The 57,671-nt window shown below is 41.2% G+C and carries 51 protein-coding genes and 1 pseudogene (2 of these 52 only partly in view); 26 read left to right on the forward strand and 26 right to left on the reverse strand.

Translation table 11 applies throughout. The annotated features are described in order from the left end of the window. The 3 genes from argE to BMW98_RS10390 form a co-directional block, all read left to right on the forward strand. Positions 1–1,129: the 3' portion of an acetylornithine deacetylase gene (argE, locus tag BMW98_RS10380; RefSeq protein ID WP_090258517.1), read on the forward strand. The gene continues 23 nt to the left of window position 1, outside the view; only the last 1,129 of its 1,152 coding nucleotides appear in the window; its start codon lies beyond the left edge, outside the window; its stop codon occupies positions 1,127–1,129. Further along, positions 1,130–1,789, forward strand: a complete 660-nt coding sequence (locus BMW98_RS10385; protein WP_245733562.1) for a peptidoglycan DD-metalloendopeptidase family protein — start codon at positions 1,130–1,132, stop codon at positions 1,787–1,789. A 92-nt stretch (positions 1,790–1,881) separates the two neighbouring features. Beyond that, on the forward strand, positions 1,882–2,241 hold the full coding sequence (locus tag BMW98_RS10390) for a nuclear transport factor 2 family protein (protein ID WP_090258518.1): 360 nt from the start codon (positions 1,882–1,884) through the stop codon (positions 2,239–2,241). A 75-nt stretch (positions 2,242–2,316) separates the two neighbouring features. On the opposite strand, the gene BMW98_RS10395 is transcribed toward BMW98_RS10390, so the two are convergent. Then, positions 2,317–4,182, reverse strand: a complete 1,866-nt coding sequence (locus BMW98_RS10395; protein WP_090258519.1) for a glycoside hydrolase family 13 protein — start codon at positions 4,180–4,182, stop codon at positions 2,317–2,319. A 189-nt stretch (positions 4,183–4,371) separates the two neighbouring features. On the opposite strand from BMW98_RS10395, the gene BMW98_RS10400 reads away from it, so the two are divergent. The 11 genes from BMW98_RS10400 to sufU are packed head-to-tail and all read left to right on the forward strand — an operon-like array spanning position 4,372 to position 13,594. Beyond that, on the forward strand, positions 4,372–5,706 hold the full coding sequence (locus BMW98_RS10400; protein ID WP_090258520.1) for a M24 family metallopeptidase: 1,335 nt from the start codon (positions 4,372–4,374) through the stop codon (positions 5,704–5,706). Positions 5,707–5,744: 38 nt separating this feature from the next. After that, positions 5,745–7,598 (forward strand): sensor histidine kinase, encoded by a 1,854-nt coding sequence (locus tag BMW98_RS10405; protein WP_090258521.1) that lies wholly within the window; start codon positions 5,745–5,747, stop codon positions 7,596–7,598. After that, a complete protein-coding gene (locus BMW98_RS10410) occupies positions 7,591–7,974 on the forward strand; it encodes a response regulator (protein ID WP_090258522.1) in 384 nt (127 codons plus the stop codon). Before BMW98_RS10405 ends, BMW98_RS10410 begins: the two co-directional genes overlap by 8 nt. A 51-nt stretch (positions 7,975–8,025) precedes the next feature. Then, entirely contained in the window at positions 8,026–8,604 is a 579-nt protein-coding gene (locus BMW98_RS10415) for a YqaA family protein (RefSeq protein ID WP_090258523.1), read from the forward strand. 16 nt (positions 8,605–8,620) lie between these two features. Beyond that, positions 8,621–9,532, forward strand: coding sequence for a hydroxypyruvate isomerase family protein (locus tag BMW98_RS10420; RefSeq protein WP_090258524.1), 912 nt, complete (start codon positions 8,621–8,623; stop codon positions 9,530–9,532). Between the two features lie 6 nt (positions 9,533–9,538). Next, entirely contained in the window at positions 9,539–10,132 is a 594-nt protein-coding gene (locus BMW98_RS10425; protein ID WP_090258525.1) for a nucleotidyltransferase family protein, read from the forward strand. Continuing rightward, positions 10,125–11,255, forward strand: a complete 1,131-nt coding sequence (moeB, locus tag BMW98_RS10430; protein ID WP_090258526.1) for a molybdopterin-synthase adenylyltransferase MoeB — start codon at positions 10,125–10,127, stop codon at positions 11,253–11,255. Before BMW98_RS10425 ends, moeB begins: the two co-directional genes overlap by 8 nt. 3 nt (positions 11,256–11,258) lie before the next feature. Beyond that, positions 11,259–11,498 (forward strand): MoaD/ThiS family protein, encoded by a 240-nt coding sequence (locus BMW98_RS10435; RefSeq protein ID WP_090258527.1) that lies wholly within the window; start codon positions 11,259–11,261, stop codon positions 11,496–11,498. Beyond that, positions 11,498–11,914 carry a molybdenum cofactor biosynthesis protein MoaE gene (locus tag BMW98_RS10440; protein WP_090258528.1) on the forward strand — a complete coding sequence of 139 codons (417 nt, stop codon included), beginning with the start codon at positions 11,498–11,500 and terminating at the stop codon, positions 11,912–11,914. The genes BMW98_RS10435 and BMW98_RS10440 overlap by 1 nt, the downstream gene beginning before the upstream one ends. A 43-nt stretch (positions 11,915–11,957) precedes the next feature. Continuing rightward, on the forward strand, positions 11,958–13,160 hold the full coding sequence (locus BMW98_RS10445) for an aminotransferase class V-fold PLP-dependent enzyme (RefSeq protein WP_090258529.1): 1,203 nt from the start codon (positions 11,958–11,960) through the stop codon (positions 13,158–13,160). Then, positions 13,157–13,594 carry a Fe-S cluster assembly sulfur transfer protein SufU gene (sufU, locus tag BMW98_RS10450; protein WP_090258530.1) on the forward strand — a complete coding sequence of 146 codons (438 nt, stop codon included), beginning with the start codon at positions 13,157–13,159 and terminating at the stop codon, positions 13,592–13,594. Before BMW98_RS10445 ends, sufU begins: the two co-directional genes overlap by 4 nt. Positions 13,595–13,606: 12 nt before the next feature. Here sufU and BMW98_RS10455 read toward each other — a convergent pair whose 3' ends face one another. From BMW98_RS10455 to BMW98_RS10465, 3 genes are all read right to left on the reverse strand, one after another. After that, positions 13,607–15,958: a glycoside hydrolase family 95 protein gene (locus BMW98_RS10455; protein WP_090258531.1), complete on the reverse strand. Its 2,352-nt coding sequence runs from the start codon at positions 15,956–15,958 to the stop codon at positions 13,607–13,609. Positions 15,959–16,035: 77 nt separating this feature from the next. Beyond that, positions 16,036–17,334: a Gfo/Idh/MocA family protein gene (locus BMW98_RS10460; protein WP_090258532.1), complete on the reverse strand. Its 1,299-nt coding sequence runs from the start codon at positions 17,332–17,334 to the stop codon at positions 16,036–16,038. 26 nt (positions 17,335–17,360) lie between these two features. After that, positions 17,361–18,302, reverse strand: a complete 942-nt coding sequence (locus BMW98_RS10465) for a formylglycine-generating enzyme family protein (RefSeq protein ID WP_090258533.1) — start codon at positions 18,300–18,302, stop codon at positions 17,361–17,363. A gap of 205 nt (positions 18,303–18,507) precedes the next feature. Between BMW98_RS10465 and BMW98_RS10470 the strand changes: the two genes are divergently transcribed. Then, the gene (locus tag BMW98_RS10470; protein WP_090258534.1) at positions 18,508–19,644 is read left to right on the forward strand and encodes a PQQ-dependent sugar dehydrogenase; all 1,137 of its coding nucleotides are present in this window, start codon (positions 18,508–18,510) and stop codon (positions 19,642–19,644) included. 6 nt (positions 19,645–19,650) lie between these two features. Here BMW98_RS10470 and BMW98_RS10475 read toward each other — a convergent pair whose 3' ends face one another. The 6 genes from BMW98_RS10475 to BMW98_RS10500 all read right to left on the reverse strand — a co-directional run bounded on the left by BMW98_RS10475 (position 19,651) and on the right by BMW98_RS10500 (position 26,821). Next, positions 19,651–20,298, reverse strand: coding sequence for a hypothetical protein (locus BMW98_RS10475; protein WP_090258535.1), 648 nt, complete (start codon positions 20,296–20,298; stop codon positions 19,651–19,653). A 31-nt stretch (positions 20,299–20,329) separates the two neighbouring features. Next, positions 20,330–21,154, reverse strand: a complete 825-nt coding sequence (locus BMW98_RS10480; protein WP_090258536.1) for an ABC transporter permease — start codon at positions 21,152–21,154, stop codon at positions 20,330–20,332. Then, entirely contained in the window at positions 21,151–21,999 is an 849-nt protein-coding gene (locus BMW98_RS10485; protein WP_090258537.1) for an ABC transporter ATP-binding protein, read from the reverse strand. The genes BMW98_RS10480 and BMW98_RS10485 overlap by 4 nt, the downstream gene beginning before the upstream one ends. Next, on the reverse strand, positions 21,996–22,508 hold the full coding sequence (locus tag BMW98_RS10490) for a hypothetical protein (RefSeq protein ID WP_222843632.1): 513 nt from the start codon (positions 22,506–22,508) through the stop codon (positions 21,996–21,998). Before BMW98_RS10490 ends, BMW98_RS10485 begins: the two co-directional genes overlap by 4 nt. Before the next feature lie 99 nt (positions 22,509–22,607). Continuing rightward, positions 22,608–24,500, reverse strand: a complete 1,893-nt coding sequence (locus tag BMW98_RS10495; protein ID WP_090258539.1) for a DUF4114 domain-containing protein — start codon at positions 24,498–24,500, stop codon at positions 22,608–22,610. A gap of 113 nt (positions 24,501–24,613) precedes the next feature. Further along, positions 24,614–26,821, reverse strand: coding sequence for a DUF5916 domain-containing protein (locus tag BMW98_RS10500; protein ID WP_090258540.1), 2,208 nt, complete (start codon positions 26,819–26,821; stop codon positions 24,614–24,616). Positions 26,822–27,057: 236 nt separating this feature from the next. Between BMW98_RS10500 and BMW98_RS10505 the strand changes: the two genes are divergently transcribed. Together BMW98_RS10505 and BMW98_RS10510 are read left to right on the forward strand one after the other, a co-directional pair. Continuing rightward, positions 27,058–28,119 carry a sensor histidine kinase gene (locus tag BMW98_RS10505; protein WP_090258541.1) on the forward strand — a complete coding sequence of 354 codons (1,062 nt, stop codon included), beginning with the start codon at positions 27,058–27,060 and terminating at the stop codon, positions 28,117–28,119. A gap of 3 nt (positions 28,120–28,122) precedes the next feature. Beyond that, positions 28,123–28,851 carry a LytR/AlgR family response regulator transcription factor gene (locus BMW98_RS10510; RefSeq protein ID WP_090258542.1) on the forward strand — a complete coding sequence of 243 codons (729 nt, stop codon included), beginning with the start codon at positions 28,123–28,125 and terminating at the stop codon, positions 28,849–28,851. A 55-nt stretch (positions 28,852–28,906) separates the two neighbouring features. On the opposite strand, the gene BMW98_RS10515 is transcribed toward BMW98_RS10510, so the two are convergent. After that, a complete protein-coding gene (locus BMW98_RS10515) occupies positions 28,907–29,752 on the reverse strand; it encodes a DUF2911 domain-containing protein (protein ID WP_090258543.1) in 846 nt (281 codons plus the stop codon). Positions 29,753–29,869: 117 nt separating this feature from the next. Next, positions 29,870–30,403, reverse strand: coding sequence for a DUF2911 domain-containing protein (locus BMW98_RS10520; RefSeq protein WP_090258544.1), 534 nt, complete (start codon positions 30,401–30,403; stop codon positions 29,870–29,872). A gap of 67 nt (positions 30,404–30,470) precedes the next feature. On the opposite strand from BMW98_RS10520, the gene BMW98_RS10525 reads away from it, so the two are divergent. The 5 genes from BMW98_RS10525 to BMW98_RS10545 all read left to right on the forward strand — a co-directional run bounded on the left by BMW98_RS10525 (position 30,471) and on the right by BMW98_RS10545 (position 38,258). Further along, positions 30,471–31,067: a DNA-3-methyladenine glycosylase gene (locus BMW98_RS10525; protein ID WP_090258545.1), complete on the forward strand. Its 597-nt coding sequence runs from the start codon at positions 30,471–30,473 to the stop codon at positions 31,065–31,067. Next, positions 31,049–31,984 (forward strand): 2-hydroxyacid dehydrogenase, encoded by a 936-nt coding sequence (locus BMW98_RS10530; RefSeq protein WP_090258546.1) that lies wholly within the window; start codon positions 31,049–31,051, stop codon positions 31,982–31,984. Before BMW98_RS10525 ends, BMW98_RS10530 begins: the two co-directional genes overlap by 19 nt. Before the next feature lie 165 nt (positions 31,985–32,149). Next, entirely contained in the window at positions 32,150–33,130 is a 981-nt protein-coding gene (locus tag BMW98_RS10535) for a Kelch repeat-containing protein (protein WP_162844747.1), read from the forward strand. A 170-nt stretch (positions 33,131–33,300) separates the two neighbouring features. Continuing rightward, on the forward strand, positions 33,301–35,562 hold the full coding sequence (katG, locus tag BMW98_RS10540) for a catalase/peroxidase HPI (RefSeq protein ID WP_090258548.1): 2,262 nt from the start codon (positions 33,301–33,303) through the stop codon (positions 35,560–35,562). A gap of 302 nt (positions 35,563–35,864) precedes the next feature. Then, positions 35,865–38,258, forward strand: a complete 2,394-nt coding sequence (locus tag BMW98_RS10545) for an ABC transporter permease (RefSeq protein ID WP_162844746.1) — start codon at positions 35,865–35,867, stop codon at positions 38,256–38,258. A 237-nt stretch (positions 38,259–38,495) separates the two neighbouring features. Here BMW98_RS10545 and BMW98_RS10550 read toward each other — a convergent pair whose 3' ends face one another. Together BMW98_RS10550 and BMW98_RS10555 are read right to left on the reverse strand one after the other, a co-directional pair. Next, the gene (locus tag BMW98_RS10550; protein WP_090258550.1) at positions 38,496–39,695 is read right to left on the reverse strand and encodes an FG-GAP repeat domain-containing protein; all 1,200 of its coding nucleotides are present in this window, start codon (positions 39,693–39,695) and stop codon (positions 38,496–38,498) included. A gap of 184 nt (positions 39,696–39,879) precedes the next feature. After that, on the reverse strand, positions 39,880–42,276 hold the full coding sequence (locus BMW98_RS10555; RefSeq protein ID WP_090258551.1) for a hypothetical protein: 2,397 nt from the start codon (positions 42,274–42,276) through the stop codon (positions 39,880–39,882). Between the two features lie 235 nt (positions 42,277–42,511). On the opposite strand from BMW98_RS10555, the gene BMW98_RS10560 reads away from it, so the two are divergent. From BMW98_RS10560 to BMW98_RS10575, 4 genes are all read left to right on the forward strand, one after another. Then, entirely contained in the window at positions 42,512–43,561 is a 1,050-nt protein-coding gene (locus tag BMW98_RS10560; RefSeq protein ID WP_090258552.1) for a helix-turn-helix domain-containing protein, read from the forward strand. 112 nt (positions 43,562–43,673) lie between these two features. After that, positions 43,674–44,930 carry a serine hydrolase domain-containing protein gene (locus tag BMW98_RS10565; protein WP_090258553.1) on the forward strand — a complete coding sequence of 419 codons (1,257 nt, stop codon included), beginning with the start codon at positions 43,674–43,676 and terminating at the stop codon, positions 44,928–44,930. A 183-nt stretch (positions 44,931–45,113) separates the two neighbouring features. Further along, a complete protein-coding gene (locus BMW98_RS10570) occupies positions 45,114–45,533 on the forward strand; it encodes a hypothetical protein (protein ID WP_090258554.1) in 420 nt (139 codons plus the stop codon). A gap of 206 nt (positions 45,534–45,739) precedes the next feature. Continuing rightward, positions 45,740–46,390 carry a hypothetical protein gene (locus BMW98_RS10575; protein ID WP_090258555.1) on the forward strand — a complete coding sequence of 217 codons (651 nt, stop codon included), beginning with the start codon at positions 45,740–45,742 and terminating at the stop codon, positions 46,388–46,390. Between the two features lie 595 nt (positions 46,391–46,985). Here the strand turns inward: BMW98_RS10575 and BMW98_RS10580 are convergent. The 12 genes and pseudogenes from BMW98_RS10580 to gyrA all read right to left on the reverse strand — a co-directional run. Then, positions 46,986–47,849 carry a hypothetical protein gene (locus BMW98_RS10580; protein ID WP_090258556.1) on the reverse strand — a complete coding sequence of 288 codons (864 nt, stop codon included), beginning with the start codon at positions 47,847–47,849 and terminating at the stop codon, positions 46,986–46,988. Positions 47,850–47,997: 148 nt separating this feature from the next. Continuing rightward, positions 47,998–48,444, reverse strand: coding sequence for a hypothetical protein (locus BMW98_RS20605; protein WP_245733564.1), 447 nt, complete (start codon positions 48,442–48,444; stop codon positions 47,998–48,000). A gap of 34 nt (positions 48,445–48,478) precedes the next feature. Continuing rightward, positions 48,479–48,841: pseudogene (locus BMW98_RS20700) on the reverse strand (glucosaminidase domain-containing protein); the annotation flags it as partial. Positions 48,842–48,949: 108 nt separating this feature from the next. Next, positions 48,950–49,168: a hypothetical protein gene (locus BMW98_RS10595; protein WP_090258559.1), complete on the reverse strand. Its 219-nt coding sequence runs from the start codon at positions 49,166–49,168 to the stop codon at positions 48,950–48,952. Between the two features lie 2 nt (positions 49,169–49,170). Continuing rightward, on the reverse strand, positions 49,171–49,776 hold the full coding sequence (locus BMW98_RS10600; RefSeq protein ID WP_090258560.1) for a hypothetical protein: 606 nt from the start codon (positions 49,774–49,776) through the stop codon (positions 49,171–49,173). Further along, on the reverse strand, positions 49,776–50,498 hold the full coding sequence (locus tag BMW98_RS10605) for a hypothetical protein (RefSeq protein WP_139177490.1): 723 nt from the start codon (positions 50,496–50,498) through the stop codon (positions 49,776–49,778). The genes BMW98_RS10600 and BMW98_RS10605 overlap by 1 nt, the downstream gene beginning before the upstream one ends. A 261-nt stretch (positions 50,499–50,759) precedes the next feature. After that, positions 50,760–51,917 carry a hypothetical protein gene (locus BMW98_RS10610; RefSeq protein ID WP_090258562.1) on the reverse strand — a complete coding sequence of 386 codons (1,158 nt, stop codon included), beginning with the start codon at positions 51,915–51,917 and terminating at the stop codon, positions 50,760–50,762. A gap of 372 nt (positions 51,918–52,289) precedes the next feature. Further along, entirely contained in the window at positions 52,290–52,772 is a 483-nt protein-coding gene (locus BMW98_RS10620; RefSeq protein ID WP_090258564.1) for a DUF5675 family protein, read from the reverse strand. Next, complete coding sequence (locus BMW98_RS10625) at positions 52,765–53,250, reverse strand: hypothetical protein (protein WP_139177496.1); 486 nt, start codon at positions 53,248–53,250, stop codon at positions 52,765–52,767. Before BMW98_RS10625 ends, BMW98_RS10620 begins: the two co-directional genes overlap by 8 nt. Before the next feature lie 500 nt (positions 53,251–53,750). After that, positions 53,751–54,026: a hypothetical protein gene (locus tag BMW98_RS10640; protein WP_090258568.1), complete on the reverse strand. Its 276-nt coding sequence runs from the start codon at positions 54,024–54,026 to the stop codon at positions 53,751–53,753. Between the two features lie 149 nt (positions 54,027–54,175). Further along, positions 54,176–55,354 (reverse strand): tetratricopeptide repeat protein, encoded by a 1,179-nt coding sequence (locus BMW98_RS10645; RefSeq protein WP_162844745.1) that lies wholly within the window; start codon positions 55,352–55,354, stop codon positions 54,176–54,178. Positions 55,355–55,385: 31 nt separating this feature from the next. Continuing rightward, positions 55,386–57,671, reverse strand: the 3' portion of a protein-coding gene (gyrA, locus tag BMW98_RS10650) for a DNA gyrase subunit A (RefSeq protein ID WP_090258570.1). Its footprint extends 237 nt past the window's final position; 2,286 of the gene's 2,523 nt are visible here — the last part of the coding sequence; its start codon lies beyond the right edge, outside the window — the gene reads right to left on this strand; the stop codon is at positions 55,386–55,388.

A 57,671-nucleotide genomic window follows, 5' to 3' on the forward strand; every position in this document is an offset into this window, starting at 1 on the left:
CAAACTAGTTTCATTCCCCGTTTTGGGCGGAGAAAGTAACCTTACTATTATTCATTGGATTAAAGATTATATAGAAAGCCATGGAGTAACCACCACATTGGTACCGAATGAAGAAGGAACAAAAGCATCTTTGCATTGCCGAATAGGCCCTGCTGTTGATGGTGGCGTAATCCTTTCAGGTCACACAGATGTGGTGCCAGTGGCTGGGCAAGATTGGACATCGGAACCTTTTGAGTTAACCGATAAAGGTGATGGCAAGCTTTACTCCAGAGGTTCTTGCGATATGAAGGGCTTTGTGGCTTGTTGCTTGGCGGCATTGCCGCAAATGGTAAAAGCCGACCTGAATAAACCAATTTACTTTGCCTTTTCATACGATGAGGAAATTGGTTGCTTGGCTGCCCCGGAGCTGGCCGAAGCGATTAAATCCCATTATTCAGAAACACCTCAATTTGCCATTATTGGTGAGCCATCTATGATGGTGCCAACCGTAGGGCAAAAGGGAATATGTATTTACAAAACCATTGTGAAAGGTTCGCAGGGGCACAGTAGCCGAATTAAAACCGAGGTTAGTGCCATTCACGAGGCCATGCGTTTCATTCTTTGGCTAGAGAATAAAATGAACAGCTTGATTGCAGCAGGGAAAACAGATGATCGCTTTACGCCAAACCATACATCTATTCATATTGGTATTGTAAAAGGCGGAATTGCTGAAAATGTAATTGCGCAGGAATGCTATTTCACTTGGGATGTGCGCACCATTCCTTCAGAAACGCCAGAAGAGATTTTGGCTGAATTCGAAGCTTATTGCGCTGAAAGAAAAGTAACCTTGCGAGAGGTGTTTCCGGGCTTTGATGTTACTACCGACTTTATTCACCCGCCTGTACCTAGCCTTGACACTAAGGCTGATCAGGAAATAGTGAGTTTGGTAAAAGAACTGGCCAATACTGATAAAACAGATGCGGTAAGCTATGCAGCCGAGGCTGGTCAGTTTGCCGAAGCTGGCTTTGAGGCAATTATTTGTGGCCCTGGCGATATTGCGCAGGCGCACCGTGCCGATGAGTTTATCTCAAAAGAGCAACTGGCAATGGGAGTAGAATTTATGGAACGGTTGGTACAAAAGCTGTCATAAGTGGATATTGGAGGTTTGCTTAGAGAGGCGGGAATTACACCATCGCCAGTAATGAAGCTTGACAATGAAAAGCTTCATCATTTCGATTTGAGTAAGTATAATAAAGCCTTGGATAATGTCGATTTGAATGATGAACAGGCTTTTACCCAATACATTTTCAACGAATTAAAAGCGAATAACTGCACTGCCGGTATTGGTGGCTATGGAGAGGAGAGAAGCCTCTATTCGCGCAGCACATTGTTTAGCGATGAAGAGCCTCGAACCATCCATTTAGGCATAGATGTTTGGACAGCGGCAGGTGCAGATGTTTTTGCGCCATTGGATAGTACCGTGCACTCTTTTGCTAACCGAAACGTGCATGGTGATTACGGGCCGGTAATCATTTTGGAACACAAAATTGAAAACCATGTTTTCCACACGCTTTATGGCCATCTAAGTACCGATAGTTTAGATGGTTTAACCATAGGGAAGGAGATAAAGAAGGGGCAGGAGTTTGCCCGAATTGGGGAATACCATGAGAATTTTCATTGGCCACCACATTTACATTTTCAGGTAATTATCGATATGCAAGGTATGGTGGGCGACTACCCTGGAGTGTGTAAAAAGTCCGAGTCTAATATTTATTTGAAAAACTGCCCTAATCCTTCCGTTTTCCTATAATCCTTCTTTTGTTAAAAAGAATCCTTCGGTTTGGTGAACTATTTATGTATGTATATGTTTAATTGATGTATATACATATAAACCTTATCGACATGACATACAAAGAAAGAACAGAAGACATTTACAACATGCTAGGCCAAGGACAACTATTGGAGGCATTCGATAAATACTATGGAGCAAACGTAGTGCTAACCGAGCCAAGAGGTACTTGGGAAGGTTTTGACGCTTGTAGAGCCCACGAAGTGGAGTTTCTTAACTACGTGAAAGAATTTCATAACCTTGAAGTAAAATCAATTACTTCAGACGAAGCAAACGGAATTGTAATGCACGAGACTATGATGGATGTTACTTTTCAGGATGGTAACCGCGTACAAATGGAGCAAGTAGGTGTACAGCGTTGGGAAGGAGACAAGATCGTTCACGAGCGTTTCTACTACGATAATGCCCAGTAATTGAAAAGTCCAACCGACAAAAAAAAGCCTCTTATCATTATGATAAGAGGCTTTTTCTCATTTCGGGGCCAAAACTTAATGCAACTCCAACACCATTGTTGTTTTTGCCGGAACTGTAAAGTCTTTAGTCAAATCAACAGTAGCATCGGTCACTACGTTCGTTCCAGTGGCGTATCCTCGTAGCATTTCAATGTGTTTGGCTTTAGAAATAGTGGTAGCCTCTTCATTCATATTCATAACTACCATTACACGTTCATTATCGGTGTATCTAAAGTACACGTACACATTATTCTCTGGTACAAAGTGGAGTAGTTTTCCTTCATGAATAGCCTTGCTGTTTTTTCTCCAATTGGTGATCTTACTCACATAATTCAGCATGTCATTTTCCGCATTCGTTCGGTCATTTTCGGTGAAAACAGAGCGTTCGTCACCTGCCCAGCCACCAGGCATATCTGCACGTTTGCCACCATCGCCCCAATCGGCAGGTCCTTGTTTAAAGGCCAATTCCGTTCCGTAGTACACCTGTGGAATACCGCGAGTAGTCATTAAAAATGCATAAGCCATTTTTAGGTGCTCAGGCTTTTCTCCCAAAGTAGAGTAAATACGGTGTATGTCGTGGTTATCTAAAAAGATTACGTTTTTCATTGGGTCTGAGTATAGCCTGTCTTGAGAAAGTGCGTAATAGATCTTCATCAGGCCGCTTTCCCAACCAAAGTCTTGATTGAAGGCATCTCTAACCGCAAAATGAATTTGAAAATCGGTTACACTTGGCAAGTGCGACTCATATCCGTCAGATTGACCTGGTAAGTTCTGTTGCCAGTAAGCTTCGTGTGCAACGGTTTCTACCCACGATTCACCTACAATGTTAAAATCAGGGTATGCTTCAATCACTTCTTTGGCCCAACGCGCCATATAATCTTGGTAAGGGTATAGGTAAGTATCCATTCTAATACCATCCACACCAGAATATTCTATCCACCAAAGCGTGTTTTGAATTAAGTAATCAGCCAGCTGTGGGTTACGCTGATCTAAGTCAGGCATTTCGGTTACAAACCATCCTTTCTGTAATTTATCCTTATCGAATTGAGCGGCATACGGGTCGGATGCAATTGTGCCTCTATAGTTAGTGTTGCCATATACAGATTTGTCGTGTACCCAGTTGTTAAATGGTAGGTCCTTCATCCACCAATGTTGGTCTCCAATATGGTTGTGAATCATATCCATGATCACTTTTAAGCCCATTTCGTGGCAGGTTTCCACAAAGTCCAAAAACTCTGCATTCGACCCGAACCTTCTATCCACTTTGTACATGTCGGTGGCCGCATAACCATGATAGGCTTTGTACTCTGGTGTTTGGTCATTCTCAAAAACAGGCGTTAACCAAACAGCCGTCATTCCAAGCGACTTTATATAATCTAAATGCTCCTTTACCCCCTGAATATCGCCTCCATGTCTACCAGAGGGGTACGATCTACGAGCTGGCTCTAGCATGCCCTCAATGGTATCATTATCGGGGTTCCCATTTGCAAAGCGGTCTGGCATTAAAAGGTAAATCACATCCTCAGCGCTAAACCCTTGGTTTCTGTTTGCATCAGCCGATCTGGTATTTAAGGTGTAGGCAAAAGTGTGTTGCTTTTTGCCATTAGTCAGTGTAATATCAAAATCTCCAGCTTTTACATCCTTACCAATCAGCAGGTTTACAAAAAGATAGTTGGGAGAGTCGCCCACCACCTGATTTACCAGCGTTATTCCTTCTGCATCAATACTTGCTCTATAATTCCCTATGTCTTCAGCATAGAGCATAAGCTGAAGTTTTTCGGTAGGCATATTTGCAAACCAAAAAGGAGGTTCAACCTTCAGGTTTTTAATGCTTTGTGCTTGAGTTACTGAACTAATACTTAATAGTAAGAGTAGGCAGAATAAGGGCTTTAATACTTTCATCGCAATGGAAATTTAGGGTAGAAAACTAAGCAATATTATTAGCCTGTGGAAACGATTTCCACGTTCCAACTCGAATATGACAACACAAACGTTTGCAAAAGCACGCTAGCGGTAAGTGTGGTGCACTCAAATATTAGTACTTGTAGCAAATATGAATTATACATAGTTTAAAAGCTTATTGACCGAATTATGAAAAAACTAAGCTTATTGTTTACACTACTCTTTGTGACCCAACTGGCGCAAGCGCAAATTGACCCCAGCTATATTCTTTCTATGAAGGAGAGGGCAAAAACAATTAACTACTTACTTGAAGATAAAGTAGAACATTACCTGCCGGAAATAATGAGGAGAGAAGGGCTTGATATGTGGGTGGTGATTTCAAGAGAATACAACGAAGACCCTGTAATAAAGACTTTGCTACCCGCAGAATGGCTAGCGGCCAGAAGGCGTACTATCCTTATATTTTTTGATAAAGGTGGAGAAGAAGGTATAGAAACCTTGGCTGTGTCTCGTTATGATGTAGGTTCAATTTTCAAATCTGCTTGGAACAAAGAAGAACAACCCGACCAATGGGCACGACTGGCTGAAATCATTGCAGAGCGTGACCCTAAAAAGATAGGGGTGAATAAGTCCAAGTATTTCGGTATTACCGATGGAATTGTAGCGACCGATTTGGAAGAGTTTGAAGCAGCCATAGGTGAGAAGTATGCTTCGCGCATAGTATCAGCAGAAAAAGTGGCTATAGGATGGCTGGAGACGCGTACTGCTGCGGAAATGGCTATCTACCCGCACATCACTAAGCTTTCTCATATGATCATTCAAGAGGCTTTTTCTCCTGCTGTAATTACCCCTGGCGTTACCACCACCGAAGATGTAGTATGGTGGATGCGCGAAAAGGTTCGTGAACTGAAGCTTACCACTTGGTTTCACCCAACAATTGACATTCAGCGCGCTGATCCAGAAAACTTTGACCATTTGAGAACATTCTCAAAACGACCTGACAAACAGGTAATTATGCCGGGGGATTTGTTGCATTGCGATTTTGGTATTACCTATTTACGCCTTAATACAGACCAACAGCAACATGCTTATGTGTTAAGACCTGGGGAAACAGATGTTCCGGCCTATTTAAAAGCGGCCTTTAAAAACGGTAATCGCCTTCAGGATATTTTCACGGGTAATTTTAAAGAGGGTAGAACCGGCAATGAAGTGTTGAAGATGAGCCGTGAACAAGCCATAGCAGAGGGCATAAAGCCTTCTATTTACACGCACCCAATTGGCTATCATGGTCATGCCTCAGGAACTACTTTGGGTATGTGGGATTCCCAAGGCGGTGTTCCGTTTACTGGCGACTATCCACTTCATTTAAATACGGCTTATTCAATTGAACTGAATGCCGCTACCTATATAGAGGAATGGGGTAAGGAGATTCGAATTATGCTTGAAGAAGAGGCCTTTTTCGATAAAACAGGCGTTTGGTACATCGATGGCAGGCAAGAAGCCATAACAATTGTGAATAAATAATACACACATCAGTAGAAGTCTATTAATTTTAGACTTTTATGATTTGCCAACTCCTCAGACTAGTCTTAACAGCCTTGTTGCTGTTTACTTATGCATCTGTATTTGCTCAAAATGCAAGTACAGATGCATTTAACTTAGATGGCGAATGGAAGTTCTATTGGCAAGAATTACTCACCGACACAGCAGAACTCTTGAAATATGAGGCTGTAAATATGCAGGTGCCAGATGATTGGTACGACAATCATCCTTTTGAAAGAGAAGGCTACGGCACTTATTACAGGCAAATAAAGGTTTCTCCAAATCAACGAGGTTTAGGTATTTACATCCCTCACTTGTTTTCCTCCTACAAACTGATAGTTAATGGAGAAGTACTTTACGAATCGGGTAAAGTTGGACGGTCTAGAGAGGAATATACGCCCTACAGAGAACCTGTAGTGATTCATTTACCTAGGTCTACCACTGGTGAACTGGATATTTTTGTTCAGTCTGCCAATTTCGATCACCTCAACTCGGGCATGTTTTACTCCTTGGTGGTAGGGGATTATTACGATTTACAAAAGGCACTCAATAGTCAACAAAATGTAAGTGTATTCTTGGCCGGAGGCTTTTTTATTACGGGTATTCTACTTTTGGTCTTCTCATTAGTGTATCGTCAGCTCGAGGTTCAAATTCCGTTTTATGCCATCGTTTCTTTGAGCCTAATGTACAGAATGGTAGGCTCATCGCCTTATCCATTGCATGCCATGCTTGACGATTACAACTTCTTTTTAGCCATAAGACTAGAATATTTAACGGTATACACTTCGGCACTTTTTGGTGGACTTATGATTTTTTCGCTGTTCCCTAAGCAAACAATCAAGCCACTCAACTATATATTTTACGTCATATCAGTAATTGGTATAGCTGGGGTTTTTCTGCTTCCACCAATCATGTTTACCAGCTTATTAAAGTACTATATGTATGTGGTTTTGGTGTACATGCTGTTATTCATTTACACCATTGCCAAGGCCAAGTATGACGATGAACCTACATCTGGATATCTAATAGCGGCCATGGGGGCTGTATTTGTTTGGTTAAGTTTTCAAATGATCAACTTTTTGAATGTAGGTCACATACCTTTCGGAGTAAATATTGTACTCATTTCATTGATCATTCTGCTATGCAATTTGGCGCTACTCAAAACCTTTCTCGAAAAAATTAACAGATCTAAGCTTACCGAAGCTGAGGTTGAGTTTCAGCGGTCGCGTCAAATAATGCTTTCACTCATTTCTCATGAAATAAAAATGCCTGTGGCCAAGCTGCAGATGAACATGGAGATGATGAAGATGAGCAAAAACTCGCCAGAGAAGTTTTGGGCTATTAAAGACAAATTGGTGGATACTTCGTACGAGGCGGTTGACTCAATCAAACTGATGTTGAATGATTTTCTATACTTTATGAGTGGCGACCAAAAGGTAGAAGATGATTTGAACGTTCAAGACCTGCAGGAGTATTTACAGATTAATTGGAAGCTGCCAGTTGAACTTTCTTCAAACATTCCTACCGACAAAAGTTTTAGCACGAGCAGGGTTACTCTACGTTATATTTTAAACACATTGGTTGGCAATGCCATAAAGTATTCGCGCGATGAAGACAGAAAACCTGAGTTTGTGATTTCTTCTCAAGAGAATAGGATTATTCTGGAATTGAAAGATTTTGGAATTGGAATTGATAAGGATCAGGTGAAATTAATGGGGCAAAAGCAGACAAAAGTCACCAATAACAGCGAAATTTCCGGTATGGGTTTTTATCTGGCAAATGAACTTTCTACCAAATTAAAACATTCCATATGGGTAACTTCCAGAGGCTCGGAGGGTACTAGCGTATTTTTAGCATTCGACTTACATGATTAAGGTTTTAATTGTAGATGATGATTTTGGCGTAAGAGACACGCTCAAAGATTTTCTTGAGTTCTTTTACGAAGACATAGATGTTCAGCTGGCAAAAAATGGGAGTGAGGCAACAGCCTTGGTTAATAATGAATCATTTCAAATATTAATCTCCGACCAAATGATGCCCGATATGAAGGGCTCTGAATTCATTAATAATACAATTGAAAAACTCAGGGAAGATCAAACTTGGATTTACATTTATAGTGGCCAGTTAATGGACGAATTGAGCGTGAACCTTAAGGAATATAAGGAAGTTCAAATCATCGATAAGTTCACTAACCCAATGTTTTTCAAAGAGATTATAGACAAATATAAAGTAGCACACCCTGAGCTATAAAATATATGTAAGAGATAATCATTATTTGTCTTAATTTGAAAGCACTCACATATGCCGAAACCGAATAAAGACTTTTATAATTACTTCTCTCAAAACCTCATCAAGGGCTTTATATACCTTGGTTTGCTTATAGCCGCCTTGGTAATTTTCAAAAGCTATTTTGAGTCGCAATACGATGCCCTCCAGCACTGGGTTTCTGATGACTACTGGCTGATGTTCATCATCTTTCTTATATCCGAAATCTTTGTGGGTATTGTTCCTCCAGAAGTATTTATGGTTTGGACAAAGGACGATCCGGCAACCCTTTATGTTTGGGTAATAGTAGCCATGACGGTGCTTTCCCTTTTAGCCGGATGGATCAACTATTCAATCGGAAAACTGATTAGCTCTAGACGATTTTTTAGGCGCTATTTCAAGCGTAGGCTTAGAAAGTACTCTGAAAGATATGAGCAATACGGCAGCGGTTTTATAGTGGTAGCCGCGCTTACGCCTTTGCCTTTTGCGCTGGTAAGCCTCATCACTGGCGCATTGTCTTACCCCAGCAAAAAATATTTACTATATTCCTCTTTTAGAGTGCTCAGATTTGTAGCCTATGGGCTAATCATCTGGAATCTGGGCGATGTTGTCTAGACTTCAACCTTAAACAATGAAAAGACGAGATTTTATAAACTACGGTAAGCTGGCGGCTTTGGGCGCCATGTTACCTACAACCGCATTTGCGTCTGGCAAAAAGGCCGATGCACCTTTCAACCTCAACTATGCACCACATTTTGGCATGTTCGCTAAATCAGCCACTGGTGGGCCATTAAACGAGTTGGACTTTATGGCCGAAAGAGGTTTTCGTTCTCTGGAAGACAACGGCATGAAGGGCCGTACTGTAGACCTACAGAAGCAAATTGCTGCGCGAATGGAACAGCATGGCATGACAATGGGCGTTTTTGTGGCACATACTATCTACTGGTCCGAACCAAACCTTACGAGTGGCAAGCAGGATTATAGAGATCAGTTTTTAAAGGAAATAAGAGAGTCTGTAGAAGTCGCCAAACGCGTAAATGCCAAGTGGATGACTGTCGTGCCCGGCTTTGTTGATCTGCGCAAAGACGAAGGCTATCAAACTGCAAATGTGGTAGAAAGCCTAAAGCAGGCTTGCGATATTTTGGAGCCACATGGCCTAACCATGGTACTAGAACCATTAAATAGAAGAGATCACCCGGGTTTGTTCCTCTCTAAAGCTTCACAAGGGTTCGAGATTTGTAAGGCGGTGGACAGCCCATCTTGTAAAATTTTATACGATATCTATCATCAACAAATTACCGAAGGAAACCTAATTCCGAACATTGAAGCCTCTTGGGACGAAATCGCTTATTTTCAAGTAGGAGATAACCCAGGCAGAAAAGAACCAACTACTGGAGAGATCAATTACTTGAATGTTTTCAAATTTATTGAGGAAAAAGGATTCGATGGAATTGTAGGCATGGAACATGGTAACTCGCAAGCAGGAAAAGTAGGTGAGGAGCGTGTAATTGCTGCATACCGAGAAGTAGACGCTTTTAAATAATATTGCATGCAAATAGGAGCCGTTTTAGTAGCAGCAGGCCTCTCTAGCCGCATGCAAGGCAAAAACAAAATGCTGCTGCCTTTTGGTGACAAAACGGTGATTGAAGCTACTTATCAGCAACTTGCTAAAGCTGGGCTGACCAAGGTTGTGGTAGTAGCAGGTGCTTATTTCAATGAAATTAAAGAGTCGCTAGAACTACGAGAGCGAGATTGCATTATTGAAAATAGACTTTATAAAGAAGGGCTAACCACAAGCATTCAGGCTGGAGTGAAGGAACTTGTGCAGATGGACGCGATAATGATTTGCTTAGGCGATATGCCGCTACTCAGGATCAATGATTATCAGCTTTTGATTGAGTCTTTTGCTAAAATAGATACAACCATACAAGTGCCTTTTTATAATAAGCAGAAGGGAAACCCAGTGATTTTTGCTCAAAAGCACTTCAATGAAATTTTGAACCATACTGAGATGAATGGCTGTTCTGGCATTGTAAAACAAAACAAAGCCGCTGTTCAGCAACTTTCGGTTTCAACCGACCGTTTTATTTTGGACATTGACACACCCGAAGAGTACCAAAACCTACTGAAACGAATTGACTAAAGAAGACCAATTACGATACAGCCGCCAAACCATTATTCCCGAGTTTGGAGAAGCAGGGCAAGAAAAACTGCTCGCCTCTTCGGTTTTGGTAATAGGTGCTGGTGGCTTGGGGGCACCCATTTTGCAATATTTAACTGCTGCGGGCATTGGCCGCATCGGCATTGTAGATTTTGACGAGGTGAGCATCTCAAACTTGCAGCGTCAAGTACTTTTTAACACCCACGAACTTGGAAAGTCCAAAGCACAAACTTCAAAACAAAAGTTAAGTGCACTTAATCCAGCTACCGAATTCGATGTGCACGAGCTGGCGATTAACGCCACCAATGCCATGGATTTGATAGAACCGTATGATCTAGTAGTTGATGGTTCTGACAATTTGGCCACGCGATACCTTGTAAACGATGCTTGTTTTTTGCTGAATAAGCCCCTCATTTACGGAGCTATCTTTAGGTTCGAAGGTCAGGTTTCCGTTTTCAATGCATTGGAAAATGGCAAACGAGGACCAAATTATCGCGATCTTTTCCCTACACCGCCACCGCCCGAAATGGTACCGAGTTGTAGTGAAGGAGGAGTGATTGGGGTTTTGCCGGGCATTATTGGTGCCATGATGGCCAGCGAGGCCATTAAGGTACTGTGCCAAATGGGGACTACCCTGAGTGGCAAACTCTTCATCTTTGATGCATTAGATTTTTCTACACATACTTTGAACGTGCCGGCTTCAGCGGACAATCCATTAAGCGGAAAACATCCAAGTATAACTGAGTTAATCGATTATGAGGCCTTCTGTATGGGGCAAGTTGAGGATAAAGCCCAAGCAGAAGTAACAGTGCACCAACTACAGCATATGCTGGAAGAAGGAAATGTAACCTTAATTGATGTAAGAGAGGACTATGAATACGAGATAGCCAACTTGGGTGGAGAACTCATTCCATTGAACAAAGTATTGAGCAGAAGCGAGGAGATCCCTACAGATGGAAATGTGGTAGTGATGTGCAAAATGGGCGGTAGAAGCCAAAAAGCAATTGATCTGCTTAAGTCGAAGGGCTATAAAAACTTAAAGAATTTAAAAGGGGGGATTATGGCTTGGAGAGCTGAAATCGACCCTGAATTACAAAGCTATTAGTAAATGAAAGTTACAGTAACAGCTTTTGGCATTGCTAAAGACATTCTGAATAAGAAACAGACTGAGGTTGAGTACTCAGGAACCACTGTGGCAGATTTAAGGCAGCAGCTCATCCAGGAATTTCCTGAGTTTGCTAAGCTGGCTTCACTAAAGTTTGCTGTCAATACTGACTATGTGAACGATGATTTTGTGCTAAATTCAAACGATGAGGTGGTGCTAATTCCACCAGTAAGTGGCGGATAATGGAGCAAGTTTACATTTCAACAGATAGATTAAGTAGTCAATGGTGCATCGATTTAGTATCGGATGATGGCAGTGGTGGCTTGGTAATGTTTATAGGCAACGTGCGAAATCAAACTAAAGGTAAAACTGTTAAGTACCTTGATTTTGAAGCTTATGAGCCCATGGCCATTAAAGAAATGCAAAAGATTGCTGATACCGCTAAAGACCGTTGGAAGCTTCATAAAATGGTTATTCATCATAGGGTTGGAAAGGTGCCAATAGGAGAAGAGGCTGTGATTATTGCTTGTTCTTCACCACATCGCAAGGCGTCTTTCGAAGCCTGCGAATACGCTATAGATACCTTGAAGGAAACCGTGCCCATTTGGAAGAAGGAGTTTTTTGAAGATGGAGAGGTGTGGGTTTCAGCACGTCCATAGGCAAGTTTTAAATTTTTAAATCGGCTAACAATCAACCTGTAATTTGACCAATCACTTTCCCATATTTAGTAAACATACACCGCTTGGGCAGCCATTGATCTATTTAGACAGTGCAGCTTCTACTCAAAAGCCGCAAGTGGTTATTGATACCATTACTGATTTCTACACCAATGAGTACGCCTCGACAGGCCGTGGTAGCTATTGGCCTGCAAATGCTGCAAGTGCTAAATATGAGCAAGTCCGTCACCAGGTTGCCAGCTTTCTGAATGCCAAAAGTGATCGGGAAATCGTTTTTACTTCAGGCACTACAGACGCTATTAATAAGGTGGCACGTTCGTTTGTTTACCCTACTTTATCGCCTGGAGATTGTGTGGTAACTACCACAATGGAGCATCATTCCAATTACTTGCCATGGCAACAGATATGTAAAGAAAAGAAGTGTGAATTGGTAGTGGCGCCATTGAATCAAAATGGAATACTAAACACTTTGGCACTTGAAGCTCAATTAGCAAAAGGGGCGAAATTTCTGGCGCTAACGGCTGTTTCAAATGTTCTTGGAACCCAGAACGATGTTACGGCCATTGTATCTTTGGCTCATCAATATGATGTACCGGTATTAGTTGATGCCGCCCAAGCAGTTGCCCATTACACCATCGATGTACAAGCATGGGACTGCGATTTTTTGGTTTTCTCTGGCCATAAGTGCTACGGATCAACAGGTGTGGGAGTGTTGTATGGCAAGACCGATTATCTAGCAGAAATGCAGCCCGCCAACTACGGTGGTGGCATGGTTCAAAAAGTTAATACTATAGACTCCTCGTTTAGGCCTATCCCTCATAAACATGAAGCGGGTACTCCAAATGTAGCTGGAGTTATTGGACTAGGTGCCGCCTTAGAATTCTTGCAAAAAAAAGGCTTAGAAAACGTTTATGAGCATGAACAGGCTTTGACCGTTTACGCTCTTAATCAATTGGCTGCAATGGATTCTGTGACCATATACGGTTCTGTTGAACAGCGAGGTCCTGTGATTTCATTTAATTTGGATGGGGTGCATCCACACGATTTATCTACCTTTTTGAATGAACAAGGAATTTGTATCAGGGCAGGGCATCACTGTGCGCAACCATTAATGCAATGGCTTGATGTGGCGGCTACCGCTAGAGTGTCATTTGGCATGTACAACACCAAAGTTGATATAGACCAACTTGTTGCTGGACTAAAGTCAGCTTACCAATTTTTCCGATGAACGAACGAATAAAAGCCCTTTATAAAACACACATTATTGAAAAGGCCAAAGACGAAACGCACACTGGCCAGCTTACCGATGCTACACATGTAATTGAGGCCTACAATCCGCTATGCGGTGATCAATTTACACTATATCTGAAAGTTGAAGATGATGTGGTTAAAGAATTGAAATTCAATGGATACGGATGCTCAATATCAAAGGCATCTACAGCTGTTTTAGCGGAATCAATTCTTGGAAAATCGTTAACTGACTTTGGTAAAGTATGGAGTGATTTCATGGAAATCGTGAACGAAAATGCTAAGGCTTCACCCGAACAAATTAGCAATAATGAATACCTGTTAGCATTTGCTGCAGCGCGTGAATTTCCAGAACGAAAAACCTGCGCTACACTAAGTTGGGAGGCTTTAGCAAAAGCCTTAATTACCCATTAATTTTGTTCTTCATTAGAATAGAACTTCTTTAGAATTACCAGCTTTAAGCTCTATCATCATACTTTCTCCATTCACTAGTACTTCAATTGATTGAGTAATTGGTGAGGAAAGTTGCAATACGGTTACCTTGCCTTTTTCCCAAGCCATATTTACGGTAATATTTCCGCGTGCTTTCAGGCCGTTTACTTTCCCACTTGGCCAAGCCTTAGGCAGGGCTGGTAAAATACGGATAAGGCTGTTCTCATGTGATTGAAGTAGCATTTCGGCCATGCCAGCGGTAAGCCCGAAATTACCATCTATTTGGAAGGGAGGATGCAAGTCGAACATGTTTGGAGCCATGGACTTGCTAAGAAGTGTGTATATGTTTTCATGTGCTAGATCTCCCTCCAGAAACCTCGCCTGCAGGTTTATTAGCCAAGCTCGGCTCCACCCAGTATGGCCGCCACCATGCTCCATGCGGTAATCCATGGTCTTTTTAGCTGCTGCAACCAGTTCAGGATTGTTTTGATAAGTGATTTCATTGCCGGGATGGAATGCATAAAGGTTGGACATATGTCTGTGTCCTGGCTCAAACTCTTCGTATTCCCGATCCCATTCGAGTAATCGGCCATCGCTACCAAGCCTAACCCCAGGCTTTAGTTGTTTTAGTTGAGTCGAAATTTTGTCAGTCCATTCGTTCTCAATTCCAAGTATTTCAGCAGCATTCAGGTAGTTAGTGAAGAGCTCGGTAATTACCTGCTGATCTTTTGCACTGCCCATTGCCAATGCGGCACGTTCACCTTTTGCATTAATAAAGCTGTTTTCTGGAGAAGATGATGGAGCCGATACCAGTAAACCATCTCTCGGATCAACCATTAGCCAATCACTGTAGAAAATGGCTACTTCCTGCATTGCTGGAAAAGCCCTTTCCTTTAGAAATGTTTCATCCTGAGTAAAGCGATAGTGCTGCCAGTAATGCTGCATAAGCCAACCACCCGCACCTAAAGAACCGCCCCAATAGGCTTGGTTAGACCGTAGCCAAGTTGGCGCCCATATGTCGGTAGCATGAGGAATAAATGATCCACGACAACCAAAATTCTCCATAGCTCCAATTTTACCATTTTCAATAAGCCTATCGACTAAATCAAATAGGGGTTGGTTCAATTCGTCTAGGTTGGTGACATTCGCCAACCAATAGTTCATTTGCAAGTTGATATTGAGATGGTAGTCAGCATTCCAAGGAGCCTGCAAGTGCTCATTCCAAATGCCTTGCAAGTTTGCCGCGGTGGTACCTGGACGAGAAGAACTAGTGAGTAGATACCTGCCATAGTTAAAGAGCAGTTCCTCCAAACCAATGTCGGTGGCGCCATAAATTACGCTTTGTAAGCGCTTATCTGTCGGTTCATTTATTGGGCTATTGGCAATATCCAGCTTCATACGATTGTAAAGCGCTTGGTAATCTTTAGTATGTGCGGACAAGAGTTGGCTAAAAGATTTTTGACTCACTGATTCCAGGTGCCTTTTGCTTTTTTGCTCAAATGCTTCTTCATAAAAACTAGTGTTAGAAACCAGATAGAAGGTAGCTTCTTTAACGTTTTTAAGTTCTATAGCCTCATCAGTAAAAAGAACTTCGCCACCAGTATGCTTCACTTTTAGCCGCGTGTCGAATTTAACGCCATGCGTTACAGGCCGCTTTTCTCCCTTAAACTGACCACCATATTGGGTTATTTCTCCCTGCATAACCAACACGCCATCTTCTACAAAAGTGGTAGCTGTTTTATGGCCATTATCATCAGGCCTGCTCATGGTTATTTTGGCCGAAAGTCCCTGTTCATCTTCAGTGGTATATTTCAAAAAAATGCCGTCATCGGGTTCAGAAGCCAATATGCTTTGCTTAACCTGTTTACCATTCACTTTAAACGATGACTCTACTAAGGCAGTCCGAAGGTCAAGTGAACGCTTGTAATCTGTGTAACTCACAGAGTCGAACGCTATCCACAAATCGCCCATGGTTTGGTGCGATTTGGTAACGCCTTTTGTTAAAAACTTCTCTACAAACATTGCGTCAGCTTTTACGTTTTCACCATCGAGTATGAGCTGCCGAACTTTCGCTAAGTCTTCAGGCGTTCCATCTGGGTTATCCCAACCGTCAGCGGCAGGCCATAGGCTATCATCATTAAGCTGAATACGCTCAGAGTTTGGATCGCTAAAAACCATTGCCCCAAATCGGCCATTGCCTATAGGGAGTGCTTCTAACCATTCATCGGCTGGTTGTTCATACCACAATAGGGAGGAATCATCGCGTAGATCAACCGTTATTTGCTTTGTTTGATGTGTACAGGAAACAATGAATACCAGTGCAAAAAAGGAAAGCAGCTTGCGCATAAGAGGTTTGAATTAGAAAAGAGGAAGATGAAATTTGACATTGGTGCGAGACCAATGTCAAACAAAAAAAGTTAGGCCTAAACCTTGGTTACGCCAGGTGTTGGAATTGGGTAGTTACCGTTAGCGTCAGGAGTGGTCGGTGGAGTATCATTCCAAGTCAATTCATCTGGCATTAATTGCTGGTCTGCATTTAGCGCCTGGTCCCACGTAATTACCTGACCGGTATAAGTAGCCATTCTTCCCATAATAGCTGTGAGCGTGCTTTTAGCACCATATTCTGCATTGCTAATTACTTCTCCATTACGAATAGAGGCAAAGAGTCTATCGTGCTCTACTTGGTACGGATTAACGTATTCTTTGTCGTATTTGAATGTTATTTTGCCTCCCAGGTCCTTCATCTCTCCTGGTCCCGTATTTATCGAGCCTTTTGTACCCTGCAATACTTCGTTTACACGAGACATGGTACCCGGCTGGTGGCGACATTGACTCGCAATAACGGCACCGCTGGCATAAGTGAACTCCACAAAGTGATGGTCGAAAATCTCTCCATGGTCTTTGCCATTTCTAACTTGTCGTCCGCCCATACCTTGTGCAGAAACTGGGTAATCGCCAATAAACCAGTTGGCTACGTCTATGTTGTGAATGTGTTGTTCCAATATATGATCTCCGCATAACCAATTGAAATAGTACCAGTTGCGCATTTGATATTCAAGTTCAGATTGCCCGGCTTGACGGGCTCTTACCCAAACGCCAGCACTATTCCAATACACTTGGCCAGAGGTAATTTGACCAATGTCTCCGTTCTTTACTTTATCATATAGTGCCAAATATTTGTCTTCATAATGGCGCTGCAAACCAACCACCACATTGAGCTTTTTCTCCTTTGCAATTTTTGCGGAAGCCAATACTTTTCTAACACCATAAGCATCTGTAGCCACTGGCTTTTCCATAAACACATGCTTGTCGTTAGCAATGGCATATTCAAAATGAGTAGGACGGAAGCCAGGCGGAGTTGCAAGGATCACCACATCAGCCTGATCGATGGCATGACGGTAACCGTCAAGTCCTACATAACGGTTTTTCTCAGGTACATTAATTGTCTTTTCACCATCGAAATGCTCTTGTATCGCACCAAGGCTGCCTTCAAGTCTATCTCCAAAGGCATCGGCCATAGCCACAAGTTCTACATCGGCATCGGCAGTAAGTGCTTGTACCGCTGCACCAGTTCCTCGGCCACCACAGCCAACGAGGGCTAATTTCAGTTTATCAGAGCCACCCACAAACATTTTGCCTTGCATAGTAGCAGGTAGTGTTAGAAGCCCTCCAGTAGTTAATGCGGCACTTTTACAAAAGTCTCTTCTAGATCGGTTTTTCATAGTTTTCGGTTTAATTCCATAGTTGATTAATATCCCCAATATTGTTTTTGCTCTTCGGCTGAAGGTGTTTTGAGCGGCCGTACAACGCGAAAGCCCACAAATGGAGCATCGGTGTGCCACCATTTGCTTTTAGGGATTTGAGGATCTCTTTTTTTCCACGACTTATTCGAAGCCATTCGGGCCGAACTGCGCAGTGCATCGGGTTCATCTTTCCACGATCCGCCACGTACTACACGTGGGTATGTCTTATCCGGTACCACAAATGGATCGATTGAATCTTCTGAATTGTATGGGGCGAACTTATCTAAAGTCCATTCGGCCACATTACCGTGCATATCGTGCAAGCCCCATGGGTTGGCTTGCTTTGAACCCACAAGCTGGTAAGCTTCACTGCTATTTCTTTTTGACCAACCATATTGGTCTAAATCACTGCTTTCATTTCCAAAAGAATAAGCTGTGTTGGTGCCGGCTTTGGCTGCATATTCCCATTCTGCTTCGGTGGGCAAACGGTAGAAGTTGCCTGTCATGGCAGAAAGCCATTCGCAGAATCTTGAGGCGGAAAGTTGCGTCATGCCGGTGGCGGGATAGCCATCTGTGCCCATGCCAAAGCTCATGTCTACATATGGGGTAGTAGCACCAGAAATGGCATCAACCCTAATCTTCACTTCTGTTCCTGCCACTTGTTGAGGTTGCTCCGCATCAATATTTCTTTCCATATATAGCCTGAAAAGATTCCATGTGGTTTCGTGTTTGGCCATCCAAAAAGAAGAAACGGTAACCTCGTGCGTGGGCTGTTCATCTTCGGAATGATTGCTACCCATCTGAAAAGATCCACCTTCTAGTGCCAGCATGGCTATGGTTAAGTCCGTTCCGGGAATCTGTTCTGTGTAGTCTTCAAATTGGCTTTGCGAAGCTGAAAAAGGACTAAAAATGAGTAATAAGGTCAATAAAGAGGCTAAATATTTCATTACTAAAAATCATTCATGTGAATGTAATTTTTAAAATAGCGAAAGATTCTAATTGATGATAGACGAACTAGCTAAATCTGTCTATCGGTAGGTGAGTGTCGATGGAAATCTTTCTTTCGTCCATAGCACAGGCTACTCCATGGGTTTTCTACAATTCAAAAACCAAAGTGTGGATTCGGTTCGTTAATATTACAAACTGGTTATTATGCTTAAGAATATGATGCTCCTGTTTTCCATTTGTTTGCTTATAGCTTGTTCTACTGGACCAAGCGACAATGTAGTTGACCCGATTGCCGACCCCATAGCCGCTTCAAAAGTGAAGGCTGAATTAGTTACTGACGGTTTACAGAACCCATGGGGCATGGTTTTTCTGCCCGAAGGAAAAATTCTTGTGACAGAAAAGAATGGCAAGATAGTATTGATAGAAAACGGCACCATTACAAATGATAATGTGGCTGGAGGGCCAGAAAGCAAATCGCAAGGGCAAGGCGGTTTATTGGATATTGAGCTCCACCCGGATTTTGCGACTAACAACTGGGTTTATTTTACCTATGCCAGCGATAAAGGCGAAGGTAATGGTGCAATGACCGCATTAAGCAGAGCACAATGGAACGGCAACGCATTTGAAAATCATGAAGTACTTTACAAAGGTTCACCAAATACAGGCGCAGGGCAGCATTTTGGTAGCCGCATAGCTTTCGATGCGCAAAACCATGTCTACTTTTCTATTGGCGACCGTGGTAACCGCGACAATAACCCGCAAGATATTACGAGAGACGGTGGAAAGATTTACCGTTTGAATGATGATGGTTCTATTCCTACAGACAACCCATTTGTTGGCCAGAATGGGGCCAAAGAAGCCGTTTATTCGTACGGACATAGAAATCCTCAGGGCTTGGCAACGAACCCCGCAACAGGCGATATCTGGTCACATGAGCATGGGCCGCAAGGGGGCGATGAAGTAAACCTGATAAAATCAGGGGCGAACTATGGCTGGCCGGTAATTACATACGGTGTGAACTACGGTGGATCTGAAATTACAGATGAAACCTCCCGCCCCGGAATGGAACAGCCTATTACTTATTGGGTACCTTCAATTGCGCCATGTGGTATGGCCTTCGTTCAGAATTCAGTTTATGAAGGCTGGGAAAACAACATCATCGTTGGTTCTCTAAAATTCAGCTATTTGGTGCGTTTGGTAATTGAAGATAACAAGGTGGTAAAGGAAGAGAAGATTGCCGAAGATATTGGTCGGGTGCGTAATGTGGAAATGAGCCCTGATGGCCATTTATATGTTGGAGTAGAAGGGAAGGGGCTTTATAAATTGGTGGTAGAAGAGTAATCTTTATTACAGCCAATCTAGTTGCAGCAGCACTTTTCCCGTCTTGTTTCCGTCTTCTCGCATTGCTGATCGATTAATGTCTGTATCACGTCCCATAAAGTTGAGCGGTATCTTTATCTTCTCAACTTCGAATGCAGCTTCAACAAAGCTTGGAAAAGGATTTGAGCCTTCATATTTAAATTGAAGGGCATAAGAACCATCCTTCTTAGTGGTAATGTCTGCTTGCGTTATTTGGCTTTTACTTGTGTTTACCACCAGCGTCATAATCGCAAAAGTAGCCTTATCATCATTCGGAATAATATTGAAGGTTTTAAGGGTTTCACCAGCCACTTCTTCAGTACCTCTTTCTACCGCAATAAAATCATGATCGAAGAGGTTGTTCCATGAAAAATCCAGCCCACGTTTTGGTATAAAAGCGAAGTTATCTGACGTAAACTGGACTGGCTGGCCTTTTTCATAGCGGATTTCACCGTACTTCTCAGGCATATTGATAAAGCTAATATCGAGGTTTAGCGTAGCCTTAGCAGAAGCTGTTTCTACTGCATCTAGCTTTTGCTTTACTGCTAGCAACTCTTTGGGGATTTGCTGACCATAGCTATTGTGCTTTAAGACAAAACATAGCATAACCACCAATACAACTTTAAACAACCTCATTCAACTCACTTATAAGACTTAATACTTCTTACTATCCCACATCCTTCTTTACAAAACGCCAAACGCCTACAGTAGCAATCAGCAACGCATAAAAGATTAACAAACCACCGTTATGCCAAACGTACGGCCAGGGCACTTCAAAGTAGAAAAAATACTGCCAAGTATCTGTTACTTTCGAATAGAACCAATAATTCATAAAGCCCAAGTCCATTTTCACCAGCAGCCCATTTATTATTAGTACAAAGGCACAAATGATCCATGTAACGGTTTGATCTTTAAAGAAGACGGCTAGTGTAATGCTAAGAAAGCTATAACAGATCATCAGTAAGGTTCCCAGCAAAAAGGCCCAAACAATTCGGTTAAAGGCTTCTCCTGATTCAAAAAAGTTAAGGCCGTTTAAATAGGTGATCAGGTCTCCGGTACCGAAAAAGCTATAAGCTGATAGGCTGGCCGTAGTGAATAAGAGTGCTACCACTAAAAGGGTAAACACCAAAGCCACTCCATATTTAGCCAAGATAAAGTTCCGCTTGTTCACCGACTGCAACAGTACAGTCTGAATGGTTTTGTCCTTATACTCGCTTGTAAGTAAACCGGAAACAATAATCATTACGATTAAAGGCAGGTTGAACCACAGTGAATTGAGTACGATATACAATACCAAATGGCCATTGAGTAGCGAACCACTCATAATAAAGTTATCCGTGAGGTTTTCTAATAAAACATCCAGTATTTCAGTGCCTTGTGCCCAAGCACCAATCATAATTAGTAATTCAATTACTAAAATTGCAGCCAGGCCATAGTAAGTTCTTTTTTGGCTGAAAAGCTTCACCAATTCTGTCTGTAGTATCGCAATCATACTTGGGCGTAAAGCTCGTTTAAATTGGTTTCAGGCTGCACTTCCAAAATTTCTACACCTTCGTTCACCAATTGTTGAATGAGTGCGGAAACATCGTTTCTAGCTACTGTAACCCATGCTGTGTTACTGGTGATTGTTGCCTTGAGTGTCTTGAGTGTTTCAGACTGAGACAGGTTTATTCCTAGAATTCGATACTGAAAAGCAGCCTTAGAAAGGATTTCTTGAGTGCTTCCGGAAGAGGTTATCTCGCCATTTTGCATGAGATACAAATTCTGGCACACCTTGCTTAGCTCTTCCAACTGATGCGAAGAGACTAAAACCGAGAGATTCCTTTCTTTGGCCAATCTAATAATTAGCTCGCGCAGCTTTTGCATGCCTAAAGGGTCGAGTCCAAGAAAGGGTTCATCTAAAATCAGTGCATCTGGGTTGTTCAATAGGGCCGTGGCGATTCCCAAACGCTGCTTCATACCCAATGAGAAATTGCGTACTGGATCGTGCCTATTGGTGGGTAGACCTACCAACGTCAGTTGCTCATTAACCTGATCCTTACTAAGCTTAAGCCCTTGCATTTTTGCCAAAACTTGTAGGTTCTTATGTGCCGATAGGTATTCGTACAAAGCCGGATTTTCAATAATTGCCCCAATCTTTTTCTGCTTATCTGATGTAATGCTAAAGCTACCAGAATCGGGTGTTATAAGACCCGTTAGAATTTTAAAGAGTGTGGTTTTCCCAGCACCATTCGGGCCGAGAATACCACTAATTTCTCCCTTAGCAATATTAAAGGATACCTTGTGGAGCGCACGTACGTTGCCATAAGATTTTGACAGCGAATCGGCTTTTATCATCGTACCTCCATCTGGGTTGAAAGTTCTTGATAGTTGAACTTAGGTTCGTAATGTTTTTCCAGAAATGTTCTTCTCCAAAAGTATTTTTTAAAGGGAAACCAAGGGTCTTGGATCATGAAATCGGGAATGTAATGGTACCATTTGTAACCCTTCTTTTTAAAGTGAGCGCGTGTTTGTTCTTCGTAACCAAGTTCTTTGGCCGCTGTTTCTACAGCTATGCGTTGGCATTTAGAGCCAATATATTGGTTGATTATTCGCTCTTTAAAACCATACTCGTAAAGTTGATCTTTTGCGCGTTTATAGTTTTGAAAGCGAGACCAAGCATCTGCCGATACCAGAAAAATGTGCACAAATGAGAACAGAAAATAACCTGTCCATATAGCAATGAGCAGGTTATTCTCGGCCCTAATAGCCCTTTCTAAAGGCAACCAGTATAAATACGATTCAAGAACAAACAACAGGGTAGCACCGTGCAAAAGCCTGCCACATATGAGGTACGAGTACCACATAGCAGGTTGTTTTGGGAGTGCATGTTGCGTCATAATTAAGAATTAGCATTTTAATCTATGAATATTTAGGCAATTCCGCACCCCGAAAGCGGCAATCATTTAGCGTATTTGTAAATAGGCTGTCTTTTTAAATGCTTCACTAGGTGTAGATGTTACTTGGAAAATAGCATCGTTAAAATCTTTGTCTCCTCCAGGGATTAAAATGTCTTCAAAACAAACTACAAAGGCATCACACGACTGGTCATAGAAGATCAGGTTTTGTTGAAGTCCGTTTTGATTAAACGTCCAGTCTGAATACTGAGTATAGTAACCATCGGTTAACTCATGTCTCCAACCGTATGATACCAGGTAGAATCCAAATACTGTTCCGGCAGGGAAGGTGCCCAATACTTCTACCGTATTACCCGGCTCAAGTCCACCGCCAGAACCAACTGCACTTGCATTTGGGAAGATGATCGTTTTGTCCAAGTCGTCAACACTGGCTGGTGGATTGTTTACATTGTAGGTATAGTACCCCAATGTATTTCTAAAGCCGGCTCCTTCATGTAAAAATGTTATCTCTACCTGAGCCTCTTGTTCCAAAAGGAAACTAGAATTAGGGTTTTGGAAATATTCTGGTGTGTTAATAATCGCATTCTGACCTTCTGGTAATGCTTTTGTTAAAACATTCTGAATAACATCTGGGCAATATTCATTGTTTTTCATTCCAATTGGCGTACCCCATCTGTCGTATGGCAAAACGGTTTTGTATTGGTCCTGCTCTTCATACTTTAATACATGGAATCCGCCCAAACCTTTTGCAACGAAAACATAGCCATCTTGTGCAGTAACAAAGTTTACGGAAGCTGGCTTTTCAGGCAAATCCCACTGGAATAATGGCGAAATTACATTGGTCTGCTCGGCATCTTCAAGCAAGGCAATGCTCAAGCCATCTTCTCCATTGGCCAGAAAGATAAACTCTTCGTCAACATATAATGCGTTGGTATTTCCTTTAGGCAGCAGGCTTGGGTCTGTCGTTTTTAATACTGAACCTGTTACAATGTCAATACTCTGAACTCCATTGCTGGCAGAAGTATAATACAATTCGTTAGGCAAAAATGGAGAGAACTGAAGCTCATACTTTCCATCGTGCGGTAGGTCAACAGTTTGGTGAGCACTTACGCCTTGCTCAATAAACTGAACATCGTCTGTCAATTCATTCTGAATTTTAATAGTACTCACATCACTCACTGCCAAAGAAGCAAAGTAATCTATGCCCTGAACATTGTTACCAGCAATACCCTTGGCTCCATAAAATTCGTCTACAGAAATATCTCTTAAGTTGGTCTTATTTACTCTAAATACACCTCCGTTGCTTTTTCCTGCACTTACATAAACATGTTCCAGGGTACAGAAAATGCCATTTGCCGAAGCACTTGTTGCACCGTTTAGTGCCTTGCTCAAATTGATTCTTGAAGAGCTGATAAGCGTACTATTGGCAGTGAATTGCAGCTTGTATAATGCAGCACCAATTTTGTTACTCGAACCGGCAATCCAAATGGTACCTTCTTCATAAGGATCTACCGTTACAGCATTAATATCGGCATGCTCGAAAGGGATAAAGCCCAAAGAGCTTGGGTTATCAGGATCGCTTAGGTTGATTAATTCAAGTGCGCCTAAGTGCACATTACCACGTTTATGGTAGGTTACATAGGCTATATTATTGTGAAGACTAATAGATGAAGCACTTAGGGTTTCTCCATTAAGTTCCAATGGCGCTACTTCTGCAATATGAGTCCAGTAATATTCATCCTCAACATTTAAATCATTCTCGGTTAAGGCATTAACCTGAGTGGCCTGATTGACAATATTAACATGGTCTACAGACGAAAAGGATTTTGATAATTCTACTACATCAACACCATTCTCTTCCAAAATTGGTTCGATATCAGACTGCTTGCATGATGCCCCAACAAATAGAAGGAGCAAAATGAATTTCACTGTTTTTTTCATAATGCTTCGATTTAAGAGGTGTTGTTGCCCACTAAACTATAGTGCATTACGCCCAAAACTGGCCAGATTCGATAACTGGTGCCATACCTTCGATGAATGGAACCGCTGTTCGATTAAAGATTTAGCCAATAAGTAACTTTAAACACCAATTGGCGATTTTTTATATCAAAACCATCGGTTGAATAATTATCGGTATAAACCACAAAGAAGTCGCTCATTGGCAAGTATCTCCATTGAAAGCGCGAAAAGAAGTTATAGTTCTCCGATTGTGAATTGTATTGTACGGCAGTTGTCCAGAACATTCTATTAGAGAAACTGATTTCCGCATTCACCCTGAGTAGATGTAGGTTGACTTCTCCATAATCGCCCTCGAGCTCCACTTTGTTGTAATCGTAGTTGATACCGAGCGTTCCCCAAGGCTGAGCTCTAAAGTTTACTCCACTAGAAATGCCGAGCCTGGTGCCGTTAAAGAAATTACCATAGCGAACTACCCAATCGGTGCTAACCACTTTTCTTCTATCTGTATTAAAGTACATCCAGTTGTCTGTAAAGCGATAATTGCCAACCGGTAGGGGATTATCGCTACCAATAAGGTTGGTGGGAACCGAAAGGTTAACCTCTTTGTATAGCCTATTGAACCTAAGTTCGGCAGTGTTTTTAAAGATGAAGTCATAGCCAATGCCATGGTTTCGTTCGCCCAAGCTACCATCGGGATTTAACCACAGCTGATGCCAAGTGCGAATACCATGTTGGTTGAGTAAGCTCTTTTCATTTTCGGGTATAAACCTGTACAACATCCATGGATTAATGCGGGTATAGCCCTGCCTTTCGGTTTCTTCCGTTACTGCATCGTAATGATATAACCTCGGGTTAAAGCCTATTTCGGTAATGTAGTTTTCCCCAACTACGTCCACCGTCCAGCCCGATCGGAATTTTCTACTGATGTATTGGCCATCAAAACCATAATAAAGGTTGTCGTTAAGTTGTTCATCAGTTTCAGCGGCATGCAAACGCACGGTATTATTCCATTTGCCCGAAGGTGCTACATAGTTAAACTCAATACCACCGTTGCGTGCATAGTCGTCTGCAGAGGCTGAGCGGTTCATACCAATCACCTTGATTACCGAGCGTTCGAATACTTTTTGATGTGCAGCAACCACCGCATAATTATTAGAAGGCTCATCTTCAAAAGCAGCTGTTTGCATGTTCATGGCGCCAATTCTGAGGTTGGGGGTGAGGTTACCGGTTAATCGCGCACCATACTTTATGGGTACTTGTTGCCCATCGATCAAACCTATTTTGCGTGAAAAGAAAGGTTGTATTTGCCAACTCCCGAAGTTTGAGAAGATATCTCCGTTCTCAAGAAAGAAATTCCTACGCTCTGGAAAGAAAATACTGAAACGAGATAGGTTGGTAACTTGCTGATCTACATCTACATTAGAAAAATCAGGGTTGATGGTCAGGTCTAAGTTAAGTGAACCGGTAAGGGCAATCTTAGCATCAAGGCCAGCGTCTATAGACTGTTGGTAGTTGGTATTTCCGTTTTCATCTTCGAAGTCGCGTTGTGTGCCACCCGCTAGGTATGGAATAAGTGCTACCTTTCCAGATGCCTTTTTAGGGTTTTCTACCCATTCCATAGTGCCCATATAATTGAAATCTATGGCAGGGAAAGTTAGCGGAAAGGAGGTCCAAGTATCGTAAGTGTACCGCTCCATATCGGCACGAATAAAATTGACTCCCCACTCGCTAATATTGGTGTTATAGCGTAGGGTTTTGAATGGAATGGCCATTTCCACTACCCAATGGTCGCTGTACTGTTTGGTTTCAGAATACCATTTATTATCCCAGTTCTGGTCGAAAGTAGATTGGCCGCCCTCTACACTAGTAAGTGCTTCAATTTGTGCCCCACCAGCATTAACACCAAACATGAAACCATTCTGCTTATTGTTAAAAGGGTCCAATACAAAGGTGAAACTGTCGCTGTTCCAGTGATCCTCAGAATTGTCGCGCCTTAGCGATTGAATGATCCGCTGACCGTTATCGTAGAGTTTGGCCATTACATACACAAACTCATCATCAAAAAGGGCCACAACTTCGGTTTTAGCCGCTGCTTGTCCACTATCTTTTGGCCAGTGGTTCATCAGTTGGGGAATTAACTCGCCCTGTTGCCATATGGCATCATCAATCTCACCATCTATTGATGGAGGTGACTCGGTTCGTTTTAGTCTGTAGCGATAAGCTTGACGGGTGGTTTGGTTTTGTTGTGCTAATAGGCCAGTACAGCCCATTAGCACAAGGGTTGTAATTAAGTAACGCATCATTGAGTTTTTGACTTTGGATGCACACTTTTACTTATGTAATCGCTTACTGGTTTCGGGCAAAAACGCTTTTTAGACCAAGGATGGCGCTATTCAGACGAATTACTCAGAAGCCGAATTTTCGAGTTTAGTCGGGTTAAAAAAGTAGTTTGTCGGTTATTTAATTACGTTAGTCCAAGAAGCTGAATATCTGAAACTTATTAGATAGTTTTGGTGTCCTGTTTGTTCGATGAAATAATATGCCAAAGATCAATTTCGAGAAATTACTATTCCATACCCCGAGAGTTTTGTGGCACATACTGTTTTGGGTCATTTACATTTCCTTCTTTGCCATTGTTTATGGTTCATTCGAAGAGAATTATGGTAAGTTTTTCCTTATTCAATTAACGGATGCTTTGGTACAAGTGCCAGCAGTTTATATAGCCCTCTATGTGCTCATGCCTAAGTATCTCTTTAAGGAGAAATTCGGGCAGTTTTTTGTCTACTTGGTGCTGCTTATATTACTGTTTTCAATGTTGGCATGGTTTGAATATTTATACATTCAGCATCCAATTTTCTGGCCGCAAGACAGTTTTCAAAGTCCGTTAATCAATGTGGGCAAAATACTGAAATACACTACCAAAATTTACCCTGTTGTGGTATTGGCAGTGGTAGCCAAATGGTTTAAGTATTGGTACATAGAGCAAAAGCGCACCCAGCAATTGGCCGAAGATAAGCTTGAGGCTGAATTGAAATTTTTAAAGGCGCAGGTACATCCGCACTTTCTTTTTAACACATTGAACAACCTGTATGCGCTTACACTAAAGCAAAGTAAAGAAGCGCCAGAAATGGTGCTTAAACTTTCAGAACTTTTGAATTACATGCTGTACGAATGCAATGCCGACAAAGTGCAGCTTAAGAAGGAATTGGAGCTAGTGCAAGACTATATAGCGCTTGAGAAAGTACGCTATGGTGACCGGCTAAATGTAAACTTTAATGTGCAAGGCAATACTGCGAGTATTGAGCTTTCTCCTCTGTTGATCTTGCCTTTTGTTGAGAATGCCTTTAAGCATGGGGTTAGCGAAGAGTTGGATGAGTCTTGGGTGTCCATTGAGCTTGAACTAAAAGAGAAAAGCCTAACCTTAAAGGTGGAAAACAGTAAGAGTAATAATGGGAATCATGAAGATCGGTTTGCTTACAAGCAGGGCATAGGGCTGAAAAATGTGAAGCGAAGGCTAGAGCTGCTCTATCCTGAAAAGCATGACCTAAACATCCTAGACTCTTCCGATTCTTATTTGGTGGTATTAAAACTATTCTTCTAAACCATGAGTGTAAAGTGCCTAATTGTAGATGATGAGCCTTTGGCAAGAGAGGTAATTGCCTCGTATATCGAAAGGGTAGAAGGCCTACAACTAGTGGCCGAAGTGGATAATGCGGTGAAAGCTTTCGATTGGCTTAAGAAGGAAAGTATCGACTTGATCTTTCTAGATATTCAAATGCCTAAGCTTAATGGGATTGAATTTTTAAAGGCCATGCACCATACGCCAAAAGTGATTTTTACAACGGCTTATCGCGAGTATGCCATTGAAAGCTATGAGCTTGATGTGGTCGATTACTTGCTCAAACCGGTATCGTTTCCTCGCTTTTTAATGGCCGTTAACAAAATGATGAATGGCCAACATGAAGACGCTACAGAAGAGTTGCAATCGGACGAATTACGAACGGATCACCCTTATATCTTCCTTAAAGCAGACCGCAAAATGGTTAAAATCTACCTTAAGGATATTCTGTATATAGAAAGCTTGAAGGATTATGTGCGTATAAAACTCCCTGAAAAGGAAGTGATCTCACTTCAGAAGATCAGTTATTTAGAACAGAAACTGCCCGAAGATTGCTTTATGCGTATCCACCGCTCATTCATTGTGCCTATTAAGAAGATAGAAGCCTTTTCGAACAATGCCATTGAAATAGGCGGGCACGAACTACCCATAGGCCGAAACTATAAAGAGCAGATTTTGGCTGTGCTCAATAGCGATACTTCTATTTTGGATTAGGGAAGGGATAAAAAAAGTTGGGCTGAAATCATTCAACCCAACTTGTAATATTGTATTACTTCAAATCAGCAATTAGCTTCTCGTTTAATCTTACATAATCAGGGTTTCCACCCTCTTTTGCAAGATTCATCGATTCTGTAGCTGCTTTTTTGGCTTCTGCATTTTTTCCTAATCTGGCCAAAAGTTTTGCTTGTAAGTGTACCACCCAGTATTGCTTCTGTGGGCTTGCGGCAATGGCTTTGTTTACCCATTCCAACGCTTGCTTAGCATCTCTATCGGTATCGTAGTAATAACCTGCCGCCTGAAAGTACACACCAGGATTTTCTGGAGTAGCATCAATTACCTGTGCCTTAATATCGGCCATTACTTTACTATCCACTTCACTTTCAATTTTGAACATGGCTTTGGTATGTTCCCACTTCATGTTCAGGTTAGCAGAGTTAGCGGTAAAGTCAGAAAAGCTAATGGTAAATGTTTCGTAGTGGCTGCTAGGGTGCTTTACCGGCACATCGAAACGAAGCACATCATGGCTTGGCTCATAACCAATGGCGCCCCACCAGTCTAATTTGCTACTCAAAATAATGGTAGCAGTTTCTTCTGTAAATTGGGTGTAAAGCGCATAAGTGCCTGCTTCTACAGGGTTTCCGTTCAGCTTTACATCATCGCTAAAAGTAATTTGTGTTGAAGCATTTGCACCCGTTCTCCATACTTCATTATAAGGGATTAGGTTTCCGGCAACTGCTCTACCACGAGCACTTGGCCTAGAGTAAACTACTTTTACTTCTGCCATGCCAATTGTTCCTTTTAGTTCGAAGGTTGGGCTGGCTGGTGGCATTTTAATTTGAGCCATTGCACCTACAGTTACAAAAAGGGCAATAAGCATTAAGGTGATTTTTTTCATATCTCTCTGTCGTTTAATTTCATTAAAAAAGGACGCCACAATATCTGATTTTGTTAGCTATGCCGGAGCATATTTTTTCAGAAATCGTAACGTCCTCTTTGTGCTAGGCACCAAAAATTAGTTGGTTACTTCAATCGGGAATTTTACCGATACATTGCCCCAAGCTAATTCAATCTTGGCCTCGTTCTTGGTGTTTTTATTAAAGTCGGTCATTTCAATGCTAAAAGTTTCAACCTTCTTATCAGTAGTGGTTGCTTTAGCACTAAAACGAACTACATCTTGAGACTCATCGTATTGAGTACCCCAGCTTTTCGCCTTGTTAATAATGATTGTCCACTCATCGCCACCAGGAATAGTGTACAAAGAGTATTCGCCTGCGGCAAGTTCCTTACCACCCAATTTCACAGGTTTGTCAAAGTTGATTTTGGTGTTTTCATTTGCACCGGTTCTCCATACTTTGCCATTAGGAGCAAGGGTAGCCAAGTCTCTACCATCGAGGCTCGGTCTAGAGTAAACTAGCTCCATTTCGGTATTACCAACCATTTGTTTAATGGTTACTTTTGGACTAGCGGCTGGGCCACGTTGTGCAAATGCAAATTGTGCGGTAAAAAATAGAGCAAGTGTCAAAATAGAAGTCAGTATTCTTTTCATCGGAATATTTGATTTTGGTTCAGTTGATATTAACTATTTAAGCTAATGAAAGTTGCCTAAAAAACGAATGAAACTCAAATCTGACTTTTATTTACAAAGCAATGTCGTATTAATTGCCAAAGCCCTGCTGGGTAAAACACTCTGTACTACTGTAGATGGCGTTTTAACTAGTGGCAAGATTACCGAGGTAGAAGCGTATAGCGGAACAAATGATAAGGCTTGCCATGCAAACAACGGGTTGCGCACTAAAAGAACAGAGGTAATGTATGCCCAGGGTGGAAAAGCCTATGTGTACTTGTGCTATGGAATACACCATTTGTTTAATGTGGTTACCAATGTGCATGACACCGCAGATGCCGTTTTGGTTAGGGCAATAGAACCAATTGATGGCCTGGAAACAATGCAAAAACGCAGAAGGAAGATTGAAATAAATAAAACACTTACAGCTGGACCGGGAGCGCTTTCCCAAGCTCTTGGTATTCAATACCAGCAGCATTATGGCGCTGACCTACAGGGAGATGAAATATGGATTGAAGATGCCCCTGTTTTGACTGAGTCAGAAATTGTAACTTCCACCCGAATAGGCGTGGCCTACGCGGAAGAAGATGCACTAAAACCTTGGCGGTTTTATATAAAAGACAACAAATGGATAAGCAAAAAATAGATATTCTAATAGCGACAAAAGCTTGGCAACCTGAACCTTGGGTAGAAGGACTGAAAGATTATGAGTTTGTAAACAAAGTACACGTGTGGCCAACAAATGCCGACTTAAGCAATGTTGAGGCGCTATTCGTTTGGAAACCACTAGATGCAGGGGTAGTGGAAAAATTACCGAACTTAAAATGGGTAAGCTCCCTAGGTGCTGGCGTAGACCACTTGGTGGGCGATGAACAGATCCCGGCTGCTATTCCCATAACCAGAATAGTGGATCCTTATCTTACCCGCGACATGACCAACTACTGCATAATGGGGGTAATGTTACATCAAAGGAGCTTTTTCCAGCACCAGGCTAATCAACAGCAAAAGGTATGGGATAGAATTGCTTACCAAAACCTGAAGGTTGGCGTAATGGGCTTAGGCGCGTTGGGTGGTCATTTAGCAGAACACCTCGTAGCATTGGGCTTTGAGGTAAGTGGTTTTAGTCGAACGCAAAAGCAAATAGCAGGTGTGAAGTGCTACGCGCAGCAAGACTTTGAAACCTTTCTTTCTGTACCCGATGTGGTTGTTAACCTTTTGCCTGTGACACCACAAACAGAGAATATTCTAAACAAGGAAACCATGCTTAAGATGAAGCAAGGTGCGTACCTCATTAATGTAGCGCGCGGTAACCATTTAGTTGAAGAAGATTTGATAAAAGTATTGAATTCCAACCATTTATCAGGAGGACTATTAGATGTATTTAGACAAGAGCCTCTTCCAAAAAAACATCCATTCTGGAACCATCCAAAAATTACACTTACACCACATGTAGCAAGTGTAACTACGCCAGCATCGGCCCTAAAACTGTTGAAATCCAATATTGAAAGATTGATAAACAGGGAGCAATTACAGCACGTAATTGATCGAAGTGCAGGGTATTGATTTATGGTTTTGGAATGTAAAAGAAGTAGCTAAGCAGGTCTATGTCTTCATCATAAATCTGCTTGGTTATTCTGAGTATTACTGTAATTACTGGCACTTTTATTGATGCAATCTGGTCAGGTTTTAACAATATTTCTTACCTTAAAAATACTAAAACACAAGACCATGAAAACACTCCTTACCTCCTTATTAATCTTTAGTTGTACCCTCACTTTTGCACAGAAAAAGGTAAAATTTGACAAGGTAAAACCGCTTCCCAATGCCGGTTTTTCTTTTGCTTATACCCAAACAGAAAACGATGTATATGTAATAGGTGGGGTTCAGGGCTATCAAAGGTTCAGTTCTATCATACATGTTTATGAGTCAAAAAGGGACACTTGGTTATCTGGAGAGCTTACGGAGTTACCCGATATTTTAGCACCATCAGCCACCTATATGGAAGATTATAAGGGAATTATCATTGCGGGTGGCACTCGTTTAAACGGTTCGAATGAAATGCTGGAAGACACCATTAGAATGCTCGATGTAGAGACATTTAATGTAAAACCTTTGGGTAGGTTACCGCAATCGGCGAAACGCATGGGGATTGCCCATTCAGAAAACCAGGTTTTCTTCTTTGGTGGTTCTACGAAGCAAAGCAGGCTATCAATCAATAATTTTATTTTTAGTGATAAGCTCTTTAGCTATAACCTCGATAAAGGAACCATTGAAGCACTGCCAAGCATGCCCAATGCCATGGAAACGCAGGGTGGAGTAATAGATGGCAACCTTTATGTATTTGGTGGTTATGATGAGCGCCCGCTGGCTGACATCTATCAATACAATATTGCTGACAAGACATGGAAAACGCTCAGACCATTAGAATCAGGAATTTCGGCTTATGCATTGGCGCAATACGAGCACTACTTTATTCTGGTGGGTGATTATCATGATGGTGATAAACTAATTGTTTACAATACACAAACTCAAACGGCCCGCTACTTCACTACTAACTTCAGAGGAAGGCATTTGGGTGCTTCCGTTATAGGTACTGATCTACACGTATATGGAGGCGTAATGGCCAGTCCTAGGGCTTCGGGCGGATACATGAACCCAGAACACTTCAAAATATCAGTTAAGCAACTAATAGAAGGAGAGGAGTGGTGATTCTATGTTGTTATAGAGTGAAAAAGCCTACTAATTGGTTATTGTTTTTATTAATAAAGACTATCTTCTTATCAATTTGATTAATATTTCTTCCAGCTTCACTTTTGCAGAAAAAACGAATGATGAAGAAAAGAACGTTGAAGATTTCACTATTAATCACCTCCTGCTTAATGGTAGGGTTACTAACGCTTTCTTCTTTCTATGCCAGAAAGAGTAAACCGGAAAATACTGAAGAAGGAGCCAGTTGCCCGCTCGGATTCGATAAAATGTTCGGATCGAAAAAAGAGGCGGATGCAAAAAGGCAAGCCAAGCGAAATAACGAATGGTGGCCAAATTCACTGGACCTAACCGTATTGCGTAAAAACGCCATGTTATCAAACCCTCTTGGCGAAGAATTCAATTACCAGCAAGAGTTTGAAAAACTCGATTATTTCGCTCTGAAAGAGGATATCAAAACTTTGATGACTGACTCACAAGACTGGTGGCCAGCCGACTTTGGTAGTTATGTTGGGCTATTCATCCGCATGTCGTGGCACAGTGCCGGTACATACAGGTCAGGAGATGGTAGAGGCGGAACCAGAGAAGGAAAGCAGCGTTTTGCACCTCAAAACAGTTGGCCAGACAATGCCAATTTAGATAAGGCAAGAAGACTGCTTTGGCCGATTAAACAAAAGTATGGACAAGCCATTTCATGGGCCGACTTATTCATATTAACAGGCAATGTAGCTTTAGAGTCGGCAGGCTTTGAAACGCTTGGTTTTGCTGGTGGCAGAGAAGATACTTGGGAGCCACAAACCGATGTGTATTGGGGTTCTGAAGACACATGGCTTGGTAATGATGAGCGCTGGGAAAATGAAACATTGGAAAGACCCCTTGCGGCTGTTCAACTAGGTTTGATCTATGTAAATCCGCAAGGCCCGAATGGCAACCCTGATCCTGTGGCATCGGCAAAAAACATTCGAATCTCTTTTGGTAGAATGGGAATGGACGATGAGGAAACTGTTGCTCTAATTGCCGGTGGTCATACACTAGGTAAAGCGCACGGCAAAACGGGCGAACATCATTTGGGGCCATCGCCCGAAGGTGCGAGCATTGAAAACATGGGCCTTGGCTGGATGAGCGATCATGGAACAGGTAAAGGTGCAGATGCAACAACTTCTGGATTGGAAGTAACTTGGACTGAAACACCTACGCAGTGGAGTCAAGGGTATTTTAAATCGCTATTCGAAAACGACTGGGAACTAGTAAAAAGCCCTGGAGGAGCTTGGCAATATGAAGCGGTAAATCCTAAAAAGATGTATCCCGATGCTTTTGATCCCAACAAAAAACACAAGCCAACTATGTTTGTAACTGATGTGGCTTTAATTAAAGACCCTGCTTATGAGAAGATATCTCGCAGGTTCTATGAGAACCCTGAAGAATTCAACAAAGCATTTGCAAGGGCGTGGTTCAAATTGACTCACAGAGACATGGGACCAAAGTCTACCTATTTAGGTCCAGAAATTCCATCGCAAGACTTTGTTTGGCAAGACCCACTTTCTGAGGCAGACTATAGAGTAATCAATACCAGAGATATCGACCAGCTGAAATCTCGTATTGCCAAGTCAGGCTTAACAGTAGATGAATTGGTTACCACGGCTTGGGCATCCGCTGCTACTTACAGACATTCAGACAGAAGGGGCGGGGCTAATGGAGCCAGAATCCGTTTGGAGCCTCAGGTGAATTGGGAGTCGAATAATCCAAAACAGTTACGCAAGGTTTTAGCTTATTACGAACAACTAAAGGCGGATTTTGATACCGAAAATAAAAAGGTTTCCATTGCCGATTTGATTGTACTTGGTGGAAACGTAGGAGTTGAAAAAGCGGCAAGCAAAGCTGGGCTTGATGTAAAAGTACCATTCACTCCGGGTAGAGTAGATGCAACACAAGGGCAAACCGATATTGAAGGCATGGCACTTCTCGAGCCTATGGCCGATGGTTTTAGAAACTACCAAAAGACTGCTTATACCTTAACTACCGAAGAACTATTAATTGACAAAGCTCAGTTATTGACACTCTCTGCACCTGAAATGACTGTTTTGGTTGGTGGAATGCGCGCTATGGGCGCCAACTTCGATGGATCTGACCTTGGTGTACTTACTGATAATAGAGGTGCTTTAACCAACGATTACTTCAGCAACCTGTTGAGCATGGAATATGCTTGGAGAGCAGCGGATGAGGATAGATACATCTTTAACGGTTTCAAAAGAGGAACCGATGAGCAAGTGTGGACAGCCACAAGAGCTGACCTCATCTTTGGGTCGAATTCTGAGCTTAGGGCTTTGGCAGAAGTGTATGCCAGCGATGACGCAAAAGAACGATTTGTAAACGACTTCATCGCGGCTTGGCATAAGGTAATGAATCTTGACAGGTTTGATGTTAAGGAGTTCTAAACCTTAAAACTTACCCAAAGTATTAGGGACAATTTTAGAATGAGGCTGTCTCAAAAGCTAAATATTTAACTTTTGAGACAGCCTCATTTTTTATTCAAGAATAACCCTCCAAGTCAAATGGGCTTTCTTGCTATTTTTATGTAAGTATTCACCCTGAATGAAAACGAAAGTGCTCTTTAGCATGGCTCCAAAGTTTTAACCAAACAATGCGCTGCTTTCTGTTATCGGTTACCTATCTTTAACATTGGAACAGTAAAATGTTGGTCTGTTCCTTAGGTCAAAAACAAAAAACAACAACTTACATGCTAAAGAATTACATTAAAGTAGCTTTCCGAAGCCTACTTAAACAGCCGGCTTACACGGCTCTCAACATTATTGGACTTACCGTAGGTATAGCGTCCAGCTTAATCATTCTCCTTTATATTTTTCACGAAACCAGCTTTGATAAGCAGCATTCCAAGGGCGATCGTATTTATAGGCTTTCTACCCAGATAACCGAGCCTGATAATTCATTTAGGTGGGCCAGTATGACACGCCCCGCTGCCTTTACCATTAAAAATGAAAATCCGGAAGTGGTGCAAGCTGCCCGTTTGTCGGGAATTAGTGGGCAAGGAGGGATGCGATTCACCCTTAATCAGGTCGATTACTTTCAAGAAAACGTATACGCGGCCGACTCCACGGTTTTCGAATTGTTCGACTATAATTTTATTACTGGCGACCCTAAAACTGCTTTAGAGGCACCAAATTCTATTGTCATCAATGAGTCGATGGCGAAGAAGATTTTCAAGAACGAAAACCCAATTGGCCAAACACTACAGAGTGGTGGCAACAGGGAAATGTCGTTGCAAGTAACTGGTGTTTATAAAGACATGCCGAAAAGTTCTCACCTAATTGCTGAAGCGCTCGTTTCATGGAAAACCATATTCCAGGGCGGAGATGGCAGTTGGGGTGGCTGGGGTGTTTATTCCTATGTTTTGGTAAATGAAGGTGTGAGCAAAGAGGCTTTGCAGGTCAAACTAGATTCCACCGTTACCAAGTATATAGCGCCAATATTCGACCCAATTAATATTAGGGTGGAGATGGTTCCTGTGCCATTGCGAGACATTCACCTAACCTCTGACTTTGATGGTGAGCCCGTACCGGCAGGCGATATTAACTATGTCAGGATTTTTACCGCTATTGCGATTTTCCTCATCATTATCGCGAGTATCAACTACATGAATCTTGCCACTGCAAGGTCTACCAAAAGGGCCATGGAGGTAGGGCTTAGAAAAGTAATGGGCGCCCAAAGAGGTGGGTTGATCGGTCAGTTTTTAACAGAGTCGATATTGATTACACTTATATCTCTAGCCCTTAGTATCGTCATAATAATTGTTGCAGTACCGAGTATTAACAACTTGGTAGGTACTAGCCTAGACATTGCAGGACTGCTAGATACCAATGTAATTCTCGCCATTATTGGTGTGGTGTTCATTACCGGATTTATTGGTGGAAGCTACCCGGCATTCTTCCTGTCTTCTTTTCAGCCAGCTGCAGTACTAAAAGGCGGAGCGGGAAAATCGGGCAGTAAAATACTGCGTAAAGGCTTGGTGACACTACAGTTTGCCATTTCTATGTTTATGCTTATCGGCACATTGGTGATTTACCGCCAAATGCAATTTGTACGAGAAAAAGACCTTGGCTTCGATAAGGAGCAAATGATGCAAATTGATTTTAGGAGTAGGGCAGATGTAGAAAAATGGAATGTGCTAAAGAACGAATTGATTCAGAATCCTAATATTGGTGGCACAGGATCCTCAAGCACTACTCCGGGCAATGGTTATGGCAAAAACGTTTTCAGTATAGAAACAGAAGAAGGTCCAATGGACGACAGAGGGCTGGATAATTACCGCGTTGACTACGACTTCTTTAAAACATTAGGGGTTGAAATAGTGGAAGGCCGAAACTTCTCCTTAGAATATCCTTCTGACACCTCTTTGGCTGTAATGGTAAATGAGGCCATGGTACGCAGAATGAATTGGACCGACCCTATTGGTAAAAAAATAAACATTTCAGGAAATGATTCTTTGCCAGCTGCTAGGGTAATAGGTGTGGTGAAGGACTTTCACCAACAATCGCTATACGATCCCATTACTGCGCTTATGTTTATGCCGAGTCGTATAAATCCATCCGCTATTGTGAAGATTACAGGAGATGTTAATGCCACTATCGACTTTATAGAGGCAGCATGGGAAAGAACCTATCCGACCACCGCTTTTGAATACACATTTCTTGATGAACAATTCATGGAAAACTATGAATCTGATCAAATCCGTGGGCAGCTATTCTTAGGCTTTAGCGGTATGACGATTCTTATTGCCTGCCTTGGCCTGTTGGGCTTGGCTTCCTACACAGCCGAACAGCGCTCCAAAGAGATCAGCATTAGAAAAGTACTCGGTGCGAATACAGGCGGACTGGTGAACCTGCTTATAAGAGACTTTGTAATACTGATTGTGATAGCTGCTATACCGGCCTCCATTATTGGTTACTCTGTTATGATTGGTTGGCTGGAAAGCTTTGAGTTCCATATTACGCCTGGTATTATGATTTACTTGGCAGTATTGATAGGAACAATTCTGGTAACCATATTAACCACGGGCTATCATGCGCGAAAGGCTGCTACGGCCAACCCAGCACAAAAACTGAGGAGTGAATAGGGCGTCAGAAACGAGTTGAATAACGAGTAGTAGTGCCGTCATTCTGAGTGCCCCGAGTATTCGGGGCCGAAAGAATCTGTCAATTAAGTTCACAACAATGAATAGATAGATTCTTTAGGTCGACTATTTCTCAAAAGAGAAATTTTCTCACTCAGAAGGACGAAACTAATTTTAGAAGTTTTTAAAACAGCCCCACTTAACCCTTGTTGGTGTTGTCTCCAGCGAGGGTTAATAGCATCAATTTTTCAATCCAAAAAGCAAGAAATCTTGTGACCCTCGATTGCTTAGAAATAAGTCTTTAATGCCGTCTCCATTAAGGTCGACAAAGTCTATGTCGAAGCCCCTGCCTTTGATGCTCTCCGGTAAAATGGTGGTGGTTTCATCCGTAAACTTGCCTTTGCCATCATTCAGGTAAACGCTGAAAGGTGTCATTCCTGCAAATCCATCGCCATTGGTATTTCCAGTGATAATGTCTTCATCTCCATCGTGGTCAATATCTAGAAAAGCCACGCCAAAGCAGCGGTTATCATCTTGTGGTAAATGAGTAGTTGTTATATCACTAAAAAAGCCTTTCCCATCATTCAGTAGAAATCTATTCTGCTTTACTGCGCCAGAGACAAAGGCCTGTACATTTCCATAGAGCATATCCATATCACCATCACCATCAATGTCAGCAGCTACTACCTCTCTGGTTTCTTCAGGCGTATTTCGGTAGGGGAGTCTTGCCTTAGATTCATCGGTATAAAAACCTTTTCCACTATTGATGAGTATTCGGTTATTGTCTTCATTCGCTACGAGTACATCCAAGTCACCATCGTTATCAATATCAGCTAGGGTTAAGTCTTGAGTAACATCTATGAATTCACCAAAACGCTGCATGGTTTCATCGGTAAAGTGACCGGTACCATCGTTTATTAGTACATTGTTTTGGCCATTATTGCCAATTAGTACATCCACGAAACCATCCATGTTAATGTCATGCACAACTACTGAGTTAGAGGTGCCCGTAACAGGGATTCTGTCTCCGGCATCGGAAAAAGTGCCATCTCCATTGTTTAGATAGAGCTCGTTGGTTTTATCATCTTCGCTGACCACAATGATATCGAGGTCGCCATCTCCATCAAAGTCAGCGATACCAATATCCTCACTATCGTGATTCACTTGCGGAATTCTCTTAGCACTTTCATTGGTAAATTTGCCTGTTCCATCATTAATCAGCAGAATATTAGGCCGATGCTCATTGGCAATGATAATGTCCATATCTCCATCATTATCCAAGTCAGCAATAGCCGCATCCATTGAGAGCCGCTGCAAATCCTGATAGGGCAGATGGGTAGTGGTTACATCTTTATAATAAGCTGTTTGCTTGTTGGCCTCTTGCGCTACAGTCAGTTGCAAAAAACCAATGGACAGGGATAGAATCAGTACCTTTTTCATAACACGTTTGAACCTAACATTCAATTAAACTACAAGATAGTAGAAAGGTATTATGTAGGTGGTGTCGTTTTCAAGTCTTTAGAGAGGAGATACTCTAAACCCCTTGTTTGAAAAACAAAAGCCGAGCATCCAACTATGATATGAGCTGAACTCTCGGCTGATTTGACTGAGCTACTATTATGTTTTACAAGTGTAAGAAGTGTTTTACGTCATCCCATCCATCACTAATATCTCCCCAAGCTTTTTCGGCCTCACTTATCGCTGTTGAGATAACATCAGAGGGGTAATCGGCTACACCCAAAATATCCTTCAGAAATGCTGGAGCCGCGAATATCGGGAATTCATTCCTTATAAACCCTACGGCCAAACTTGCAGGTAAACCGAGTGACTTAAATGCAGGAGCAATCTCATTTGGGGTAACAATATTCAGGGCCTTTTTAACAGTACTCAATGTGGCGAGTTTATCCAAATCACCTGCTATCGCCTCATTAACGGGCAATTTTGGCAGAATTGTCTCTGCCACTTTAGCAACTTCCGCAACGTTTCCATTGGTTGCAGACCCCATAGCTTTTATCAAACTATTATAATCCGTATAGCCTAATCCTTTGAGCGTAGCGAGGAATTTAGTTGGGTCGGCAATATTATAGGCCTTACCTACTATTGTGCCCATGTCTTGCGCAGTAAGCTCACCATAAACCTTTTTTAGCGCTGGCAGTGCCTCAGACATCGGTACTGATGAAACCACCTTCGATAGGGAATTCAGGTCAGTTCCTGAAAGTCCCAAACTTTTGGCTTTGTTCAATACGTAATTCAATGTATTAGAAACCGTAGGAGGCAGGTGAATGTATTTTCTCAAAACCGCATCAGCCCATTCTGCTGGGTTGGAAAATGCTTTTCCATAAATATCTGCAATATGATCTTCGAGGTAAGGAAGTACATTTTCCAGCACTGAACTCATGGTTGTCATTTTATCTGGGTCAAGATCAAATGTTAGTCCTTCTATTGAATCGATAACTGGAAATTTGGTAGAGAAATTGAAAGTGCCATTGATAGTCCCATCTTGTTCAGTTTCAATCTTGAATAAACCATCAAAATTCCCATCAAGCGTTATTGCGCCCAGCCCCGATGCCGAACTAATTTCGCTTATCAAATTTTCTGGCAATGTAATGGACCAAGGAGAGGAAGGCTTGAATCTAATTGATGATTGTAAAGCGCTTTTATTCAGACCGATTTGCATATTGTCTTGTAACAAATCAAAACCAGCTATTGACTCATCGAGGCTCAGGTTAAAGTCGATACCGGTTTTATCGATGTGTCCTTGAATTGTGGCTGAAAGGTCTAGGAACTTAGCAGTTCCATCTATTTGTCCGCCTACTTCCGTACCATTCTGATTCGAGAAGCTCAATTCTGCACCTCCCGGATTTACAAGTACCTTATTATGAGCACTTTTTAACAATTCATCAATCTGTTGATACTCAGTGCCAGATTTTGGCATTTCATTGGTCTTTACAGGTTCACCATTCGCATCTACTTTTATAGAATAGCCTTTCCCATTACCCGTTAAACTAAAGAAACTGCCTAGCGTAAATTTGTCCATACAGAGTTTAGCGGAAACACCTTTGGAAACTACTAAACCTGTTTGATTTAGACTTAAAGCTCCATAAAAACTCCAACCAAAAAGGTCTGCTTCACCTTCAAAGGAATAACCAGGATATACCGTTGTACCATCTGGTAATACCAAACTTTCTTCTAGTTCAGGATTGTACCAAGAGCAGCTTACATTCTCCATAGTAATGGGAACACCAAGGTCTAAGCCGCCATTAGTAAACATGTTAATTAGCTCGCTCACAGAAATAGACTGCAAGTAGAAACTGATGTATTGCGGAACAGGAACATCGCCATCCATAATAAATGAAAAGGCAAGGTTGTTATCCTTTACAATAGCACTAGGGTATTCCTTTCCTATTAAAAACTGCGCCTGTATACCAATTACAAATAGATCGATAGGTTTAAAAAGAACACAACCATTCAAGCCAATTTCTTGAAAGTGAATACCGCGCGGAGCAAGAGGCAACTGTAGCGTTTGTCCGGTGTTAGTGCTAATTGTCGCACCCAATTCCATTTCTGTAGCACTTAAAGCCATATTTACCATAGCCTTAAGGTCATTATTAAACGCTGTGAAAGAGAATGGCCATTTAATCAAGACACTAGCAGTGTTGGAAGCAGGGGTATAGGTGATCTCAATAGAACAGTTGGTCAATGTTACATCAGGCACCGGTGTGATTTTCGGTGGACTGAAAACAATATTCACCACGGTGGCGGTAACATCTGCCTTGGCAGTTACGGTTACCGTAACGGGTTGTTCCGACTGACCACCCAGCATACCTAGTAGAATTTTAAGCTCGCCAGGGTTAAGGCTAAGAGAGCTTAAGTCCAAGTTGCCCTTAAATGTAAGCGTGCGTTCTGTATTGTTATTATCCTGTTTACTAACATTGGTAAAAGATGCTGGGAAATCGGTAGGGCATTGAATACCATATTTTTCACATATACTTGCTAGATTTTCTGTACTTGCTGTAGTCATAGTTAAGTGTCTGAGTTGGCTTTTTTATAAAAAACTAAGCTGATGAAATAGGCCGAATTATGAATTAGTAGAAATACGTGACTAAACAAATAAGGTGAATTTACTTAAGGCCTTGATGTCTGATATTTTCACTATTGTTGATAGATTGATATTCAATCAATTTGAGCTAAGAAAAGCAAACCAAATCATGCTATTTATATCGGTTTTTTGAGCAAGTTGTATACTTTTGACTTATATGAGTGAGGTAGCTAGCATTAGCCTGATCAGCGTATTTTTATTCCTTTTACTTACTGCTTTTTTAATCTTCAACAATTCCGAAAACAGAGTAGCGAATCTTCTGTTTGCCACTTTTCTGTTCGTTACTTCCATTGAATTGTCAGGTCAGTTTTTGGGAGATTTTTACAGGAGTAATGCCATTATCAATAAACTTCATTTGGTTGTATTGCTGACCCAAATGCCCTTGTTTTACTGCTATATAAAGCGGGTGTGTTTTAGCGATTTTAAAGTTGACATACGGCTTGCTTGGCACGCTTTACCTGCGATTGCGTTCCTCATGCTGTTTCTCATTTTTAACGTTTCTCAACAGATTGAAATAGCCTATATCATTGTAATTCAAGCGCAATTTTACACCTACATTGTGCTGATTTTCTTAGAGCTTTTTAAATACAAAGGCATTCATCATAAGTATTATTCGCTACACAGTAAGACCTATAAATGGCTCATGACCATTGCCATTGTTTTTCTAATTGGCAATACCACCGTGCTTATTCGGGGGATCTTCGAAGCCGCGAACGATTTTCAGAAATTTCCAATGTTGAATTTGGCCATAGCCCTGTTCGCTTTAGCCGCGGCATCGTGGTTTGTGCTTAATACCATGCGAAACCCAGAGCTATTCACTAGGGTAAATGAAAGTCTGGCGAGCGCTAAGCAAGATAGGGGCAATGATACGGACGCATTTCAGGAAGAGGTAGAGCAGTTACTTGGCTATATGCAAGCGCATAAACCTTACCTTGACGAAACATTGACACTGCACGACCTGGCCTTAAAAACCGAAATACCGACCAAACGACTGTCAATTCTTATCAATCAGAAAATTGGAAAGCACTTCTTCGATTTTATAAATGAATACCGCATAGAAGAATCTAAGCGATTGCTGAAAGAAAGTGAACTGACCATACAGCAGATTATGTACGAGGTAGGCTTCAACTCCAAATCATCTTTCAACACAGCATTTAAAAAGAGTACATCGCTTACGCCATCGGCATTCAGAAAACTGCCGGCATAGTATTTCTATAACATATTGTATCTAATTAGTTCGACTTTCCTACAATCGAACCTTCAGTGCTTAAAAGCCCTATTTCTTTGTCGAAAACGGTTTAATAAACGAATACGAACAGATGAAGAAATTAAAAACTATTGGCGTAATAACCGCCATTATCCTCGCGTGGACAGCCTTTGTGGGAATGGGTTTTATCAACGGATATCTTTTACGTCCTATCAATGCTGACGGAACTGCTGCGGGATTTATTGAAGCCTGTAAGGGACGACTCGAAAAGGAATTTGTAGGAAACTTAGCCATCGCTTTGATTGAAGATGGTGAAGTGAATCAAACGTTTTTCTATGGGCACGCAGATCAAAACATTGATAAACACTCGGCTTTTCCGGTAGCCTCGGTAAGTAAATGGGTAACAGCGGTAGGGGTATTAAAACTAGTAGAAAACGGACAGCTAGACTTAGACAAGCCCGTAGAAGATTACCTAACCCGTTGGCATTTGCCCGAAAGCGAATATGATAACCATGAAGTGACCGTAAGGCGCTTGCTATCACATTCTGCAGGCTTCGATGATGACTTGGGTTATAATGGATTTGCGGATAATGAAATGCTTCAAACACTGGAAGAGTCTTTAACCAAGGCGGCAGACGCAGGCAGTTGGACGGAAGGCAAAGCCAGGGTTGGCCAAAAACCGGGCGATCAATACATGTACTCCGGTGCTAGTTATACTTTGCTACAATTGCTGATTGAAGAAGTAACTCAAATGCCCTTTGAGGCATATATGAAGCAACAACTGTTTGAACCATTGGGCATGACCAATAGCAGTTTTAGCCTATCCGACAGCACAGCAATTAGCTTGGTAGATGTTTATAAAACAGATACTACAACCAGGCCGATGAAGCGGTTTACCGCCAAAGCAGCAGCGAGCTTGATGACAAGCACAGCAGATCTATCCAAGTTTATGATTGCACTGATGCCATCTCAAGGAGCAACTATTCTACCGGCTGAAATGATTGAAGAAATGAGAAGTCCGCAGAGCTATAGAAACGGCCATGCCTATTACGGTTTAGGCCCGAGTTTATATGGCCATCCCTTAGGTAAATCGCGCACCTTTGGCCACGATGGCAGCGGCAATGATGCCATTAACTCAGCTGCGCGAATGGATTTTGAAAATAACGCTGGAATTGTAATACTGGAAACAGGCAACTACGCCTACGCTTCAGCAATGGCCGATGAATGGCTGTTTTGTCAAGCAGGCATTGCCGATAGGGTAGTGATGCAACGCAACATTCCCTTTCTCCTCACAATACTAGGCTTTGGCTATCTGCTGATTATTGCCATTGCTATTTGGTTTTTGAGGAAGGGGGGGGGCGAGCGTTAAGAATTGATCTAGCAGATCAATTTATCGAATCGCAGGGATCTGACTCACGACAGCCATCTGGATGAGGTTGTTAGTCCAAATTCATTAATCAAGAAAACATTATGGTTTAAAAAAGATATCGGACTATAATTGAAAAAAAATGCTATAAATTAATATCCAATAAATCGAGTAGGGGGGGGTAGAATGGAGCTAAGAGAAGAATTCTTGAGATATGCAACAAGGGATGCTCAAAGGAGGCTTTCAAAACGACTTGGGTTTCATTGGTATGAAAACACTCAAGATTGGGACTTGACAGAGTCAGACAGTGAGCGAATCAAAGAGTTCCTCCAAATCTATAAGAGTGATGACTTATCAGATGACGAGAAGTTTGCTCTAATGGAGCTAATTATCTCTTCATTTGATGATTTAGTGGAAGAGGGAGGAAATATCAACAGAGAAGGTATCTGGACAGACTGTAAGCATATCCTCAATAATGAACCCTGGCTTCATATCACAACGATTCATTATTGGTCTTCATTAGAACATAAAGACCCGAAAAAAGGCTTTTCTGTGACAGAATTTATAAGGTCGATTTGGGATAGTGTTAAAATTGAATTCACATAACTATCTTTTTAGGTAGAAGAAAAGTTGAGTTTTGAAGGCGGGTGGGACGAAGGAATCGCGGGGCAGCGTTTGCCTGGCCTTCGCGAAGCTTCAGCGCAGCAAGACTTGTGTGGCCGGCCGATTATTCCTTCTTGAATTCTTTGTTTACTTTCTGTTTCAAGACAGAAAGTGAAAGCCCAGCGGCTTGAGCGTTTAACCAAGTAAGAATGAGTAATAAAGTAATAGTCTTAGGTACAATGCACGATTCAGAAGGAGAGTGCAATGCCTCATCACTTCTTCAGATCGTCCACGAAATTTCTCCTAATACAATTTACTTTGAGGCAACCGAAGCAAAATACCCTCAAATGCTCAAAGCGGTTGATCATTTTAATCCTCCCGAAATTCAGGTATTACGAAAAATCGAAAAGGAATCTACAATAAAAGTAAAGCCAGTAGACTTAGATAATGACCCATTTGACGGCCGATTAGAAGCAATGCTAGAATTGTTTCCTAAACATGTCCCTGATTATAAGTACGCTTCTCTAATTCAAAGAAACGAATCAATTAGGCTTGGATTCAGATTTTTAAATTCATCCGACAATGATAAAATAAACAGAGACAAGGCAGCGATGGAGAGAATCTTCATAGATAAAGTTCAGGATGACTTTCTTATGAAGACATACTCAGATTGGCTAGAATGGAATGACCAAAGAGAGAATTACTGGATATCTAAAATTCACGAGCATTGCTCAAACAAGATAGGTACAACTGTGCTTTTAGTTGGGTCTGCACACAGAATTAGATTAAAAGAAAAAATAGTTAAGATGAAATCCCAATACCAATCTACTGCTGATTGGGAATTCAATTATTTCGAATAAACAAGGCGTTGGCCCACATGTGTTTGCTCGCGATTATTTGAATTGATTTATATGGAGCTCGCGAATCTCACCATGTTCGATTTTAACAGGCAACCCCGATAGCTATCGAGAATAACGCCTGAGAATCGTCTGTACGAATTCAATCTGTACATTAGCCCGAATATTGAAATCTATGGAGTACTGAGCCTGGCAAATCTTATGTGAAAGGCCAGCTTACAGCCCGGACGATTTAACCAGCCTGATGGTAGGCAGGTATATAACCAATTATATAACATGGACACGAGATGGACTAGTTAAGGAATGATCCAGAGAACTGAGTTCCATGATACGAATAGTCACGGTCCAGCTTTGCTGGTTAATATAATATGAAATTATATAACAGGGATTCGTGTGAGAGCCGTGTTTTGCTTTAACATAAGATCGTTAACGTTATCTAACTCAAGTTCAGATAACTGATCTTATGTAAACCACTGCGTGGCCGCAAAACACTATAGTTGTTATATAATTTATAGTATGTAATACCACAGCAAGGAATACCCCTAAGGAGGTAGTAAGTTAGTACTTTTTTCTTACTTCAAAAAGAATGAAGTTAATTTTAATACACACCTGACGCAGAATTAACAAACAGATTATAGTCGTAGTATCTTATATAAATAGGCACTAAAGCACCCGAATCTTGTGTACCGTCCATTTGGTATTCTTTTCTTTGCCAAATAACATTGTCTTTTATATAAAAATAACCATTACTAACCCCCTCTGCATACCCCGTAGTTGAAGCATCCGGCCAAGTCGCACCCATAAATTTCACATTTTGGGCAAAATAATCTCCACCCCAAGCAGGGCCAGTAAAAGAAGCCGTTTTCTCTATTTCATAGGCTACCTTATCCACATGGTTTGCTATTACTATACGACCCAATTCAGAAGATGTGAAAACGACAACCCCGTCCACGACCTCATTATAATCGTAATTGCCATCTAATTGCATTTTACCCCAAGCGCACGGATAACCAGCCTTTAAATTTAAACGTAATTCATAATCATCCTTATGATAATCGAAACCTATATTTAGGTAATTATACAAAGATTGATTTTGAGGTATTTCACCGTTTAAACCAGTATCTGTAGGTTCTTCAACAGAACCACCACCCGAACCCAAAGGATTATAAAATTTACCATTTGTGAAAATTACACGCTCCCCAGGAGCGACATAAATGTCATTTTGAAAACGACACCTTTCTACTGGAGGATTATTCATTAAATACAATTCTGCGCAACGTATTTCATTTGGTGAACCCTCAACATTAACAAACGTAGGACTGATAGCTATTAGCCCATCGTTATTAAATACAGCAAAGATTAAATGGTAATCGTCTATATACGTAGTCAGTACATTGGTTTCGGACAATTGACCGCCCACACATTTAACATTTCCGTTAATATCGTAATAGAGTATTTTCATTTTTTTGCTTTTTTATCTCGATAGCGTTTAAGCGCATCGACTATTAGAAAAGTTACAACGCCACACATTATCTGAACTAAACCTATCTTAAATTCAGTGAGAAGGGGAGGAGCGAACCCCGTAACGACAGCTAACAATTCCCTTTTCATTATTTCATGAATTCAGGTAGCTTTGAACGTAATGATTCGTTTAAATGCTTAACCAAATCATTCTTTAAATCTCGAGGCGTTCTCGTAAATTTTGGGTAATACATTCGTACCATTTCCCATTCGTCAGCAGTTAAACCCCTTAATTTGTCGTAAACATCTTGGTCATTTTCCGTTATAGCACGAAAAGACCACTTGCCTATTTCCTTATGTGTACCCATATTGAAAGCAACATCATTTGCCACTTCCATCATTTTTTTAACATCAGGATTTGAGGTTTCAGATTTTAACTTTTGAAGTTCCGTCTTATTTGAAATTAAGAGCCTTTTTAACAGAACTAAACCGCCTATTATACCAACGACCCAAAGAATATTTTTTAAAGTTAACTTTTTGAAAAAGCCCTTTATCATTTCCCAAAAAGGTAACAACCGCAACAACAATGCAGGCATATGTCAAAATTTTAAAGATTAGTAATTTATTTATATGCTTTTGCCATTTAGACTTATAAGCCTTATCCGCAGCATAACCCGAATCGACCGTTTTTCTTTTAAAGCCTATTGTAGTAATTCTAAAGGCTTGTTGCCTTTTAAAATAATCCCATACAGAATGCCATTTGGTCGGGTAAGTTGCAGAGTTTTCTCGCCCCATTGTTTTACCCTGAATATCAAATGGCCTTGAATTAGGTTGCATGCCAAAAAGGTTGTTTCCCTCACGATATACTTTAGAAGTGAAAGCACCAGTTTCGTGACTAGCTTGCGCCAAAATGGTGAAAGTTGACACCCCCCAATATTGAGGAAATGCCAACTTTACAACCCAGACCCGAAATGCCTCAATCAGATACCTCATCAGATTGCTTTTTTTCGACTTTATTGGCGAACAATTCAAGAGCCTCAAGAGCAGCTTGTACTATGGTTCCATATTTTACAACCACCTTTACCAGTTGTAAAACCTTTGTCATAGTCCACCCCCTGATTTTCTATTGTTCATTTTGGTAACACGTATCCAACATGCTACACCATCTTTTTGCGAATCGCTAGGTTCAAGTTTGTAGAGTTGACCCTTAATTTCGATGTAACCTTTAGGAAAACCCGTCCCTTTTTTGTCCTTACAGCCGACAACCGCATAAGTGTTGCCGAATTTGTCTACTGATGTTCTTTGATTATTATTTGCCATTGTTATTTCTTAACAGTGAATTTTGCTTGTTTTTTGAAAAACTTCTTATAGACAAAACCAACAACCATAAGCCCAAGAAGTCCAAGACCTACAATTTTTACTATTGGCTTTGATACGAATTCAATAACCATATCTTTCATATCTGTTTGCTTTTGATTTGTTGGAGTTGTTGGAGTGTCTTTTTTGCCAAGTCCAAAAATGGATTCGGCCACACCAATTACGTCTTCTACAGTGTTTTTTAACGCACCGTCTTTTAATGTCAATCCTTTTACCATCGTTTCATTTTTAATAGCCGTTGTTTTAGCCTGACTTGACGGAATAAGGTTTGCAACCACCTTAGCTTGAGGAACAGCGACACTTGCAACAGTTGCCACTTTTTTAGCAACAGAACCCAACCAAGATTCTCCACCTCTAAAAAGATTGTTTTTAGATTTACGGAAGTTCTTACGTGTATTCCTTTTGCATTGCCTTTTCGATTTTCCTTTAAGCTTTTTGCATTGGTCAATGGCGTCCTTTTTAGCGTCCTTTAGGATTTTACGTGCATCTCTTTTATCCGACCCTTGTAGGCTGCCTATTGCCGTTACCTTATTTGTCCGTAAATCAATCATTAGCGAAGAAAGTCAAGGTTAACAGCGTTTCCAGCAGCTTTGATAAATTCCAAAGAGCTGAAACGGTCTACATTGATACACACTAAATCTTGTGCAAAACGTCTTTTCAAACCAGTTGCATCCTCATAGGCGAAATCGTTTTCCTCAGCTTCAATTGCGAACAAATCTTTCCTTGAAAATTTGCGAGAAAGATTACCGTCTTTACCTGCAAATTCAGGCTTCAAGGTTGCGTTTATCTCCGAAACGTGAGAAACACCACGAATACACATTACACTAAAAATGTCGACCGCAATTCTCTTAACAGAATCGTCACTACCAACTACTTTTGTTTCGTAATGCACTGATGTACCCACATTTGCGCCACCGTCAACCGTATCAATTTCATAAGTTTCGGCACTCTTAATACCGTCCAATTGGGCATAAAGATGAGTTCCGTCTGAAATTTCTAACGCACCGCCTTTTGCTATTGGAACATTGAAATTCACAGTACCGCCATTGAAATACCCACCACCTTGACCATGCACAGAAAGCGCACAAATACCCAGTAAAGAAATTTGCGGAGCAATATTGTCTTGCTGGGTGGCCGAACCTTCCAAATAGATTTTAATGGTTTCGTTAGTCAAAGCGGTAACGTCTGAAACGCCAATGCCTAGCATGGCGACAGGTCGTTGTACTTTTACAAGGTCGGATTTAGTCCGACCACTTGCTGAATAATGATTCATAATTTTTCTTTTGACTAAATTTTATGTACTCCAAAGGTGGAGAGCATTTTTTTAGCCGATGAGAAATTTGAGACTATTGAGAAAATTGAGACAAATGAGAAATTTGAGAAATATCAATTTGCCAATATTCGCAGTATTCAGCAGGTGTTACTTTTTTACGATTTTTTAGGTTTAAATCGTCTAACATTCTATTCCACTCGCGATACGCAGTAGCCTTGGAAATAGTCGGAAACAACCTCATATGGTCATTAACCGTAATATTTAACCCCTCCATTCCTGCGCAGTTTGATAATAGAAATTCCAATCGTAAGGACTAGAAACAATGGTATTCTTTTGAAATTCCTTAACCCATTCAGGGGTTTTAGTTTCTATATATTCCCATAAAGAATGGTCATTGACATATTCGAAATAGGCATGTAAATATTGTTCTGATTCTGTTTCATAAGCTGCCTTGAAAATCCCTTTTGCCACTATACGTTTAGACCGAACCGAATCCTTTTGACTATTACGTTTAAGCTTGATAAGGTCATAATCGTAAGTGTCGAAGCGTTGACCCAAATTAAATGGAGTAAGCCAATTAAAGCGCTTATTTCTGCGCTTAGTCTTTTTACCTTGATTGATTCTTAAATCAAAGAAATTGATAAAAGCAGAATCCATAACGGTAGCTATGAACGAACCTTGAAAGACATTTTCCCAATGTATTTCAACTTCGTTTTGCCCCATTATTCGCTTATTTTCTGAAAACCAACGAGAATTCAATTGCAATTCAAATCTATAACCATGGACTATACTGTTTGCATCCCAAAGACTTTGAATATATTCTTTAGATGTCTTTTGCATTTCCAAAAACTTGTCATAACAACGGATATACTTGTTTTTACTGGTTTTTGAACCCATTGTAAAACCTGTAACCTCCATATTTTTAGGGTTGTTGAAATAAGGTTTTGGCAATGAACGCCCCATATTTAACAGTTCATTTTGAGCCAATGCAGCGTATATATGAATAGGAGTATAACCCTGCAAATGCTCAAAGTCTACAAATATGTCAAGCCTACTAATGGACTTGTATTTTAGCTTGTAAGACGATTCAAACAGATAAAGTATGTAGCGTAAATTCTTGTTGAGGTATAGTTGAAAATTTTCAACTTTGATTTGTACCAAGTCTTTACCCACCAAGTCACTATGAGGATTGCACTTTAATTCCAGTAGGGGAGATTCATTGAAATAAACCTTGTACAAGTCTTTAAAATGCCTTGTTTGATATTCCATCTTTTCAAACTTGAAAAAGAAATCGGAAACCAATGGAACGTGGCTTTTTTCGTAATTCAATTCAAGCCAATCTAAACCCACTATGTAATTATCGTTATTGTCAGTATGAGCACCGTAATACTCAACGGTGTTTGAAACGCTATTTTGCACTTTGAGCCCCCTTTCTTGTAGCTTGACGAACTATTCTGTAAAGACCCGAAGCCACCAATAAAGTAGTGAATCTATACAGGGTTTTATCAAAGGATTTAAGCAGCTTAACAAAGACCAAAAGTATTCTATAGGCCAAGTAAAAAGGAATGCGTAAAAGCGTGATTATAATTATAAATATCGTTGTCATTTTATTTCGTTTAAAGGTTTTGAATCCCTTATCTAAACCCACTCTACGAAAGTTGCACAATGAATTTTTTCATTCGTCAAGGGTATATAAACGCGCCTTTGTGGGCGCGCCCTTGACTAATGAAATTCATTATGCTCGAATCCTTCGAGGGGGTTGAGGATAAGGATGTTTATGTGACCCCTTAGTTATAGCATTGAGGGGGTATCTGGAACGGATGTTATTTTGACTAGAATAGGGGAAGACATTTCCAATAAATCGTCTATGAACACATAGAACATTCGGAAGGACTTAGTACTATTAGCCACCATAGGTTGATTCAAACGAATATCCCATGATTTATATTCACCAACACCTATGCACCCCTTTAAGTCATGCGAATAATTGGCTATATGAAAATATATGCCTCTATCGGGGTAAACGTCCGCACCATTATCAAACACAAGATGTTGCCTAAACCAATTAAACTTGTCTTGATAACGAACCGTTAAAGGGGTGTTGTTTTTGTTCCAATTCAAACTATAAACACCTTCAGGAAGTAAGCAATCTAAGTTTTCGACACTCGAATGCTTAGCAACACCATTTACACATATGTCACCTAAAACGGTTTTTGAAGGTTTGTGTATAAAGTTTCTCTTAACCTCAATTAATACTGGTGATTTGTTAGTCATGATTCCCACGGTTACGTTCTATTGTTTCGTTAAACTTTTGTTCAAAGGCAGTAAAAGCCATAACCGCTTGACGGGTTTCGCTTACACCTTTAGGACACTTAAAAGGGGAGGTGTGACCCGATACATTGAGTATCTTAAACACCTCAACATCTTTTTCGAACGTGTGGGGATTCTCTAAAAATTGAAGGCCAACTACAGAACAATGAATCTTGTCATTCTTGAAATAAACGGAAAAAACATCATCCGCCTTTTCGTCTAAAAAGAACCTGTCATTAGTCTGTAGTTGCCACAATGGAAGCTTTTGAACTTCGCACCTAACTAGCCTATTATTTACCTTGCGAATTTGTAATTCGGTTGGCACGGCTTTTGTCTTAAGTTGTAGCGTAGAGCTACTTTTCTCGAAATCAGCTATATTCTCAAGCTGATTTTTTTGGGCAAAGGCTTTCCCTTTGCCAAATTTTTGTTTAAATTTGGTCATCATTTTATTTTCGTGAGGGTTGCACCCCTCGTTAAGGAATAACCCTGAGATTGCCGTCTTAGGGTTTTTTATTTATTGTAAGTTATCGAATAGTTCTTGGTACAGAGGAAAGGAGTAATTAACCCTTTTAACTATATTTCTGTATTCTAGAACCACCCAATTTGATTCCTTTTTAATAACCGTCCACAATGCTTTTTTGTGAAAGAATCTAACTTTTTGACCAATACGAGTAGCACCCGCATTAACTCTTTGAGGTAATTGAAATCCTTTCATAACCAGTTATTTTCGGTAAAAATAGAGCGTACCGCACTTTCTTAGCTTAACCTTATACTTATCCTGTTTTGACCCTAAAGCCTTTAGAACGCAATTATATGCGTTTTGAGAGCCAACAACATTTTCAAGGTTTTGAACCTGAACACCACGCGCACGTTTAGCGCCTTTTGGTAAATGGAGAATTGGTCTAAATTCTCGCTTAAATTCTTGTATGGTTTGTGAATCCATTATGAAAAATATTTCGGGTTTAAAATTCTTTTCTTTGCAAGTGACCGTTGCCACTCCAATTCGGTTTCACCATAAATCCAAACATCTAAAAACGTAGCCCGTCCGACACGAATTTTAGCCCTTAAATAGTTAGGCTCGGATTCTTGGTTAATTATGACAACCATTCCTTTAGGTTGGTGGTCGATAACTATCTGATTATTACCGATATAATAGAAACTTAAATTATTGGATTTAGCTACTAAGGCTAAACGTCTGATAATGTACGGTTTATTCATGCTGCGAAAATTTGTATCTGTACAGCAAGAACCAATTTAAATAAGTCTCTAAACTAACTCTTTAGGGGATTCCTTGTTATATAATTTACATTATGTTAAATATAAAATTCAAAGATAAAGGGAAGTCTCCTTCCCTTTATCTTTGAATTTTATTCTCCGCCTTCTAAAGCATCAAGCTTAGCTAGGATTTCGTCACGCTTGGCATCCATTTGCAATTGATCGTAAATAGTACTCAACGGCTTAAGGATATACGGATCGTCCTGTCTCTGTGCATAACACTTTTCGAATACCGGCTGTGCTTCTTTGAACATCTCAAATGCTTGGTCTCTCATTTTTGTGTACTCAGCATCGTCAGTTGTATTGTTAGCTTCTCTAAGAATTGCAGCAGCTTTGTCATAAATAGCACCACCTTTAATGTAAAGTGCTTCGTAGTAATCAGGGTCAAGTTCAAGAGCCTGGTTAGCAGCTTCTAGCGCTTCCTCTGTATTTCCAGCACTCCACTGCAAGTAACCTAGGTAGTAATACTGCGTTTTGTCGGCATTACCAGCTGCAATGTTAGCTTTCAAACCAGCTACAGCTTCGTCAAGGCGCTCAGCATTGATCAAAACGTCAACTTCCATAGAAGCGTAAGTTTTATCATCTGGGAACAACTCTTTCGCCTTAGCAATGTATTCCAAAGCTGTATCGTGATCTTCCTTCACTCTGCTAATACGAATTACTTCGTTGAAGGCCTCTTTTTTGTACTCATATTCTTCTTCAGAGTCAGCTACCAATACAAAGTAGTCGTAGGCAACATCTTCTTGCTCAGCAGACTGTGCAGCCACACCCGCAAAGAAATTGATCGCAATTCTCTCCTGAATCTTAGCAGCTAGGTCAAAAGCCTGGAAAGCTTTCTCGTAGTTCTGCTCAGACCAAGCAGCGTCACCAATTTGAAGCAAGAATTGGTCAAGCATTCCCATTGTGTCACCACCACCAACTGGTTTTTCTGGGTCGTTTGGCAAGTACACAGGTGCTTCCATCATATCTTCTCTCAATTTGTCATCACCTTTTTCCATTGCAGTAGCAAAGTGCTCGTACGCAGCATTAGCAGCATCGAAATTCTCTTTACCGCTGTCAACAAATTGCTGTAGGTATGCCTTACCAATAGTGATGTAAACATCTGGCTCATCTTGGGTTTCAGGGTTAGCAGCAGCTTGCTTAGCAAGTGTGATTGCTTCTTCCAATTCCCCTTTTCTCAATGCCTTTTCGGCAGACTTAAGCACTTTCTTCTGTGCGTATGCTCCCAATACTAAAAATGAAAGCATTGCTGTTAAAAACAGTTTTTTCATGGGTATAATAGTCTCTAATTTAGGTTTCACATTAGTTTTCTTCTGTCGGAGCTTCATTTTCATTTGTTGCTGCTCCTTCCTGGTTCTCAACCTCTTCTTCCTCTCCTTCTACTTTTTCTATTTTTTCTACGGAAGAAATCTGGTCGTTATCGTTCAATCGAATAAGCTTCACGCCTTGTGTTGCCCTTCCCATCACTCTCAAACCATCCACAGATAGTCTAATGGTAATGCCCGATTTATTTATAATCATTAGGTCATCAGTATCGATCACCTCTTTAATAGCTACTAAGTTACCGGTTTTTTCAGTAATGTTAATGGTTTTTACACCCTTACCACCACGCTTGGTTATTCGGTAATCATCTATTGGAGAGCGCTTTCCGTAGCCTTTTTCAGAAACAACCAAAAGGTTTGCATCTTCCCTAGCTACACATACCATGCCAACCACTCTATCATCGTCTCCTTCGAGGGTTACACCACGCACACCAGCAGCTGTTCTTCCCATTGAACGAACATCGCTTTCATGGAAGTGAACCACCTTACCAGAGCGTTTTCCAATGATAATATGATTGTCTCCATTCGTCAACCTAATATCCAATAAACGGTCACCTTCGTGAATTGTTATCGCGTTGATACCGTTGGTTCTAGGTCTTGAATAAGCCTCAAGCGCTGTCTTTTTAATGGTACCGTTTTCAGTACACATAATCAGGAAGTTATTATTGATGTAGTCTTCATCTTTCAAATCGTCTACATTAATAATGGCCCTGATCTTATCGCCTGGCTCAATATTGATTAAGTTCTGAATTGGACGGCCTTTAGAAGTCTTGCTTCCCTCAGGCACTTGCCATACTTTTTTCCAGAATACTTTACCAAACTCAGTAAATATCAACATGTAGTCGTGATTCTTACATGCGAATAGATATTCGGTAAAATCGTCTTCTTTAGAAGATGCACCGCGCGACCCTACACCACCTCTGCCTTGTGTTCTATATTCAGAAAGTTGCGTACGCTTCATGTACCCTTGATGCGACACCGTAATGAGCATTTCGTCATTCGGAATCATGTCTTCACTGGTCAGATCATCGGCAGCATAAACGATCTCTGTTCTACGCTCATCGCCATAGCGGTCGCGTACTTCAATCAGCTCGTCTTTAATTATGGCCATTCTAAGCTCCACTTTTTCAAGAATCTCCTTTAAGTGTGCGATAAGCTCCATTAGCTCATCATACTCCTTCTGGATTTTCTCTCTTTCCATTCCTGTAAGTCGTTGTAAACGCATTTCAAGAATGGCTTTCGCCTGAATTTCTGTTAATTCGAACTTCTCCATCAGGCCAGTTTTGGCCACTTCCGGATCTCTAGAAGAGCGAATTAGGTCGATGATCTCGTCTAAGTTATCTAAGGCAATTAGGTAACCTTCTAAGATGTGTGCACGTTTTTCCGCTTCATTCAATTCGTACTGCGTTCTTCTGGTCACCACATCGTGGCGGTGCTCAACATAGTACTGAATGATTTCCTTAAGGTTTAGGGTGTGCGGACGGCCTTTTACAAGGGCCACATTGTTCACCCCGAAAGAAGATTGAAGCTGGGTATACTTAAACAAATTGTTTAAGACCACATTACCAATTGCATCCTTCTTAAGTTCGTATACAATACGAAGACCATTTCTATCCGACTCATCACGGATGTCAGAAATGCCCTCAATTTTCTTCTCATTTACCAGCGCAGCTGTCTTTTCGATCATGCTGGCTTTGTTTACCTGGTAAGGAATTTCGGTAACAATAATGCGCTCGCGACCTGTTGAGGTTGGCTCAATCTCAGCCTTAGCACGCATTACAATTCTACCTCTACCCGTTTCAAAAGCAGACTTAACGCCATTGAAACCGTAGATTATTCCACCGGTTGGGAAATCAGGAGCTTTTACATGCTCCATTAGTTCCTCTATGGTAATGTCATTATTGTCGATGTAGGCAGTGATACCGTCAGCCACCTCTGTGAGGTTGTGCGGAGCCATGTTAGTGGCCATACCTACGGCAATACCAGAACTACCATTCAATAGCAAGTTTGGCAACTTGCCCGGTAGTACGGTTGGTTCTTTTAATGAATCGTCAAAGTTTAGCTGGAAATCAACCGTGTCTTTGTTGATATCGGTAAGCATTTCATCTGCAATTCTGCGTAAACGTGCTTCCGTATAACGCATGGCTGCAGGCGAGTCACCATCAATAGATCCGAAGTTTCCTTGTCCGTCTACCAATGGATAGCGTAGTGACCACTCTTGGGCCATACGCACCATGGTGTCGTATACCGAAGAGTCACCGTGTGG

Source organism: Roseivirga pacifica, from assembly GCF_900111145.1.
Taxonomy (GTDB): Bacteria; Bacteroidota; Bacteroidia; order Cytophagales; family Cyclobacteriaceae; genus Roseivirga; species Roseivirga pacifica.

What these genes read in the sequence shown, in the direction of transcription:
- BMW98_RS10520 (WP_090258544.1), bottom strand. Translation starts at nt 30,403, where the DNA reads ATGAAAAGAATACTGACTTCTATTTTGACACTTGCTCTATTTTTTACC.
- BMW98_RS10500 (WP_090258540.1), bottom strand. Translation starts at nt 26,821, where the DNA reads ATGATGCGTTACTTAATTACAACCCTTGTGCTAATGGGCTGTACTGGC.
- BMW98_RS10400 (WP_090258520.1), top strand. Translation starts at nt 4,372, where the DNA reads ATGAAAAAACTAAGCTTATTGTTTACACTACTCTTTGTGACCCAACTG.
- BMW98_RS10580 (WP_090258556.1), bottom strand. Translation starts at nt 47,849, where the DNA reads ATGAAAATACTCTATTACGATATTAACGGAAATGTTAAATGTGTGGGC.
- BMW98_RS10625 (WP_139177496.1), bottom strand. Translation starts at nt 53,250, where the DNA reads ATGACCAAATTTAAACAAAAATTTGGCAAAGGGAAAGCCTTTGCCCAA.
- BMW98_RS10575 (WP_090258555.1), top strand. Translation starts at nt 45,740, where the DNA reads ATGAGTAATAAAGTAATAGTCTTAGGTACAATGCACGATTCAGAAGGA.
- BMW98_RS10485 (WP_090258537.1), bottom strand. Translation starts at nt 21,999, where the DNA reads ATGATAAAAGCCGATTCGCTGTCAAAATCTTATGGCAACGTACGTGCG.
- BMW98_RS10465 (WP_090258533.1), bottom strand. Translation starts at nt 18,302, where the DNA reads ATGAAATATTTAGCCTCTTTATTGACCTTATTACTCATTTTTAGTCCT.
- katG (WP_090258548.1), top strand. Translation starts at nt 33,301, where the DNA reads ATGGTAGGGTTACTAACGCTTTCTTCTTTCTATGCCAGAAAGAGTAAA.
- BMW98_RS10495 (WP_090258539.1), bottom strand. Translation starts at nt 24,500, where the DNA reads ATGAAAAAAACAGTGAAATTCATTTTGCTCCTTCTATTTGTTGGGGCA.
- BMW98_RS10425 (WP_090258525.1), top strand. Translation starts at nt 9,539, where the DNA reads ATGCAAATAGGAGCCGTTTTAGTAGCAGCAGGCCTCTCTAGCCGCATG.
- BMW98_RS10415 (WP_090258523.1), top strand. Translation starts at nt 8,026, where the DNA reads ATGCCGAAACCGAATAAAGACTTTTATAATTACTTCTCTCAAAACCTC.
- BMW98_RS10595 (WP_090258559.1), bottom strand. Translation starts at nt 49,168, where the DNA reads ATGGCAAATAATAATCAAAGAACATCAGTAGACAAATTCGGCAACACT.
- BMW98_RS10525 (WP_090258545.1), top strand. Translation starts at nt 30,471, where the DNA reads ATGAAACTCAAATCTGACTTTTATTTACAAAGCAATGTCGTATTAATT.
- BMW98_RS10565 (WP_090258553.1), top strand. Translation starts at nt 43,674, where the DNA reads ATGAAGAAATTAAAAACTATTGGCGTAATAACCGCCATTATCCTCGCG.
- BMW98_RS10600 (WP_090258560.1), bottom strand. Translation starts at nt 49,776, where the DNA reads ATGATTGATTTACGGACAAATAAGGTAACGGCAATAGGCAGCCTACAA.
- BMW98_RS10560 (WP_090258552.1), top strand. Translation starts at nt 42,512, where the DNA reads ATGAGTGAGGTAGCTAGCATTAGCCTGATCAGCGTATTTTTATTCCTT.
- BMW98_RS10480 (WP_090258536.1), bottom strand. Translation starts at nt 21,154, where the DNA reads ATGATTGCGATACTACAGACAGAATTGGTGAAGCTTTTCAGCCAAAAA.
- BMW98_RS20605 (WP_245733564.1), bottom strand. Translation starts at nt 48,444, where the DNA reads ATGCCTGCATTGTTGTTGCGGTTGTTACCTTTTTGGGAAATGATAAAG.
- BMW98_RS10535 (WP_162844747.1), top strand. Translation starts at nt 32,150, where the DNA reads ATGAAAACACTCCTTACCTCCTTATTAATCTTTAGTTGTACCCTCACT.
- BMW98_RS10505 (WP_090258541.1), top strand. Translation starts at nt 27,058, where the DNA reads ATGCCAAAGATCAATTTCGAGAAATTACTATTCCATACCCCGAGAGTT.
- BMW98_RS10605 (WP_139177490.1), bottom strand. Translation starts at nt 50,498, where the DNA reads ATGAATCATTATTCAGCAAGTGGTCGGACTAAATCCGACCTTGTAAAA.
- BMW98_RS10510 (WP_090258542.1), top strand. Translation starts at nt 28,123, where the DNA reads ATGAGTGTAAAGTGCCTAATTGTAGATGATGAGCCTTTGGCAAGAGAG.
- BMW98_RS10440 (WP_090258528.1), top strand. Translation starts at nt 11,498, where the DNA reads ATGGAGCAAGTTTACATTTCAACAGATAGATTAAGTAGTCAATGGTGC.
- BMW98_RS10435 (WP_090258527.1), top strand. Translation starts at nt 11,259, where the DNA reads ATGAAAGTTACAGTAACAGCTTTTGGCATTGCTAAAGACATTCTGAAT.
- BMW98_RS10460 (WP_090258532.1), bottom strand. Translation starts at nt 17,334, where the DNA reads ATGAAAAACCGATCTAGAAGAGACTTTTGTAAAAGTGCCGCATTAACT.
- BMW98_RS10645 (WP_162844745.1), bottom strand. Translation starts at nt 55,354, where the DNA reads ATGAAAAAACTGTTTTTAACAGCAATGCTTTCATTTTTAGTATTGGGA.
- BMW98_RS10410 (WP_090258522.1), top strand. Translation starts at nt 7,591, where the DNA reads ATGATTAAGGTTTTAATTGTAGATGATGATTTTGGCGTAAGAGACACG.
- BMW98_RS10555 (WP_090258551.1), bottom strand. Translation starts at nt 42,276, where the DNA reads ATGACTACAGCAAGTACAGAAAATCTAGCAAGTATATGTGAAAAATAT.
- BMW98_RS10620 (WP_090258564.1), bottom strand. Translation starts at nt 52,772, where the DNA reads ATGACTAACAAATCACCAGTATTAATTGAGGTTAAGAGAAACTTTATA.
- BMW98_RS10640 (WP_090258568.1), bottom strand. Translation starts at nt 54,026, where the DNA reads ATGAATAAACCGTACATTATCAGACGTTTAGCCTTAGTAGCTAAATCC.
- BMW98_RS10515 (WP_090258543.1), bottom strand. Translation starts at nt 29,752, where the DNA reads ATGAAAAAAATCACCTTAATGCTTATTGCCCTTTTTGTAACTGTAGGT.
- BMW98_RS10550 (WP_090258550.1), bottom strand. Translation starts at nt 39,695, where the DNA reads ATGAAAAAGGTACTGATTCTATCCCTGTCCATTGGTTTTTTGCAACTG.
- sufU (WP_090258530.1), top strand. Translation starts at nt 13,157, where the DNA reads ATGAACGAACGAATAAAAGCCCTTTATAAAACACACATTATTGAAAAG.
- BMW98_RS10545 (WP_162844746.1), top strand. Translation starts at nt 35,865, where the DNA reads ATGCTAAAGAATTACATTAAAGTAGCTTTCCGAAGCCTACTTAAACAG.
- BMW98_RS10475 (WP_090258535.1), bottom strand. Translation starts at nt 20,298, where the DNA reads ATGAGGTTGTTTAAAGTTGTATTGGTGGTTATGCTATGTTTTGTCTTA.
- BMW98_RS10570 (WP_090258554.1), top strand. Translation starts at nt 45,114, where the DNA reads ATGGAGCTAAGAGAAGAATTCTTGAGATATGCAACAAGGGATGCTCAA.
- BMW98_RS10530 (WP_090258546.1), top strand. Translation starts at nt 31,049, where the DNA reads ATGGATAAGCAAAAAATAGATATTCTAATAGCGACAAAAGCTTGGCAA.
- BMW98_RS10470 (WP_090258534.1), top strand. Translation starts at nt 18,508, where the DNA reads ATGCTTAAGAATATGATGCTCCTGTTTTCCATTTGTTTGCTTATAGCT.
- BMW98_RS10490 (WP_222843632.1), bottom strand. Translation starts at nt 22,508, where the DNA reads ATGTGGTACTCGTACCTCATATGTGGCAGGCTTTTGCACGGTGCTACC.
- BMW98_RS10390 (WP_090258518.1), top strand. Translation starts at nt 1,882, where the DNA reads ATGACATACAAAGAAAGAACAGAAGACATTTACAACATGCTAGGCCAA.
- BMW98_RS10405 (WP_090258521.1), top strand. Translation starts at nt 5,745, where the DNA reads ATGATTTGCCAACTCCTCAGACTAGTCTTAACAGCCTTGTTGCTGTTT.
- BMW98_RS10420 (WP_090258524.1), top strand. Translation starts at nt 8,621, where the DNA reads ATGAAAAGACGAGATTTTATAAACTACGGTAAGCTGGCGGCTTTGGGC.
- BMW98_RS10455 (WP_090258531.1), bottom strand. Translation starts at nt 15,958, where the DNA reads ATGCGCAAGCTGCTTTCCTTTTTTGCACTGGTATTCATTGTTTCCTGT.
- BMW98_RS10395 (WP_090258519.1), bottom strand. Translation starts at nt 4,182, where the DNA reads ATGAAAGTATTAAAGCCCTTATTCTGCCTACTCTTACTATTAAGTATT.